This window comes from Culturomica sp., from assembly GCF_003524185.1.
Classification (GTDB): Bacteria; Bacteroidota; Bacteroidia; order Bacteroidales; family Marinifilaceae; genus Culturomica; species Culturomica massiliensis.
In genome coordinates, this window is record NZ_DOED01000006.1 from 55341 (window position 1) to 113011 (window position 57671).

41 protein-coding genes (1 of these 41 only partly in view) are annotated in these 57671 nt (G+C 44.5%); 36 read left to right on the top strand and 5 right to left on the bottom strand.

What is annotated here, in order from left to right; genetic code table 11:
- Positions 1-399 precede the first annotated feature (399 nt).
- A complete protein-coding gene (locus DD657_RS01735; protein ID WP_021989334.1) occupies positions 400-1050 on the bottom strand; it encodes an amino acid kinase family protein in 651 nt (216 codons plus the stop codon).
- Positions 1051-1193: 143 nt separating this feature from the next.
- On the opposite strand from DD657_RS01735, the gene DD657_RS01740 reads away from it, so the two are divergent.
- The 3 genes from DD657_RS01740 (at position 1194) to DD657_RS01750 (ending at position 3326) form a co-directional block, all read left to right on the top strand.
- The gene (locus tag DD657_RS01740; RefSeq protein WP_021989335.1) at positions 1194-1346 is read left to right on the top strand and encodes a hypothetical protein; all 153 of its coding nucleotides are present in this window, start codon (positions 1194-1196) and stop codon (positions 1344-1346) included.
- A gap of 256 nt (positions 1347-1602) precedes the next feature.
- A complete protein-coding gene (locus tag DD657_RS01745; RefSeq protein ID WP_021989336.1) occupies positions 1603-2295 on the top strand; it encodes an iron-sulfur cluster assembly scaffold protein in 693 nt (230 codons plus the stop codon).
- Between the two features lie 17 nt (positions 2296-2312).
- Positions 2313-3326, top strand: coding sequence for a GGGtGRT protein (locus DD657_RS01750; protein WP_068691123.1), 1014 nt, complete (start codon positions 2313-2315; stop codon positions 3324-3326).
- A gap of 101 nt (positions 3327-3427) precedes the next feature.
- Here the strand turns inward: DD657_RS01750 and DD657_RS01755 are convergent, their stop codons facing one another.
- Complete coding sequence (locus DD657_RS01755; RefSeq protein ID WP_068691125.1) at positions 3428-3685, bottom strand: GlsB/YeaQ/YmgE family stress response membrane protein; 258 nt, start codon at positions 3683-3685, stop codon at positions 3428-3430.
- A gap of 213 nt (positions 3686-3898) precedes the next feature.
- Between DD657_RS01755 and DD657_RS01760 the strand changes: the two genes are divergently transcribed.
- From DD657_RS01760 to DD657_RS01770, 3 genes are all read left to right on the top strand, one after another.
- Positions 3899-4930: an endonuclease/exonuclease/phosphatase family protein gene (locus DD657_RS01760; protein WP_287048224.1), complete on the top strand. Its 1032-nt coding sequence runs from the start codon at positions 3899-3901 to the stop codon at positions 4928-4930.
- Positions 4931-5361: 431 nt separating this feature from the next.
- Positions 5362-7716 carry an ABC transporter permease gene (locus tag DD657_RS01765; RefSeq protein ID WP_287048226.1) on the top strand — a complete coding sequence of 785 codons (2355 nt, stop codon included), beginning with the start codon at positions 5362-5364 and terminating at the stop codon, positions 7714-7716.
- A 655-nt stretch (positions 7717-8371) separates the two neighbouring features.
- Positions 8372-8689: a hypothetical protein gene (locus DD657_RS01770; RefSeq protein WP_068691129.1), complete on the top strand. Its 318-nt coding sequence runs from the start codon at positions 8372-8374 to the stop codon at positions 8687-8689.
- Here DD657_RS01770 and ispG read toward each other — a convergent pair.
- Together ispG and DD657_RS01780 are read right to left on the bottom strand one after the other, a co-directional pair.
- Positions 8686-10518, bottom strand: coding sequence for a (E)-4-hydroxy-3-methylbut-2-enyl-diphosphate synthase (ispG, locus tag DD657_RS01775; RefSeq protein ID WP_287048227.1), 1833 nt, complete (start codon positions 10516-10518; stop codon positions 8686-8688). The two genes, DD657_RS01770 and ispG, sit on opposite strands and share 4 nt — an antisense overlap.
- Before the next feature lie 48 nt (positions 10519-10566).
- Positions 10567-12474: an AMP-dependent synthetase/ligase gene (locus DD657_RS01780; RefSeq protein ID WP_287048228.1), complete on the bottom strand. Its 1908-nt coding sequence runs from the start codon at positions 12472-12474 to the stop codon at positions 10567-10569.
- A gap of 794 nt (positions 12475-13268) precedes the next feature.
- Between DD657_RS01780 and ilvD the strand changes: the two genes are divergently transcribed.
- From ilvD to DD657_RS01910, 26 genes are all read left to right on the top strand, one after another.
- The gene (ilvD, locus tag DD657_RS01785; protein ID WP_287048230.1) at positions 13269-15083 is read left to right on the top strand and encodes a dihydroxy-acid dehydratase; all 1815 of its coding nucleotides are present in this window, start codon (positions 13269-13271) and stop codon (positions 15081-15083) included.
- Positions 15084-15094: 11 nt separating this feature from the next.
- Positions 15095-16831 (top strand): biosynthetic-type acetolactate synthase large subunit, encoded by a 1737-nt coding sequence (ilvB, locus tag DD657_RS01790; protein WP_287048232.1) that lies wholly within the window; start codon positions 15095-15097, stop codon positions 16829-16831.
- 18 nt (positions 16832-16849) lie between these two features.
- Positions 16850-17368 (top strand): acetolactate synthase small subunit, encoded by a 519-nt coding sequence (gene ilvN, locus DD657_RS01795; protein ID WP_287048235.1) that lies wholly within the window; start codon positions 16850-16852, stop codon positions 17366-17368.
- Between the two features lie 266 nt (positions 17369-17634).
- On the top strand, positions 17635-18681 hold the full coding sequence (gene ilvC / locus DD657_RS01800; protein WP_068691139.1) for a ketol-acid reductoisomerase: 1047 nt from the start codon (positions 17635-17637) through the stop codon (positions 18679-18681).
- Positions 18682-18844: 163 nt separating this feature from the next.
- Complete coding sequence (locus DD657_RS01805; protein WP_287048237.1) at positions 18845-20341, top strand: 2-isopropylmalate synthase; 1497 nt, start codon at positions 18845-18847, stop codon at positions 20339-20341.
- Complete coding sequence (gene leuC, locus DD657_RS01810; protein ID WP_021989357.1) at positions 20338-21738, top strand: 3-isopropylmalate dehydratase large subunit; 1401 nt, start codon at positions 20338-20340, stop codon at positions 21736-21738. Before DD657_RS01805 ends, leuC begins: the two co-directional genes overlap by 4 nt.
- 45 nt (positions 21739-21783) lie before the next feature.
- Positions 21784-22374, top strand: coding sequence for a 3-isopropylmalate dehydratase small subunit (leuD, locus tag DD657_RS01815; RefSeq protein ID WP_287048239.1), 591 nt, complete (start codon positions 21784-21786; stop codon positions 22372-22374).
- A 138-nt stretch (positions 22375-22512) separates the two neighbouring features.
- Positions 22513-23586, top strand: coding sequence for a 3-isopropylmalate dehydrogenase (leuB, locus tag DD657_RS01820; RefSeq protein WP_118773994.1), 1074 nt, complete (start codon positions 22513-22515; stop codon positions 23584-23586).
- Between the two features lie 37 nt (positions 23587-23623).
- Complete coding sequence (gene ilvA, locus DD657_RS01825; protein ID WP_287048242.1) at positions 23624-24880, top strand: threonine ammonia-lyase; 1257 nt, start codon at positions 23624-23626, stop codon at positions 24878-24880.
- A 361-nt stretch (positions 24881-25241) separates the two neighbouring features.
- Entirely contained in the window at positions 25242-27083 is a 1842-nt protein-coding gene (locus DD657_RS01830) for a fimbrillin family protein (RefSeq protein ID WP_287048244.1), read from the top strand.
- 13 nt (positions 27084-27096) lie between these two features.
- Entirely contained in the window at positions 27097-28644 is a 1548-nt protein-coding gene (locus tag DD657_RS01835; RefSeq protein ID WP_287048246.1) for a fimbrillin family protein, read from the top strand.
- Between the two features lie 106 nt (positions 28645-28750).
- On the top strand, positions 28751-30703 hold the full coding sequence (locus DD657_RS01840) for a fimbrillin family protein (protein ID WP_287048248.1): 1953 nt from the start codon (positions 28751-28753) through the stop codon (positions 30701-30703).
- A 153-nt stretch (positions 30704-30856) separates the two neighbouring features.
- Complete coding sequence (gene ybaK, locus DD657_RS01845; RefSeq protein ID WP_287048250.1) at positions 30857-31342, top strand: Cys-tRNA(Pro) deacylase; 486 nt, start codon at positions 30857-30859, stop codon at positions 31340-31342.
- 310 nt (positions 31343-31652) lie between these two features.
- Entirely contained in the window at positions 31653-33269 is a 1617-nt protein-coding gene (locus DD657_RS01850) for a BACON domain-containing protein (RefSeq protein WP_287048252.1), read from the top strand.
- Between the two features lie 74 nt (positions 33270-33343).
- Positions 33344-36454, top strand: coding sequence for a SusC/RagA family TonB-linked outer membrane protein (locus DD657_RS01855; protein ID WP_021989367.1), 3111 nt, complete (start codon positions 33344-33346; stop codon positions 36452-36454).
- Positions 36455-36550: 96 nt separating this feature from the next.
- Positions 36551-37993, top strand: a complete 1443-nt coding sequence (locus DD657_RS01860) for a RagB/SusD family nutrient uptake outer membrane protein (protein ID WP_021989368.1) — start codon at positions 36551-36553, stop codon at positions 37991-37993.
- A gap of 56 nt (positions 37994-38049) precedes the next feature.
- Positions 38050-39363: a hypothetical protein gene (locus DD657_RS01865; RefSeq protein ID WP_287048254.1), complete on the top strand. Its 1314-nt coding sequence runs from the start codon at positions 38050-38052 to the stop codon at positions 39361-39363.
- Between the two features lie 116 nt (positions 39364-39479).
- Positions 39480-40463, top strand: a complete 984-nt coding sequence (locus DD657_RS01870; protein WP_021989370.1) for an ornithine cyclodeaminase family protein — start codon at positions 39480-39482, stop codon at positions 40461-40463.
- Positions 40464-40526: 63 nt separating this feature from the next.
- Positions 40527-42107 carry an L-serine ammonia-lyase, iron-sulfur-dependent, subunit alpha gene (locus DD657_RS01875; RefSeq protein WP_021989371.1) on the top strand — a complete coding sequence of 527 codons (1581 nt, stop codon included), beginning with the start codon at positions 40527-40529 and terminating at the stop codon, positions 42105-42107.
- Positions 42108-42128: 21 nt separating this feature from the next.
- On the top strand, positions 42129-44174 hold the full coding sequence (locus tag DD657_RS01880; protein ID WP_287048256.1) for a hypothetical protein: 2046 nt from the start codon (positions 42129-42131) through the stop codon (positions 44172-44174).
- A 167-nt stretch (positions 44175-44341) separates the two neighbouring features.
- Positions 44342-45214, top strand: coding sequence for an AraC family transcriptional regulator (locus tag DD657_RS01885; RefSeq protein ID WP_021989373.1), 873 nt, complete (start codon positions 44342-44344; stop codon positions 45212-45214).
- 241 nt (positions 45215-45455) lie between these two features.
- Positions 45456-46928 (top strand): cysteine--tRNA ligase, encoded by a 1473-nt coding sequence (gene cysS / locus DD657_RS01890; protein WP_021989374.1) that lies wholly within the window; start codon positions 45456-45458, stop codon positions 46926-46928.
- A 134-nt stretch (positions 46929-47062) separates the two neighbouring features.
- The gene (locus DD657_RS01895) at positions 47063-48175 is read left to right on the top strand and encodes a glutaminyl-peptide cyclotransferase (RefSeq protein ID WP_287048258.1); all 1113 of its coding nucleotides are present in this window, start codon (positions 47063-47065) and stop codon (positions 48173-48175) included.
- Positions 48176-48275: 100 nt separating this feature from the next.
- On the top strand, positions 48276-48941 hold the full coding sequence (locus DD657_RS01900; protein WP_021989376.1) for a uracil-DNA glycosylase: 666 nt from the start codon (positions 48276-48278) through the stop codon (positions 48939-48941).
- A gap of 133 nt (positions 48942-49074) precedes the next feature.
- The gene (locus DD657_RS01905) at positions 49075-50070 is read left to right on the top strand and encodes a class II fructose-bisphosphate aldolase (RefSeq protein ID WP_021989377.1); all 996 of its coding nucleotides are present in this window, start codon (positions 49075-49077) and stop codon (positions 50068-50070) included.
- Positions 50071-50163: 93 nt separating this feature from the next.
- The gene (locus tag DD657_RS01910) at positions 50164-51471 is read left to right on the top strand and encodes an NAD(P)/FAD-dependent oxidoreductase (RefSeq protein ID WP_068691158.1); all 1308 of its coding nucleotides are present in this window, start codon (positions 50164-50166) and stop codon (positions 51469-51471) included.
- A 9-nt stretch (positions 51472-51480) separates the two neighbouring features.
- Here the strand turns inward: DD657_RS01910 and DD657_RS01915 are convergent, their stop codons facing one another.
- Entirely contained in the window at positions 51481-52929 is a 1449-nt protein-coding gene (locus DD657_RS01915) for an arylsulfatase (RefSeq protein ID WP_502696213.1), read from the bottom strand.
- A 178-nt stretch (positions 52930-53107) separates the two neighbouring features.
- On the opposite strand from DD657_RS01915, the gene typA reads away from it, so the two are divergent.
- The 4 genes from typA to DD657_RS01935 form a co-directional block, all read left to right on the top strand.
- Positions 53108-54928: a translational GTPase TypA gene (typA, locus tag DD657_RS01920; protein WP_287048261.1), complete on the top strand. Its 1821-nt coding sequence runs from the start codon at positions 53108-53110 to the stop codon at positions 54926-54928.
- 403 nt (positions 54929-55331) lie between these two features.
- Positions 55332-55847: a hypothetical protein gene (locus DD657_RS01925; protein ID WP_021989381.1), complete on the top strand. Its 516-nt coding sequence runs from the start codon at positions 55332-55334 to the stop codon at positions 55845-55847.
- 10 nt (positions 55848-55857) lie between these two features.
- On the top strand, positions 55858-56805 hold the full coding sequence (locus DD657_RS01930; RefSeq protein ID WP_287048263.1) for a DUF6175 family protein: 948 nt from the start codon (positions 55858-55860) through the stop codon (positions 56803-56805).
- A 12-nt stretch (positions 56806-56817) separates the two neighbouring features.
- Positions 56818-57671, top strand: partial view of an acetate and sugar kinases/Hsc70/actin family protein gene (locus tag DD657_RS01935; protein WP_287048265.1) — the 5' portion only. Its footprint extends 133 nt past the window's final position; 854 of the gene's 987 nt are visible here — the first part of the coding sequence; the start codon lies at positions 56818-56820; the stop codon falls past the right edge of the window.

The following is a 57671-nucleotide window of genomic DNA, read 5'->3' on the forward strand; positions in this document are numbered from 1 at the left end:
AAACGACCGTTAAAATTTGTTGTATAAGATCGGTTGGGACAATAAAACTCCCCGTTTCTTTACATTCCTTTTTTAAAACAATATTCTATTTATTATCAAATGATTAGAATGCGGTATCCCGCATTATATCCGCGTATTTTTTATCCTGCAAAGGACTGTATTTTTTACACTTCAAGCCCCTGATTTAACGGTCGTTTTAATTGCAGATTTACGTTTTTACCCTACAATTCCTCCTTTTACAGAAAAGGATTGCAGGTATAATCTAAAATCATCAATCTAAAATTTACAATTTATATGAACGTTTCTCCGGTCAAATTTAAAATAAAAAGAATAACAACACAAAATCCTTGGATAACAAAGCATCCAAAGATTTTGTAATGCACTCATTTCAATAGCGTTTTAAGCAACTTTTACTTTCTGAAAAGCCGATTCCAGTAATGCGGCCGTCAGTGACAGGCCGACCCTCCCTAAAGAAATACTATATCCGCTTTTTGTCTTTCCACAATATCCCGGAACGACAGTTATTCCCCCGGTATCCCTAAACTCCCGGGAAACCGCCTCGCAACTTTCTTCCCACAAAATCTCCGGAGCCCCAAAATTACTATCGGTAATTATAAAATCCCGGGAATCCTTCCAGGAAGCATTTTCAAATAATTTGCTGAAAAGCAAAGACGAAAGGATATCTCCCTTGGCCAGAATATAATCTTTCATTGCCTGTGAAGCTTCCTTCACGGGAGCCACCTGATGCAATATTTCATATAACTCATCCAAATGCTTTTGCATGTCTTCCAGGTATTCGGATAATTTATTCCCAGCCAATAAATGTTCCGCCAAATCGGCATGAACATGACGAAATTCTTTAAATTCTTCTTCAAAACCACTTCCTTTTTTCAAACTCAGTGCATATAATGCACGCAAACGAGGCATTACGCCTTTCAATGCAGAAACAACCACAATACAATTTTCACTTTGTTTTTGTATCTCATTTCTTATTCCGGCAATCATTTCAGGATTCTGCATGACTGCTCCTTTAAACTTATATATCAACATAATTCTATATTTAAATTGTAAATAAATAATTCCGATTAAAAAACAGACCCACTTTCCCGTGATTCCATTCAATCGTAAATCGAAAACGATGAAAGGCCAACTCCCGGTCCTGGACCGGAATAGAAATAATACAAATTGGCAATATGACAAACTATACCCCCAAAGGGGTTGTCGTTGTTGTGGTAGTAACCGTCGTAATTGTAATCACAGTGCCTACGGACGGAATTCCGCATTCATGCTGTAAAGAAAGCATGCTACTTGCATTATGGCAGTTACAATTCGACTTCATGATGTAAGCAAAAATAGAATAAACCTTTTGGAATATCAAACATTATTCCTGTTTTTCTTACTATAATATATAGATTTTAACATTATACCCTGTTTTTGCTATAATCTTATACACAACCTGATTTTCAGATATTTCACTGCAAACGTATGCACAATAATATCTGTATAAACTTATTTTTTATTCCAAACAAACCCGTATCTTTGTCCTAATTGTGCGCGTGAAAGCAATGTGTAACAATATATTAATCAATAAAAGCTAAAATAATGATTTATTCACACGAAGTACAACACATGTGTGTTGTAAAAAAAGGCCCGAACCACGGTCCTGCCCCAATCCCCGAAGAAGGGAAATGGGTAAAAGCGAAAGAAATCAAAGATATTTCAGGTTTAACCCATGGTATCGGTTGGTGTGCACCTCAACAAGGGGCTTGTAAACTGACATTGAATATCAAAGACGGGATTATTGAAGAAGCATTGATAGAAACGATCGGTTGCTCCGGTATGACGCACTCGGCTGCTATGGCTGCTGAAATTCTGACAGGTAAAACTTTATTGGAAGCATTGAATACCGACTTGGTATGTGATGCTATCAATACCGCTATGCGCGAATTATTCCTGCAGATTGTATACGGACGTACCCAGAGTGCATTTTCTGAAGGCGGTCTGCCTATCGGCGCCGGCCTGGAAGACTTAGGTAAAGGTCTGCGCAGCCAGGTTGGCACGATGTTTTCAACGAAAGCTAAAGGTGTTCGTTATCTGGAAATGGCTGAAGGTTATATCTCCCGCCTGGCACTTGACGAAGACGGGGAAGTATGCGGATATGAATTCGTACGCCTCGGTGTTATGATGGACCTGATCAAAAAAGGTACCGATGCCAACGAAGCATTGAAGAAAGCCACTGCAAACTACGGACGTTTCGCCAATGCAGCTAAATATATTGACCCACGTCACGAATAAAATAGGAGGAACATACAATGGCAAAAAGAGAAGTAAAATTTGAAAGTCAGGATCGTCGGATCAACCAGATCAATAAAGTATTGAACTCCTATGGTATCGCTTCTATCGAAGAGGCAGAAGCCATTTGCGAAGCAAAAGGAATCGATCCTTATTTAGAGTGTGAACAAACACAGAATATCTGTTTCGAAAATGCAAAATGGGCTTACGTTGTAGGCGCTGCTATCGCTATTAAAAAAGGATGTGTAAATGCCGCAGATGCTGCCGAAGCTATCGGCGAAGGCCTGCAAGCTTTCTGTATTGCCGGTTCTGTTGCCGACGACCGTAAAGTAGGTTTAGGCCATGGAAACCTGGCTGCCCGTTTGTTGCGTGAAGAAACCCAGTGTTTCGCTTTCCTGGCAGGTCACGAATCTTTCGCAGCTGCCGAAGGTGCCATCAAAATTGCTGAAATGGCCAACAAAGTACGCAAAAATCCGTTACGTGTCATTTTGAACGGTTTGGGAAAAGACGCTGCTATGATCATTTCCCGTATCAACGGTTTTACCTATGTGCAAACTGAATTCGATTATTATACCGGAGATTTGAAAGTGGTAAAAACCAAAGCTTACTCCGACGGTCCCCGTGCAAAAGTAAATTGTTACGGTGCCGACGACGTTCGGGAAGGTGTTGCTATCATGTGGAAAGAAGGCGTAGATGTTTCCATTACCGGTAACTCTACCAATCCTACCCGTTTCCAACACCCGGTTGCAGGTACTTATAAAAAAGAACGTGTATTGGCCGGTAAACCGTATTTCTCTGTAGCATCCGGCGGTGGTACGGGACGCACCCTGCACCCGGACAACATGGCTGCCGGTCCTGCATCTTACGGTATGACCGACACCCTCGGACGTATGCACAGCGACGCCCAGTTCGCCGGTTCGTCTTCCGTTCCCGCTCACGTGGAAATGATGGGCTTCCTCGGTATGGGTAACAACCCGATGGTAGGTGCTACCGTGGCTGTTGCCGTATCGATTGCAGAAGCTTTGAAAAAATAATCGGGAAGCCGATTGTCTATATAAAAATCCTGTCGGTTTGCATCGGCAGGATTTTTTACATCTTCAGTTTTTGTTCGAAAAACGACAAAACACATTTTCTTTTACTTACGGCGTGAAGGCGGATTCATCAAGGCTACAAACCAAAGCAGGACAATTGCACCGAATGTAGAAACAATCAAACTTCCGATAATTCCTCCGGTAGACCGAAGACCGACCAAGCTAAACAACCAGCCGCCCAATACACCTCCGATAATCCCGACAATCAGATTGATAAAGAAGCCGAATCCACCGCCCCGCATAATTTTACCGGCAGCCCAACCGGCAATAAGTCCAATGATAATATACCAAATAAACATCATAACTCCTTGTTTTTAAATTATACTTACTATTTCTTTAAACTTATCCTGCACAAAATAGTTTGGAAAAATCATCATTTTCAATCGACGATACCCTCATATTTCTATTTTTCTGATGATTTTATACAGGAAAATATTTTCACATTTAACTTATTGGCTTTAGCTTTACCATCCGAAAAAAATCAACCCCAGTTATTATTTTATAAAATAAAAGAGATGAAAAATGCCATTCAATTCTGCTTCGTCTTACTATTGGCAACCTGCCTTTTCTCTTGCAGGCAGACAAAAACATTCAAAGTTCTGCAATTCAATATCTGGCAGGAAGGGACGGTCGTTCCGGGCGGTTTCGATGCCATTGCCGACGAAATTGTCCGAAGCGATGCCGACTTCGTCACATTAAGCGAAGTCCGTAATTACCACAGCACCCGTTTCTGCGACCGGATTATAGAAGCGCTGAAAAAACGCGGACAAACCTACTACTCGTTTTATTCTTACGACAGCGGTTTATTAAGCCGTTATCCCATCACCGACAGTGTTACCGTTTATCCGGAAAAAAACGACCGGGGCAGTATCTATAAAATGATCACTAAAATCGGCAATCAGGAATTTGCCGTTTATACGGCTCATCTGGACTACCGGAACTGTGCCTATTACGATGTACGCGGCTACAACGGCAATACCTGGGAAAAACAAACTCCCGTAACCGACCTGGATTCCGTATTGTTTCTGAATCGCCGGTCAGTACGTGATGATGCCATTGCCTGTTTTATTCAGGAAGCCCAAAAAGACAAAGCAGCCGGACGTATTGTTATCTTAGGCGGCGACTTTAACGAGCCGTCCCACCTGGATTGGACAGAGGCGACAAAAGACATGCGGGACCATCAGGGATTGGTCGTACCCTGGGATGTCTCGACTTTATTGCAGAAAGCAGGCTATAAAGATACTTACCGGGAACTTTATCCCGATCCGGTAACCCATCCGGGCATGACCTGTCCTGCCGATTGCCGGAATATCGCACTCGAAAAATTGGTTTGGTCGCCTGAAGCCGACGACCGGGACCGCATTGATTTCATCATATATGCACCCTTTAACGGACTTGCCTTAACCGACGTAACCCTGATAGGTCCTAAAGGAGATATCCTCCGCGGAGAACGGATTAGCGAAAATACGGCCGACCCGATTATCGAACCGCTCGCAACATGGCCAACCGACCACAAAGCCGTATTAGCTACTTTTTCTTTAAAATAGTAACGTATGCTGATTGTTAATTTTGATCAGGTACATAAGCCGAATACACAAAGTCTTAAATTATCAGATAAGCCGGCTTGAAAGAATTAATGATTTTTGATTAAATACTCTGAATGCCATTAGTTTATTTACCGGTCTAAAATCGGATAAAAAGGGAAGAAATCATCTTCCCTTTTTATTTTGTATAATTTTCATACGATAATGTCTATTTATTTGACAAAATCCATTTAAAACAACACCAATAAACAATTGTATTTCAATACCTTATACAAACAGGCACGATAATTGTATAATTTAAAACAATGGAAATTCACATTCCCGAAAAACCAGATTCGATTTAACAGGCATCCCATTGATTACCGATAAAACCCAAAAAACAATATCCATAACTTTAAAAAAACGAAAACTGTTTTAATCACATTGTCGTCATTATGAGAATTTTAAAAGAATTTATAAGAGATTTCAAGCGATTCCGGACAGCCGGATTATTAAATATTTTGGGATTGACAGTTGCTTCTGCTGTATTTATGGCCATCTTATTCCATATCTGTTTTGAAAACGGATACGATAAATTCCGCCGAAATGCTGACCGAATATTCCGGGTAGAAATGAAAATCGGAAATGACGGCTTCAGTTCGAATGTACCGTATCCTGTTTGTGAACTTTTGGTAGAAGGATGTCCGTCTATCGAACAATCTTTCGTTCAAAGGGACGGCTCAAACCAGGATGTCGCTATCGAAGATGAACAAGGGGCCATCAATAAATTCAACATTCCCATTTCTACCGCCAATCTATCCATGTGTGACGTTATCGATTTTCAGATATTGTACGGGGAAGCCCGCAAAGCCTTGGCAGAACCGGGAATGATACTACTTCCGGAAAGTCAGGCGACGCGTTTGTTCGGCTCTGCGGAAGAAGCCCTGAATCGACGAATGAAAATAAGTGGAGGTTCATGGAATACTATTGAGGGAGATTATACTGTCGCAGGAATATACAAAGACTTTCCCGGAAATTCGATTTTCTCCAACAACTGTTATGCTAAATTAAATGAGCAGGAAATGAATTGGGGAAACTGGAATGTCCAGTTTTTTATCAAAAGTAACCTGAAAGACCCAATAGCACTGACAAAACAATTAAACGACTTAAAAATCGCCGATGACGTATCCGAAAACGGAAAATTAGAAAAAAGAGTTACACCTTTGACAGATATCTATTTTCATTCGAAGGCCTCTTATGAAACCAAGCCTACCGGAAATCTGACCACATCACGAATTCTTTTCGGCGTATCTATCTTAATTATACTGATTGCTACGATCAATTTTATCAATTTCTCTATGTCTTTAGCACCCGCCCGGATAAAAGGTGTAAATACCCATAAAGTTTTAGGGGCTGGTGTCGGGAAATTACGTTTGCAATTGATGTGCGAAGCAATGATTTACGCAACTATAGCCTTCATTTTATCTCTGTTTTTACTCCAGTTAGCAGACCATTCGTTTATCGGACATCTATTTGCCACCTCCATTTCTCCCCAAGCACATCCCCTGACAACATTGGGATGCGGAGGGATGATCCTGATAGTCGGATTATCAGCCGGTTTCTTTCCGGCACGCTATATTACCTCTTTTGCACCGGCATTGGTACTGAAAGGAAATTTTGTATTGTCTCCCCAGGGACAACGGATAAGAAACGGACTAATGACATTTCAATTCGTAATCTCCGTCGCATTGATTACTTGTATGTTACTTATGAATAACCAGCAACGGTACATGCAGAATTATACTTTAGGATTTCATAAAGACCAAATCGTTTATTTTCAATTTAACCAACAGTTATTCGATCAGCGACATGCTTTTACAAACGAATTGATGCAATCACCGGACATAACGGATTATGCGTATACCGATTGGATACCGGAAAGTGATAATGCCGCCACGATTAGTGGAAGTTGGAATGAAAATAATTTCCAATTCGACCGCTGGTTTGTCGACAGACGTTTTATGCAATTAATGGGTATTCCTCTCATCAGTGGTCATGAATTTTCCAAAAATCGGGAAGAAACGGAAGTCATATTCACAGAAACGGCTTTAAAACAAATGCCCTTCCTGGAAAAGTACATGGGTCAACCGGTCGAAACAGCAGGAATCTCGGGTGGAGCCCGCTTTGTAGGTGTCGCAAAGGATGTCCAGCATCTTTCGCTACGTCAAGGGATTACACCTTTAGAATTTGTATGTATAAACGACCCCCAATATCATTTCGACTATATGTTGTTGAAAATATCACCCAATACGGGAGATGCCATGAAATACATAAGTCAGGTATTCAATCGTTTTTCAAAATACAATAATCTGAATGTACGTTTTCTGGATGATACAATGCAGCAACGTTACGAAAAAGAAAGTCGCCTGACACAAGCTATTTCCCTATTCGGACTGATCGCCATTATCATCTCTCTGATCGGCGTATACGGCATGATTGTATACAATGCACAATATAAACGGAAAGAAATTGCATTACGGAAAGTAAACGGAGCGACAGAAAAAGAAATTCTGGTCCTGCTGAACCGGGGATTTTTCCTGCTGTTGGGGAGTTCTTTCCTGATAGCCTGTCCACTGGCTTATTATATTATCTCGTCGTGGTTATCGAGATTTGCCTACAAAGCTCCGGTATACTGGTGGCTATTTGTATTATCGGGAGCCATTGTATTTTCAATTTCTTTGCTGACGATAAGCTGGCAAAGTTGGCGGGCTGCGACGACAAACCCGGTGGAAGGATTAAAAGAATCGTAAGTTTTAAATTATAGATTCATTTATGATTTACGATTCATTTTTTTGCAGGGGAGGATTGTGAACATAATCTAAAATCGTAAATTTTAAATTTAAAGCCCGATCTTGAAGTATGTTTTTTCGTATTTATATACCTATTTTAACAATTGTAACTTGTATTTTACCTATTTCAAGGCTAATCCTTGTTATCTTCTCTTTTATAAAACGTTAATAAATACTACTTTTGTAAGACAACAGTCCACAGAGCGTTGGAATGCTTTTAAATATTCTTAACTTTGTATCGTTTCGTGGTATTTACTGAAACAAACATTTTGAGAATAAAAAAGAGCGTGTTATCTCTATTCTGGAATCTGGACAATTTCATTTATACAGGGATAAAACTTACGTTCGGGCTTACCGTATATAAGGCTAAGCGTGGACTGTTGTTTTATTTGTATAAGGGAAGTCCAGATCCTTCAGAATAAATAGGCTAACAGATTCCACGCTTTTTTTTCACAAGTTCTGATTTATCAAATGTCGGAAATAATAAACCCGGGAAGTTATACTTTGCGGGTCTGAAAGGACTATTGGAGGTAAATTTTTGCCATCAAATTTCAACGTTTCTTTCTCCGGTTTCATTATTTGACGACAAATGATAGTAAATCCACCAGATTACTTTATGAAAAAAATAAGCTGTATATTCGGAATTAAAACATCGGTAATACTTTTACTGATTGCTTCTTTCGTAACTGTCATGACGACATTACTGACATACGAATCGGCCGTTTTTATGAAGTGGTTATACGGGCAAAGTTGCTCGGGAACGGGATATGTTTTCAAAGCCGTCCTGCTTTTATTGTGGGTCTATCCCAGCATAAATCTGCTCTACATCACCTACCGAAGAAAGAGTTGGCAAGAAACCTTATTCATTTTAGTCGGTTTACTCGTCCTGTTTTTGATAACGTCTATCGTCATCGTCGGTATCATTTCCCATTAAGCCGTTTTATCACACCAATCCCCATTCTCCCGGATCAATTGTCCGAGAGCAGCTATCGCCTCCTGTTCCGGTACAGCCACCCTCATCATACGACGGCCTTTATAAAGATTTACCTTACCGTTCCCGGCTCCGACATATCCATAATCAGCATCTCCCATTTCTCCCGGTCCGTTAACCACACATCCCATGACGGCAATTTTTAATTTATCAAGATGGCCGAATGCCTGCTTTACTTTTGCAACGGCTTCTTCCAAATTATACAATGTACGTCCGCATCCGGGACAACTGACGAATTCTGCTTTATAACGCCGTAAGCCTACCGATTGGAGAATATTCCTTCCCAGATTCAACCCCAAAAGCGGATCGGAAATTGCCGGAGATGAAATCCAGATCCCATCTGCCAGGCGATCGATAAACAGACCACCGGTATGTGCCGCCACCCAAAGTTTCACCCACTCTTTGTCATTGCAATTTGTCATCACCCGGACAATAACTTTATTGGAAATACCGTTTTCACGTATCGTTTTCAACAAGCTACGAAATGCATGGTAACCGGGATTTTCAGGATTCAACACGACAACTGCCGAAGAAGAAGATAATTTCTCTGCCAGGTGCCGGTCTACCTGCATTTCCTTTATTACTTCCACAAAAGAGTCTTCAGCATTTTGTTTCTCCCGGATAAACTCTTCTGCTCCGACCAGTAGAGATACATTCCGCCGAAACACCTTCGCCCGGTCAAATGCGGCAACAGGCACAACGACCTTCACATTTTCCGGTAATTCAGCCAATTCAGGGCCTACCGTTTCAGTATAGATCATTTCCGGAGCCTTATTCCCGGCTTTCCACCCTGTATTTATCGGGTGAAAATCCAGATCGCGGATCAGTTGTGCTTCAATACTCCCGGCCACAGAAAGATCGGCAACCACTATCGGTTTTAGCGCAACACCTGCCGTAACGGATTTACTTTCCCGGTGATACTGCGGATCACATAACCCAACCAGCGACCTGGCCACCGGTATCTCATATTCAGGAGCCTCTGTCAACGATACCCGTACCGTATCTCCGATGCCTTCATTCAGTAAACAACCGATCCCTACCGCCGAACGAATCCGTCCGTCCTCTCCTTCGCCAGCCTCCGTTACCCCCAAATGCAAAGGATAAGCCATACCTTCCTCTTCCATTTGTTTCACCAACAAACGGACCGCCTCCACCATCACCCGGCAATCACTCGATTTGAGCGAAATAACTACATCCGGAAAATCAAACTCCCGGCAGATTCTCAGATATTCCATCGTCGCTTCTACCATACCGGCCGGCGTATTTCCATACCGGCTCATAATCCGGTCCGACAAAGAACCGTGATTCGTACCGATACGGACAGCCGTATGGTGTTCCCGGCAAACTTCCAGAAATTCCGTAAATTTTTGCCTCAATACCTCCAATTCTGCGGCATACTGATCATCCGTATACTCCAATTGCTCAAAAGTAGCCCGTTTATCCGCAAAATTACCGGGATTAATACGCACTTTTTCAACATACCGTGCTGCCACAATGGCTGCGGCAGGATTAAAATGAATATCGGCCGACAAAGGAGTCGTATAGCCCCGCTCACACAGGGCTGCACGTATATTTTTCAGATTTTCCGCTTCTTTCACTCCCTGAGCCGTAATCCTTACCAACCGGCCGCCGGCATCGATAATCCGTATCGCCTGCTCCACACAGGCTTCCGTATCCATCGTTGAAGTATTCAGCATGGATTGTATCATTACCGGCTCTTCCGAAGACAAAGACAAGTTACCGATTTTTACAATTGTAGTTTTTCTGCGCATATTCTTTCCTAAAAACTGATTCTGACTGCCGTACAATCACAAAACCTCCTAATTATCAAACAATTTCCGTATATTCCGGGTATTTGTACAGTTCAATATATCTTTTCCTTCCGGGGTATAAGCAAAGGCTAATTCCGACTTATACAACTCCGTAATACGTCTCCTGACCATTTTAGAGGTAGAATTAATTGTCCCGTCTTTTTCATTCAACGCAGCAGGTAAAATGACGACAACTGCCGGCAGCCAACGCTCGGGAAAAAGACCGGCATATTTCCCTCCGTAACGATATTCCATCAATTCCCGGCGAATCTTATCCAACATCATCTTATACCCCTCAATTGTACCGGCCTCTATATGTTTACCCTGAATATACTCTCTCAATGCGTTTTTGTTCGGCACAATCAAGCCAACCGTATACGACGACTGGTTATTATACAGCATACAGTAATCGATAAACCGGGATTTTTCCACAATCGCCTCCTCAATCCCTTCCGGACTGTATTTCTCCCCGTCATTGGCTATCAGCAACGATTTAAAACGCCCCAATACCGTTAAAAATCCATGTTCGTCGAGAAATCCCAAATCACCCGTATACAGCCAGCCTTCGCGTATTGTCTCTGCCGTAGAAATTTCGTTACACCAATATCCCCGCATGACATTCCCTCCCCGGATAACGATCTCTCCCTGTTCTCCCAGCGGCATTATCCCACCGTCGGCATCGCAGATCCGAAGTTCCATCGGAGTCACAGGTCGCCCTGAAGATCCGAACTTATGACATTCCGGCGTATTCGAACTGATTACCGGAGAAGCCTCGGACAAACCGTATCCTTGATACATGGGAATTCCCAAGGCCCGGTAATATTTTTGCAATTCGACATCCAACAAAGCACCGCCTCCGATAAAAAAACGCAAATTTCCTCCGAAAGATTTCCGGATCCTCGAAAAAACCAAGCTATCGAAAAAATGCTTTACCGGTGCCACCAATACTTTCAAGCCTTTTTTTCTATAATTACCGTCCCCGTAATACCAATAGGCAAATTTCAGCCCCCGCATATACAAAAAAGTGACAAATCTCCCCTTGCGCTGGATTTCCGCTTCGATATTTTTCCGGAAATTCTTGGCTATTGCCGGTACGCTCAACAAAACATGAGGTTTGATCTCCCGCATATTGAGCGGTATATTACGCAAAAAATCCATCGGAGAATTTCCAAAATCGACGGCCGCTAAAGAAGCTCCGTTATACATAAAAGAATAAATACCGACCGTATGTGCAAAACTATGATCCCAGGGAAGAAACAATAATACTTTATAAAATTCAGGGATACGAATCAAAGAATCGGCTTGCAACACATTGCAGACATAATTCCCATGAGTCAGTATAATCCCTTTAGGTTCTGCCGTCGTCCCTGAGGTATAGGATATATTGGCCATATCGGTACTTTTTACCGAACATGCTATCTCTTCCAAATGCCCGGGATGAACTCCCAGCCAACGTCTGCCCTCCTGCACCAAACGGGCAAATGAACTACAGAGACCGGTCATTTCTCCCGAAGAACGGAACACAACTATTTTTTCAACAGACTCCAACTCCCCCAATATACTGTTTAAAATATGGAGATAAAAAGGAGAAACGAACACAAAACGGGCCCCCGAATGATTGATACGGAACACGAGTTCCCTGGCCGTCAAGCGAATGCTCAACGGTACATTGACACCTCCGGCGTATAAAATTCCCAGCTCACTGCATACCCAATCACTACACCCTTCACTTAACAACGCAACCCGCTGTCCTTTTTTCAATCCGACGGCCAGCAATCCTGCAGCAATCTCCATCACCCGGCTCTTCGCCCGGCCGTAGGTCAATGCCTCGTATTTTCCGTCCTTCTTCTCCCACAAATAAGGGTTATCCGGAAATTTTAAACAACTCCGCTCGAATAAGTCTATAATCGTATCCATCTTCTTCTTCCCATAATAAGGACAAAGTTAATAACAATTCCGCAATTCAGTATCAAATATCAATTTATGAATCTCTGAAAACCGGATAATCCGATAAAACACTATTTTTTCTTTTTACTGCAACTTTTGCCCCGGTTTTCTCGTATACTCCTTTCCACCGTTTAATAATTGAAGCTATGAGATTAACCATTACAGGCATATTAACGCTAATTATTTTTATCATGGTGTCTGTATTAAAAAATAAAATTGAGACACCTCAAACGACCTCTGAGTCATTCTGTCATTTCTCCGTTCAAATAACAGAGCCTCTTTTCTATGAGTTGCCGGAAGCACTTCAACCTTGTTCCTTTCTCAGGGAGGCTATACGAATTCCCTATGACGACTGAATCCGGACACGCAATCTCCGGTTTACCATTACAAATCCGTTTCCATTTTTTTCATTCAAACCGGAAATTTCAATTCTAAATTTAAAACCATACGTTTTTCATTTTTATGCATACGTTTGTATTTGTATAATTCTATACAAAAGCATCGTTTCGTGTAAATATTACAAGAAATATTTGGTATTCACAAAGTTTCATTATTATATTTGCCTGCATAAAAATGTAAAAGTATGGCAAATTTATTCCTACATCTGATTATGAACCTTTTGATTATCGTGGTCCTCTGCTACGACGTGAGAAAGGTATATCTATTGGAATGACAACACACAACATATTCATATAAAAGGCCTTTCTCACACAACGGGAAAGGCCTTCTTGTTTTTAGTAATTTACTGCACAACACAAACAAAAATGAGAAACAAACTAAGAAGTCTAACGACAATGACAGGCCGCAGAATGGCGGGGGCCAGAAGCCTTTGGCGAGCGAATGGAATGAAGGACATGGAATTCGGTATGCCGGTAATCGGAATTGCCAATTCGTTTACTCAATTCGTTCCCGGCCACGGTCATCTGCACAAGATTGGCCAATACGTAAAAGAAGGGATAGAAAAACGCGGTTGTTTTGCAGCAGAGTTCAATACCATTGCCATTGACGATGGTATTGCCATGGGACACGACGGAATGTTATATTCGCTTCCTTCCCGTGACATCATTGCCGACAGCATCGAATACATGGCAAACGCCCATAAAATAGACGCTTTGGTCTGCATCAGCAATTGCGATAAAATCACGCCCGGCATGCTCATGGCTGCCATGCGCCTGAATATACCTACTGTATTTGTATCGGGAGGACCGATGGAGGCCGGCACTTATAAAGGCAAGCCTGTCGACCTGGTCGACGCCATGGTCATGGGTGCCGACGAAAAGTACAGCGATGAAGAAATAGAAGAAATAGAAAAAAGTGCCTGTCCCGGATGCGGCTGTTGTTCCGGTATGTTTACCGCCAACTCCATGAACTGTCTTGTAGAAGCCCTGGGATTAGCCATTCCGGGAAACGGCACTATACCGGCCACTCACAGCAACCGGAAACGCATATTCGAGAAAGCGGCTTCTCTTATCGTACAAAAAGCCGGCATGTATTATTTCGAAGGTGATAACTCCGTATTACCGCGTTCTATTGCGACAAAAGCGGCATTTGAAAATGCCATGGCCCTGGACATCGCCATGGGAGGCTCTACCAATACGGTTCTCCACCTGTTGGCTGTCGCCCATGAAGCCGAAGTAGACTTTACCTTGGAGGATATCGACCGTTTGTCGCGAAAAATTCCGGTACTTTGTAAAGTTTCGCCCAATTCGCGCTACCACATTCAGGATGTCAATCGTGCCGGAGGTGTCATGGGCATTCTCGGAGAACTGGACAGAGCCGGTCTTATCGACACTTCGGTAAAAAGGATCGGCTATAACAGTTTAGCTTCCTGTCTGACCAAATACGACATAAAGAGTGAACGCCTCAGCCAGAAAGCCCGGAAATTCTATTTAAGCGCACCGGGTGGAAAATTCAGTCAGGAACTGGGAGGCCAGAGTCATTATTTCGAAACCTTCGACGCCGACCGTACACGCGGATGTATCCGGGATACGGCCCATGCCTATTCCAAAGACGGAGGATTAGCGGTACTAACCGGTAATATCGCCCGTAACGGTTGCATTGTAAAAACAGCCGGAGTCGACGAATCGCTGCTGGTGTTCCGGGGCATCGCCAAAGTTTTCGAGTCACAGGGACAGGCAATAAACGGTATTCTTAACGGGGAAGTAAAAGCCGGAGAAGTTGTCGTCATCCGTTACGAAGGTCCCAAGGGCGGACCGGGTATGCAGGAAATGTTATATCCAACTTCCTATCTGAAATCCAGAAATCTGGATAAAGTATGCGCTTTGATTACGGACGGACGCTTTTCCGGAGGCACTTCCGGATTGTCTGTCGGTCACATTTCTCCCGAAGCCGCCGCAGGAGGAGAAATAGCCATCATCCAGGACGGAGATCCTATCGAGATCAACATTCCCGAACGCAGCATCAACCTGTTGTTGAATATAGATGAAATCAGTAACCGGCTTCAGACTATAAAAGCTTTTAAACCGGTTGCACGCGATCGTTGTGTTTCCAAATCTTTACAGGCCTATGCCAGATTCGTCAGTTCGGCGGACAAAGGTGCCGTCCGGATCATAGATTAAATCCATCTCCCATGAAAACGAAAACACGACACCAAGCAATGGAAAAGCAAACGGCCGGAACCGAGCAATTTTCGGGATCTAAAGCTGTTATCGAAACTCTTTTACGGGAAGGAGTCGAAACCATTTTCGGTTATCCGGGAGGGACGATTATGCCCGTTTACGATGCTCTGTATGATTACCGCAACCGCATCAACCACATTTTGGTCCGCCACGAGCAAGGAGCCGTTCACGCAGCCCAGGGATATGCCCGAAGTAGCGGTAAGACAGGCGTTTGCATTGTAACCTCCGGACCGGGAGCGACCAATACCGTCACCGGTCTTGCCGATGCGCTGATGGATTCCACTCCGGTCGTAATCATCAGCGGACAGGTAGGCTCATCCTTACTCGGTACCGATGCATTCCAGGAAACCAACTTTATCGGAATCACACAGGCCATCACCAAATGGAATTGTCAGGTCAAACGGGCCGCCGACATCCCTGCTGCCATATCCAGGGCTTTTTACATCGCCCGTAGCGGAAGACCCGGCCCGGTTGTCGTCGATATCACGAAAGATGCACAACAGGAAATTACGACCTACCGGTATCATCCGACAAAGCATATCCGAAGCTATATGCCCTGTCCTGCTCCGGATAAAAACCGGATAGCCGAAGCTGCACGTCTGATCAATTTAGCCCGAAAACCGATGGCACTCCTCGGACAAGGAATAATCCTGGGACACGCAGAACGGGAATTACAGGCTTTCCTGGAAAAAAGCGGTATACCGGCTGCATCGACCTTACTGGGGTTGTCAGCCTTGCCCAACGAACATCCGCAATATGTCGGCATGCTCGGTATGCACGGCAACTACGCCCCCAATATCAAAAATAAAGAATGTGACTTACTGATTGCCATCGGAATGCGTTTCGACGACCGGGTTACCGGAGATCCCAACCGATTTGGTATCAACGCTAAAATCATACACCTGGAAATCGATCCGGCCGAAATCAATAAAATCATTTATGCCGACGTACCCGTCCTCGGGAATGTTAAAGAAACCCTGCCTTTACTGACAGACAGGATAGCTCCCAAGGATCATTCAGCCTGGCTGGAAGAATTTCGAGCCTGCTATAACATCGAGTATCAGGAGATAATTGAAAAAGAACTATTTCCGGAAACACCTCATCTTCGTATGGGGGAAGTGGTCCATAAAATTTCGCATGCAACCGGAGGTAATGCTATTCTGGTAACCGATGTGGGACAACAACAAATGGTGGCTTCGCGCTACTTCCGTTTCAAACGCAGCCGCAGCATCATCACTTCCGGAGGATTGGGAACGATGGGCTTCGGTTTACCGGCAGCCATAGGAGCCAAAATCGGAGCTCCGGAACGCGATGTATGTCTTTTTGTCGGAGACGGCGGTTTTCAAATGAATTTACAGGAACTGGCAACGATTTTCCAATCCCGGATTCCGGTTAAGATTATTCTGATGAACAACCGCTTTTTAGGTATGGTCCGGCAATGGCAAGAACTGTTTTTCGATAAAAGGTATTCATTCACTGAAATGACCAATCCGGACTTCGGACTGATTGCGCAAGCCAACGGCATCGCCTATACCTGTGTCGAAGAGCGCACACAACTGGACCATGCTATCGACCGGATGTTGCAATGCAAAGATGCTTTTTTGCTGGAAGTAAAGGTCGAAAAAGAAGAAAATGTATTCCCAATGGTACCTGCCGGAGCATCCGTATCCGAAATCAGGCTCGAATAAACCCCAAACACTGAAGTTATGACTAAAGAATACATCATCACCATATTTTCAGAAAATAAAGTCGGCTTACTCAACCAGATTACAACGGTATTTACTTACCGGGACATCAATATCGAAAGCCTGACCACTTCGGAATCTTCGATCACGGGCATTCATAAGTATACCCTCGTCGCAAATACCGATCCCGAAAAGGTTGAAAAACTGGCAAAACAAATCGAGAAGAAAATCGATGTGCTGAAAGTCTTTGTTTTCACTCCGGATGAAGTTGTCCAGCAGGAAATCGCCTTGTATAAAGTTGCCCGGAACAAAAACATCGAAAATCTGGTCCGGGAGCATCACGTAAGAATACTGGAAATCGACGAAACTTATATCATTCTGGAAAAAACGGGTCATAAAGAGGAAACACAAACCCTTTTCGAATTACTAAAACCTTACGGGGTATACCAATTCGTACGTTCGGGTCTGGTTGCCGTCATTAAGTCCAGGAAAGAATTAATGACTGAATTCCTGCAACAGAAACAGGAAGAGGATTTGTAAATTGTAAAATTTTAGATTTTAGATTTTAGATTGAAATTGTTTAACAAAGGGGGCCGTCGCCGGATTCATTTAATCTAAATCGTAAATCTACAATTAAAACCTGAATTTTAAATTATACCCACAATCTTCCCCTACAAAAAGAGGAAGCATAAATCAAAAATAAAGGTTATCACCTAAACTTGAATACATCGGTTAATTATGACGGCATACCTTAAAAATCAACACACTAAATATTAAAACATATCTAAACCATTAAATTTACTATCATGGCAAAAATTAATTTCGGAGGAGTTGAAGAAAACGTAGTTACACGGGAAGAATTCCCGCTTTCTAAAGCATTGGAAACATTAAAGAACGAAACGATCGCCGTTATCGGATACGGCGTACAAGGTCCGGGACAATCTCTCAATCTGAAAGACAACGGATTCAATGTTATCGTAGGTCAACGTAAAAACAGCAAATCCTGGGACAAAGCCGTTGCCGACGGCTGGGTAGCGGGAGAAACATTATTTGAAATAGAAGAAGCGGCTGAAAAAGGCACCATCATTCAATATCTGCTTTCAGATGCCGGTCAGATCTGTGCCTGGCCGGCCATCAAAAAACATTTGACAAAAGGGAAAGCACTCTATTTTTCCCACGGCTTCGGTATTACTTATCAGGAACGCACCGGTATCATACCTCCTAAAGATGTGGATGTTATCCTGATTGCACCGAAAGGATCGGGAACCAGTCTAAGAAGGATGTTTCTGCAAGGCCGGGGACTCAATTCCAGCTATGCCATTTTTCAGGACGCAACGGGAAAAGCCAAAGAACGGGTCATCGCTTTGGGTATCGGCGTCGGATCGGGCTATCTGTTCGAAACGACTTTCCAGAAAGAAGTTTATTCCGACCTGACCGGAGAACGGGGTACATTGATGGGTGCGATACAGGGTATATTCGCCGCTCAATACGATACACTCCGCGCACACGGACATACTCCGTCCGAAGCCTTCAATGAAACCGTGGAGGAACTGACCCAAAGCCTGATGCCGCTGGTAGCGGAGAACGGGATGGACTGGATGTATGCCAACTGTTCGACAACAGCCCAGCGGGGCGCTCTCGATTGGTGGAAAAAATTCCGGGATGCGGCCAAACCCGTATTCGAAGAACTCTATGGTCAGGTAGCCTGTGGAAATGAAGCCCAGCGTTCTATCGACTCGAATAGCCAACCCGACTACCGGGAAAAACTCGAAACCGAACTAAAAACAATGCGCAATTCCGAAATGTGGCAAACCGGAGCTGTTGTCCGCAAATTAAGACCGGAAAATAACTGACAATAGATTGCAGACTGTAGAATTTACGATTCTGTTACAACTTGATTTTCTTTTTCCACGCCCCTAAATTGATTAAAGGGACGTGGATACTCAATCTGTAACCTGAAAGATACAACCTGACATAAGCAGATTACCTGCCCTTTAACCTCTAATTGAATTCATTATGAGTGAAAAAGTATATATATTCGACACGACTTTACGGGATGCCGAACAAGTACCCGGTTGCCAATTAAACACCATTGAGAAAATCGAAGTGGCACGTCAATTGGAAAAACTCGGGGTCGATATCATCGAAGCCGGCTTTCCTGTTTCGAGTCCCGGTGATTTTAACTCTGTCGTGGAAATCTCCAAGGCGGTCACAAACCCGACCATCTGTGCTCTCACCCGTGCTATAAAAAAAGATATCGAAGTGGCAGCCGAAGCATTGCAATATGCCAAAAAAGGACGTATCCATACCGGCATTGGCACTTCTATATACCACATCCATGAAAAACTGAATTCCACACCGGAAGAAATCATCCGCCGTGCCGTCGATGCCGTTAAATACGCCCGGCAATTCGTAGACGATGTGGAATTTTACGCAGAAGATGCAGGACGAACGGAAGCGGAATATCTGGCCCGTGTTGTCGAAGCCGTGATCCAAGCCGGCGCTACGGTGGTCAATATCCCGGATACGACCGGTTATTGTCTTCCCAATGAATACGGAGCAAAAATCAATTATCTGATGAACCATGTTCCCAACATTGACAAAGCCATCATTTCCACACATTGCCACAACGACCTGGGAATGGCAACAGCCAACACGATCGCAGCGATCCAAAACGGCGCCCGGCAAGCCGAAGTAACGATCAACGGTTTAGGGGAACGAGCAGGTAACACCGCCCTGGAAGAAATCGTTATGGCTATCGCCTGCCACAAAAACCTGGATTACGAACTGGGAATCCATACCCGCGAAATCATCGCCACCAGCCAGCTCGTCTCGAGCCTGATGCGCGTTCCGGTACAACCCAACAAAGCCATCGTCGGCCGGAATGCATTCGCCCATTCATCGGGTATACATCAGGACGGCGTACTGAAAAGCCGGGAAACTTATGAAATTATCGCTCCTGAAGATGTGGGCGTCGATCAATCCAGTATCATTCTGACAGCTCGCAGCGGCCGTGCAGCCCTCAAACATCATCTGAAAGAAATCGGTTACACCCCGGAAGGAGAAGAACTGGATGCCCTCTACCAAAAATTTCTGGAATTGGCAGACAAGAAAAAAGACATCACCACCCGTGACCTGGAAATATTGGTCGGCAGCGAAAAATCCCGCCGGAACCGGGCATTAAAATTGGAAGCCTTACAAGTGGTCTGCGGCTCGACAACCATTCCGACCGCCACAGTACAAGTCAGTTTCGGCGGCGATGTTTTCACAGAGACAGCCAGTGGCAACGGTCCGGTAGACGCTGCCTTCAATGCCGTGAAAAGTATAACCAAACGCCGTGTCCATGTAGAAGAATATCTGGTACAAGCAATCACACGCGGTAGCGACGACTTGGGAAAAGTACATGTACAAATCTCCCACAAAGGGAAAATGTATCATGGGTTCGCTGCCAATACAGATATTGTTTCGGCTTCAGTAGAATCATTTTTAGATGCCATAGCAAAAATATCATGAAAACATTATTCGACAAAATCTGGGATGCACACACAGTCAGTGTTCTTCCCGGCGGTTCCTGCGCTCTGTACATCGACCGGCAATACATTCACGAAGTCACCAGTCCTCAAGCCTTCGACGGCCTGCGGCAAAGGGGCATCGGAGTTTTCCGCCCGGCCCGGATCACAGCAAGTCCGGACCACAATATTCCAACAAAAAACCAGCATTTACCGGCAAGCGACCTGCTCTCCAGGGAACAATTGGCTACCCTGGAAAGAAATTGTGCAGAATACGGTATTTCCATCTTCAAAGTAGGTAGTCCGCACAATGGCATCGTCCACGTCGTAGGACCGGAAACCGGCTTAACCCAACCGGGAATGACCATTGTATGCGGAGACAGCCATACCTCCACACACGGTGCCCTGGGATGTGTTGCTTTCGGAATCGGCACAAGCGAAGTCGAAATGGTGCTGGCTTCCCAATGCGTACTGCAATCCAAGCCCAAAACCATGCGCATCAATATAGAAGGCAAATTACCTCCGGGTGTATGTTCGAAAGACATCATCCTGTATATTATTTCAAAACTCGGTACAGGAGGCGGTACCGGACATTTTATCGAATTTGCCGGATCAACGATCCGTTCTCTTTCGATGGAAGCCCGTATGACGATCTGCAATATGAGCATCGAAATGGGTGCCCGTGGCGGAATGATCGCTCCGGATGAAACCACTTTCGCCTATCTGAAAGGCCGGCAATATGCACCGCAAGGAGCTGAATGGAATATAGCATTGGAAAGATGGAGGCAATTATACAGCGAGCCCGATGCTGTTTTTGACAAAGAAGTAACTTTCCGGGCAACGGACATCCGCCCGATGATTACTTACGGAACAAATCCCGGCATGGGAACAGCTATCTCGGAGAGCATTCCCCGGCTAGAAGAAATCCCCACAGACTCCCGGCCTTCTTTCCTGAAATCACTCGGATACATGGGGTTTCGTCCGGGTGAAGCCCTGATGGGGAAAAAAATCGACTATGTATTTGTCGGTAGCTGTACAAACGGACGTATCGAAGACCTGAGGGCTTTTGCCGGATATGTAAAAGGAAAAAAGAAAGCGCCTCAGGTGACCGTGTGGATTGTCCCGGGTAGCAAGCAAGTCGAGAAACAAGCTATCGAAGAAGGATTACGGGACATTCTCGAAAAAGCCGGCTTCGAATTACGCCAACCCGGATGTTCTGCCTGCCTGGCCATGAATGACGATAAAATCCCGGAAGGCAAATATTGCGTAGCCACATCCAATCGTAACTTCGAAGGCAGACAAGGACCGGGAGCGCGTACTCTGCTGGCAGGCCCCCTGGTTGCAGCAGCAGCGGCCATCCACGGTAAATTAACGCATCCCTTATACGATCCGGAACGGTAACCATTTGCCGGAATCCGGAAAATACAAACAAGTCAGAATAAAGATATGCAAGATAAATTCACGACATTAACAGCCACAGCGGTACCTATAAACATTGAAAATATCGATACCGACCAAATTATTCCGGCCCGTTTTTTAAAAGCAACGGATAAAACAGGGTTTGGCTCCAGACTTTTTTACGACTGGAGATCGGAACCGAACGGACAGCTAAAAAAAGATTTCGTACTGAACCAAAACAGCTACAAAGGAGAAATACTGATCGCCGGAAAAAACTTCGGTTGCGGTTCAAGCCGGGAACATGCCGCCTGGGCCATTCGGGGAGCCGGCTTCAGAGCCGTCGTCTCCAGCTATTTTGCGGACATCTTTCGTAACAACGCACTGAACAACGCCTTATTACCGGTGCAGGTATCCGAAAAATTTCTGAAAACATTATTCTCTGCCTTAATTCACGAGCCCCGGCTATATATCACGATCGACCTTCCCGGGCAGACTATCCGGTTTGCTGCAGAAGAGGAAAAATTCGACATCGATCCTTACAAAAAAGAATGTCTGATCAAAGGTTTTGACGATATCGATTATCTGTTGAGTCTGAAAGAAAAAATCAACGCTTTTGAAGAACAACAATTTAAAAATTAATTGTAAATTACAGGCTGCTCCAGGTCCGTTGATTTATTTCATGCTTTTGTAATCTTCATTACCAAAGATTGCAAAATCATTCGAATCATTCATCATTTCCCGGAGTATTTAAAATAGCATGTATAATATTAAAAATCCATGAATTTTAAAATAGCAATTCTTCCCGGAGACGGTATCGGCCCGGAAATTATCGGGCAGGCAGTAAAAGCGATCGATGCCGTTTGCCATAAATACGGACACACCGTAAATTACACTTACGGTATTGTCGGAGCAGCAGCCATCGATGCCTGTAACGACCCCTATCCCGAAGCTACCCACCGCATCTGTATGGACGCGGATGCCGTACTGTTCGGAGCCATCGGCGATCCCCGTTTCGACAATAATCCCCAAGCCAGGATAAGACCGGAACAAGGGCTTTTAAAAATGAGACAAGCTTTGGGCTTGTATGCCAATATCCGGCCTGTTTCTATATTTCCGACATTACGCTACCGTTCTCCGTTACGACAGGAATTGATCGACGGCGTAGATTTCGTTTGTATCCGGGAACTGACCGGCGGTATTTATTTCGGACGTCCGCAAGGAAGGTCCGAAGACGGACAGACCGCTTTCGACAGTTGCGTATATACAAAGGCCGAAATCAGGCGTATTTGTGATCTCGCTTTCAACTACGCCCGTAACCGCCGGAAAAAACTGACGGTGGTAGACAAGGCCAATGTCCTGGCCACATCCCGCCTTTGGCGGGAAACCGTACAGGAAATAGCACCGGCCTGGCCGGATATCGAAGTCGAATATATGTTTGTGGACAACGCTGCCATGAAACTAATTCAGCAGCCCAAACACTTCGATGTCATTGTCACCGAAAACATGTTCGGAGATATTCTGACCGACGAAGCCAGTGTCATAAGCGGCTCCCTCGGCCTGCTCCCTTCGGCATCTGTCGGGCTGCACACTTCGCTGTTTGAACCCATTCACGGTTCTTATCCGCAGGCTGCCGGAAAAAATATTGCGAATCCCGTTGCCACAATATTATCGGCGGCGATGATGTTCGAATATGCTTTACGGCTCCCGGAAGAAGGAAATAAAATACGGCAGGCCGTTGCAAACACATTACAGCAGGAAATCGTAACCGAAGATATATCCGGAAACGGTAAAGCATACGGAACAGAAGAAGTCGGCGATGCCATCGCCCGGCTCATTTTAACCGACAATTAAAAACAACAATTTCATATCCGATTAACAACAATATATCATGAGCGAAACTTATTTCCCGGATTTAAAAGACATTATGACGGCTGCACACACGCTGAACGAAATCCTCGTGCCGACCCCCTTGATGAAAAACCGCAATCTTTCGGAACGCTACGGAGCAAATATCCTGTTGAAAAGAGAAGATTTGCAGATGGTTCGATCCTACAAAATCCGGGGTGCCTATAACAAGATCAAATCTTTGACCTCCGACGAAAGAACACACGGGATCGTGTGTGCCAGTGCCGGTAATCACGCCCAGAGCGTTGCTTACTCCTGCAACAAATTGAAAATTGCAGGAAAAATCTTTATGCCGGTTACTACCCCGAAGCAAAAGGTCAATCAAGTTAAAATGTTCGGGGGAAAATTCGTTGAGATCATATTGACAGGCGATACATTCGATCATGCCCATTCGGCAGCTATGGAAGAATGTGAAAAAAACCAATCGGTATTCATCCATCCTTTCAATGATTTACGCATCATCGAGGGGCAGGCAACTGTCGGACTGGAAATCTTGCAGGAGGTAAAAGACCTTATCGACTACCTCTTTATCCCGGTAGGAGGAGGAGGCTTGCTCGCCGGCGTCGGCAGCTTCTTCAAACAATTGAGCCCGAAAACCAAAATTATCGGCGTAGAACCTGCCGGAGCTGCCGGTATGAAAAAATCCCTCGAAAACGGGAAAGTCACGGAGCTTTTAGAAATTGACAATTTTGTAGACGGGGCAGCCGTTCAACAGGTAGGGGAACTGACCTTCGATATTTGCCGCCGGGTGGCAGACGATGTCATCACTGTTCCCGAAGGAAAAATATGCTCGACTATACTTCAGCTTTACAATTTCGACGCTATTGTAGTCGAACCGGCAGGAGCCTTGAGTATGAGTGCTCTCGATGATTATAAAGACAAAATCAAAGGGAAGAATGTCGTATGTATCGTCAGCGGCAGTAACAACGACATCACCCGTATGGAAGAGATCAAAGAAAGGTCTTTGCTATACGAAGGACTAAAACATTACTTCATCGTCCGTTTTCCACAACGTGCGGGAGCCCTGCAAAATTTCGTCAGCAATGTCCTCGGTCCGCACGACGACATTACCTATTTCGAATACCGTAAAAAAACACAACGGGAAAAAGGACCGGCAGTCATCGGCATTGAGCTTCAGCATCCGGAAGATTTCAAAGGTCTTCTTACCCGTATGGAGGAACAAGGCATCAAATACATATACCTCAACGACAATCCCAATTTATTCGAATTTTTAGTGTAAAGCACGCCTTTCCGCCATCCGTATCCTCAGATACTATTTTATACATCGACGTAACAGCCTCTTTCCGGTTTATCTACGAATCCGGAGAGGCTGTTTACCGGAATCAGACCATCGTCCGGCATCGTTTCAACATCCCATGTTCCGGCTTGTATTCCGACAATCTCCTACTCCCCGACAAAAAAACAACGAACTAAACGAAATGACAAAAGATTCGAACGTTTTGTAAATAAGCGTTTATAAAACAGGTATTATTTTTATCCCCGGGAAAATGCAATTGCTGTAAATCAAGAGCCTTACTCAATCCAGCCAAAGCCTCCTCTAACGGGAGGATTTGAAAAGCAATAACGGTAAACGCAAAAATATGAAACAACAATTACGGGGATTTTGGCCGATTTTCGCCTGTTATACGGCATCACTCATCACGGCATGTCGTACCGGCCCGGAAGATATCGGTCGTTTGCCGTCCGGCAAACACCCTATAACGTTCACCGCTTCGGTGGAGAGTTTAACTGTAACGCGGGGTACGACAGACAATAACTGGGAAAATATTAACGGTCACTTTGCGGTACAATCCGAAGAAACGGTAAAACAATATATCGTCACATCACCGGAAGGTAAACTGAACAGCAATGATCCCTTATATTGGAACAGTCCGACGATGGATATCACGGCCTGGTATCCGTATTCTCCTGATCTTCCCGGAAGTTTTACCATACAAAGCAACCAGACCTCAAACAGCGGTTACCAAAACAGCGATTTCCTTTATGCTTCAAAAACACTGACATTCGACAAATCGACCCCGCCTCACCTCGGCTTCCGCCACCTGCCTGTCAAAGTCGTAGCGAACCTGAAAAGCGGAGACGGCATTACGGCAGAACAAATCCGGAATGCTACCGTCAGTTTCGTCAATGTAGCACTGACCTCCGGGGCCATAGCTCCGGACGGTTCCGTCGCTCTGACACCAAACGGGAATGCGGTTGTTCTGCCGCAAACGGTCGCGGCCACAGAAGGATATCAGAAATCTGTCCGGGCATTGCTTGTCCCGGGACGAATACAGGATAAGCAGTTTATCCGAATAACGGTAGAGGGCAAGAATTACTTTTATACGCCGAAAAACGAAACCGAAGCCGATTTCGTATCCGGAAACCTATATACCTATTTTATTACCGTAAAGAAGTCCGGCCTAACGGTCACCGTAGAAAACAACGGTTCTCAATGGACAGAAAACCCGGGTTGGGACCAACCGGCAACGAACGCGGTGTTTCAAGTCTCCATCCCTTCTGTCAGCGGCCTGGAATTACACATAGATAATGCGACCCTAAAAGAGGGGAATCACTATGAAATCGCCGGCAATTCGTTTTCCATCACCTATGATGCACCGGCAGGAGGAGAAATGAAAGGATTTATCAGCCGCGGCATCTGCAAAACGGAACGGACAATTGCCCGGGACGGTAGCAGCTACACATTTACCTTCACCGACATCCGTTCGGATTTACAATTGACCTACGACGCCTACGTCGAAACAGGCAATTATTACAACAGGGACGGAACCTGGTCTATCGCTTACAATGCAGAAAAGTGTATCGGCATCGTATTCAAAACAGGTGCGGACAGTACGGATCATCCCCGAAATTACGACGGTAAACTGTCCGGCAACCGGATTCTCGGTTACGTCGTAGCACTGGCCGATGCTGCCACCAATGCCTGTACCTGGGGAAAACTAGATACAGATACGGAACTCGAAAATGCAGAGTCCCGGTATAACACAGCCTATAACGGTTACCGGAATACGGAACACATTATCGGTACATACAGGGGAGGAAAAGATTGGAATAAATATGCGGCTTTCAAAACCATCTTCGATTACCGCTCAAAAACAACAGCCCCGGCAAACACCAGTGACTGGTATCTGCCCTCTCTCAAGCAATTATCCGACATTTACAATCTGTATCAAAACGAAACAGGCAATATACTTTATGACAAATTGAACGCCATCTCCCCGGCAAACCTTTTCAGAGATCCGCCTGTTTTCGGGTGGGAGACCGAACCCGGCGGCTATTGGTCGAGCACGGAGTATTCCGGATGGTCTGCCTGGTACATACGCCTAACGAATGGAACACCTGCTTTTTACGCAAAAGCAATAAATCCGGAACAACCGAATTTTCGTCGTCTCTGTTATGTCCGCGCGATATTAACATTCTAAACCCAAAAGGAAAATGATAAAGTATCTATTCAGACAATTCTCAACGGCTATCGGTATCGTCATTTTGATTACAGCCTGCGACACCGATAAAAATCATTATACCGGGGAGGAAAATATTCCTCTTTCCATATCCGTCAGTCCGGCTAATTTCGTTTCTCCCTCCGGAGCCGTCACCCGCAGCACAGACAACGGCAATCAAACGACTTTCGACAAAGACGACCGTATCGGAATTATCGTCATCAGCCAAACCGGAAATATCCTGGCCGATAACCTTCCTTATCGATATGACGGTACCGCCTGGACTTTCGACCGCATACTGGGAGAAAACGAAGGCAAAAGCCCTTATTATTATGACAATACGGTAGGGAGTGTTTCCTATCTGGTCTATTTCCCTTATCGTCCGGAAGCAAACGGTTTGTCTACGGCCACTGCCCTCAAATTGCAATTTCCGCCGTTACCGGATCAGCGTGACGAAGCAGCTTACCGCAATTCCGATCTGATGTTGTGGGAGTCGGGCTCCGGCATTCCACAAAAATCCCTGAACATCCGGTTGGAACATGCCTATTCACTCATATCACTCTCCCCTTCGGTACAACTCCGTATGCCGGACGGAACGGTAACGAAAAATGCCATATCAGTCGGTAACGTCAGCCTCACCATTGCAGGAGAAACCCGGTACGCCCGGCCGGTAACAGACGGCAGTTGGCGCTATATCGTCCAAGCGGGCACAAAAATCGTCCCCCGTTGGTTATACACTTACAGAAATGCTGTCTATCAAGGAACCTTACCTGCTATTACTCCGGTTGCCAATACCCGGTATACACTGAGATCGGCCGTCGACATACCCGATTACGGCTGGGATAAAGCAAAGGCAGGTGATTTCTATTGTACCGATGCCGAAAACAAGACATTCCTGCTTCCGGCAGAATCCCTTTCATTCCCGGCTTCAGCTACCGTTGTCGGTATCGTATTTTACGTCGGGGAACAGGCTTCTGTCGATGATCTATTGTTAAAAAAAGCACATCCCACTTGTACACACGGCCTGGTCGTTTCTTTGGGTATGGATTTCGATGATTGGCTTTACAGCAGCCTCCCTGTAGACATTAATACAACCTGGATCAATGCCGAAGGAAATCCCTATAAAGGGGAAGTCAATTTAGCAGAGGATAAAAAAATGTGCGGCTATTCCAACACTCTCGCTTTACACGATTACAACGAAGGGCTATACGGTTCTACAGCAACCGGCGACGACTGGAGGCTCAAAGTAAGACCCTGTCTGAGAGTCCGGGAGTACGAAACGCTACATCCGTCCCCTGCCGGCAGCAGCGGTTGGTATGTTCCTTCCTGCAAAGAGCTGGAATTTATATATGCCGAAAAAGATTTACTCAATGTACAACTCTCTAAAATAACCGGTCTCCAAACACTGGAGGGTCAGCATTGGTCGATCACGGAAGACGGATTCCTCTATGCATACATAATAGATTTCACCAACGGCAGCAAAGGAGTTATTGCAAAATATATGCCTCCCGGCAGAAATATACGCTACATTTTGGCTGTTTGACGAACCGTTGGGGCGAATCGAAATCAATACAAACAAATTCAACTCATCATAATAATGCCATCCTTACCGGACTTTCAGTACCTGCAAGGATTAAAACAAGAATAACATGAAAAGAAAACAAGTACTTACAGCAGTTGTCACCTCCTTATTTATAACAACAGCTTGTACCCTTGAAAAAGAGATACAAGAGGAGATTAATGCCCCCGTAGCGCTGCAACTGAGCAGTCGTATCAAAGCTTCTACGCGCAGCAATACCCAGTCGACATCGATTACCGAAGGACAGACCGTATATGCCTGGGCAGATAAAACGACAGGCGATCCGCACATCAAAGCCTGGACCCTGAGAGCTAAAGGAGACAATACCTTTACCGGAAGTGCCCGGTACTTTCCGCAAAGCGGTGAAGCTTTAAATATCTATGCACTCCACGGTCATTTCGGAACAGACATGAGGGAAGACATCACGGACTTTCCTGCATCGGGCCTGATACATACGGTTTCAGCCGACCAAACGACAACGGTCGAATATGCCAAGTCCGACCTGTTGTATGCCGCCGAAAAAAGTGTCGCCCGGACAGGAGCTTCCGGTGGTACCAAAAGACTGGTCTTAAATTTCTATCACCTTCTTTCCAAAGTAGAAATAGCGTTGAAAGCCGGTACAGGCCTGACGAGAAATGACCTGAACGGTGCTACCGTTACCCTCATGAATACAAAATTGAAAGCCGACTTCAGACCGGAACAAGATAACGAAATAAGCGACGGGACAACACGCGCAGCAATGGTAAGACCGGCAGCCACAGAAAACACCCCCGAACCCATTTTAATCCCCGCAAAGGTCATTCCGGGAGATGATTTCTCCGGTGCCGATTATGCCGAAGCCGTCATCGTTCCGCAAACGATCGGAGACGCCGGGGAAATCCCGTTCATCAAAGTAAACCTTGCATCCGGCAGGGAGTTGTATTATAAAATAAATAACAAAACATTCGAAAGCGGTAAAAAATACATCTTCAACATCACCGTCAACCTGCCCGGACTGGAAGTGACTTCCGGCATCGAAGACTGGGCTGACGGCGGCACCACTTCAGGCGATGCCGAGGCAGACGAAAATGAAATCGTCGTCAGAGAAGACGGAACTTGGCGTATCGTTTTAGACAGCGAACGCGAAAAAACATACAATATCGTATTTCTGGGCGACGGCTTTATCGAAGAAGACAACGTTGTAGGCGGAGCCTTTGACAAAGAGGTGGAAAAATCCCTGGATTTTATATTTTCCAAACAGCCTCTTAAAACATACAAAGATTATTTTAAAGTATATCAGGTTTATGCCCACTCGAACGAGCGCGGAGCCGATAAAAACCATTGGGAGGATATCGTAGACACTAAATTCGATGCCACTTTCGGCTGGAACGGAATTGACCGCCTGTTGGTAATAAGGGGTAATTCGGCAGCGGTTGACTATGCCGACAAAGCAACCTACAACCATCACATGATTTTTGTTTTGGTGAACGATCCGATGCATGGCGGATCCGGAGGAAGTATCATCACCTCCTCCGTCAATGAAAACTCACCGGCAATTGTCCTGCACGAAATGGGACATAAATTCGGGCTGGCTGACGAATATATCGATCCGCAAGCAGCCATCGGAAGAGACCGCAAGGAAGCTGCCCGCTATCCCAACCTGGATATCACAGGTGATCCGACAAAAGTAAAATGGAAACATTTCATCAACCGCCCGGGGTATCCCATGGAATATGTCTATGAAGGAGGATACTATTTCCCCGACGGCGTATGGCGTCCGTCACATACCAGTATCATGCGCGTATCGGATGCCAGCCAGACGTTCAATGCGATCTCCAGGGAAGCCATTATACGTAATATCTTCCAAAGAATCGGAGAAACATTCGATATGGATGAATTTTACAGGCGCGACGATCCGGCAGAGCCCCATCCGACTCCGGCAGCCATAAGTAATAATCCAATCCCGATGCCACCTCCCCTCGAATTATATTATGAATCGTTGTACAAAAAGCCGTTCAGACCACATGACGCAAACCCAATATAGAAAGTAATTCCTCAACAGGTTTTGTCAATTCGTAAACACCCCCTGCCAATCGGATTTGAATAATAATCCTGCGGTTAAAGCATAATTTTACAACTGAAGAAAGAGCCCGTTTGTCTTTTTTCAGTTAATTTTGCATGCTATAAAACGATAAAGATGAAAATCAGCAAAACCAATGCAGCACGGTTACTCGATAAAGCCGGAATTACCTATGAACTGATTCCTTACGAAGTCGATGAAAATGATCTGGCAGCAACGCATGTAGCGACACAATTAGGTGAGAATATTCATTGTGTATTCAAAACACTGGTATTGCACGGAGACAAAACCGGTTATTTCGTCTGTGTCATTCCCGGAGACCTTGAAGTCGACCTGAAACTGGCCGCCAAAGCTTCCGGTAATAAAAAAGCCGACCTTATCCCCATGAAAGATTTACTTCCCGTTACCGGCTATATCCGGGGCGGTTGCTCGCCGATCGGCATGAAGAAACTTTTTCCGACATTTATTCACCCTACCTGTAATGATTTCTCCTTTATATATATCAGTGCCGGCATCCGGGGACTTCAAATCAAAATCAATCCCCGAAATCTAATCGGATTTATTCAGGCAAAAGTAACTGAACTCTCGATACCTACATATTAATCATTGTTCCTCTAAAATTGTAGATTTTAGATTGACGATTTTAGATTACACCCATCTCTGCAAAAAAAGAAATTGCAGATTTTAGATTGTAAATTGATCCGTGAAGTGATTTGTTGTCAGATTAATTTAAAATCGTCGATCTAAAATTTAAAACTAAGATTCCATTACAGATTTTACATTTTTTCCATTTTTTTATTCCTGTTGGCAAAAAAGTATAAAAATCTGCCAATTTATACAAATTGTTTTTCATTCTCGTCCTCTATTTTTGTTATAGTCACCTACTTCTGATTACTAACCTAAACTTTCGAGTATGAAAACAATTCGATTATTTACAGGACTATTGTTCATCGTATCGGCAATTTGTATCAGCTGCCAGGACGATGAAACACTCCCCCTGTTGGAACCCAAAGTCAGTCAATTGGATTTTAAAGCTGAAGGAGAAGAAATCTATTTTCAATTCGATTGCAATCTTCACTGGAAACTGGAATGCGACGCAGACTGGCTTCATTTGTCAGCCAAAAGAGGTACAGGTAAAGGTATCGTTGCCGCCACATGCGAGAAGAATCAACTGACAGTCCCGCGCTCGACCGAAATCAAAATTTTTGCCGAAGATAAAACAGAAACGATCAAAGTAACCCAGGCTTCGGCAAATTCTGTGCTTCATTTTAAAACAACGACAACAACCGTAAAAGCCGAAGGAGAAATCATCGACATCCCTTTCGAAAGTAATGTCGCCTTTACCCTCGATACTAAAGTTTCCTGGATAGAAAGAATGGTTTCAGCGGATATTCCCGACACATTGATCCGGCTTCGTGTTTTTCCCAACTACACTCTTTCTGACAGGCAAGAATTTGTTGTCGCTTCAGAAACAGACGGGATTCTAAAAGATTCTATAAAATTGCAGCAAACTTTCTGTATCAATTCTTCTGCTACGGACAGTCTGGCATTGACAGCACTTTACACTTCGACCGGAGGAAATCAATGGATACATTCCTGGGATATAAATCAACCTTTCAACACCTGGTATGGAATAACGACCGCTGTCATCGACGGTCAAATCCGGGTAACCGCTATCGGACTGTGGGAAAATAACCTGACAGGCAATCTACCGGAAGAATTGAGTTATCTTTCCGAATTGACGTCCTTCCATGTCGGAGATAACCACCTCGACGGTCCTGTTCCACTCTGCTTCACCCAGCTAAAACGTTTGGAATTGCTCGCCCTTCAAGGAAATAACCTCGAAGGAAACCTTCCCGCAGGTTTAGGTAATCTGCCCGTATTGAGCGCCCTGTATCTGGACAACAACCGTTTGACGGGAGAAATACCGGAAGATATTCTCGGCAACAGCCATTGGAGCGACTGGAAAACCAGCAACTTCTGTCAACAACAGGAGGGGTACGGATTCACAAATTGTGATCAGGGTGTTTCCATAGAAACGGTAGAGAAGAATATTCTGATCGCTTTTTATGAATCTACGAACGGGAATTCCTGGAATCAAAAATGGGATCTCGATGCCCCGGTTTCCGAATGGTACGGTGTCACGACAGAAACAATCGACGGGCATTTGCGGGTAACCGAACTAAGGTTATGGGAAAACAACCTGAGCGGGGAATTTCCTTCAGAACTCGGTGATCTTTCCGAATGCCGCATGATACATGTCGGCGGAAACCAAATATCCGGAGAACTTCCGGGCAGCCTGGGGAAAATGCAAAAACTGGAAATGCTGGCTATACAAAACAATCTCTTTAGCGGAAGCATCCCGGCAGAAATCGGCGGATTATCAAATCTGGTCAATTTCTACATCGACAACAACCAATTCTCGGGAATTATTCCGGATGAAATACTGAACAATCCGAATTGGGGGGCTTGGCGAGACAGCGGATTTTGTAATCAAAAAGCCGGATTCGGATTTTCCAACTGTCCTTAAACGGCAGCCCCCGGTATCCGATCCGAACACCCTATAAATAGAAGATCACATTTATCAACTACAAACCAAATTTCATGAAAAAATTAATCATACTTCTAGGATGTCTTTATCCATTCTTTCTCTTCGGACAAGGGAAAATATTCAATGGAGAAGTTGTATCCGATCAGGACAATCAACCCTTAGTCGGGGTAACCGTTCTGGAGAAAGGGACCTATAATGCCGTCATCACAGACGTAAACGGAAATTTCAATATCAAAACACAAGGAACGTCTCCTATCCTCGTCTTCAGTTTTGTCGGTATGATTACACAAGAGCATCCGGCAAAAACGGATATGAAAATCCGTTTGAAAGAAGACGTATTGCAACTGGAAGAAGTCATGGTAACGGCCTACGGAACATCGAAAAAGGCTTCTTTTACCGGATCGGCCTCTGTTATTGATAACAAAAAAATCGAAAAGTTACAGGTATCCAACATTTCCCAACTCCTGCAAGGAGCAGGATCGGGCGTACAGGTTATCGACAGCGACGGACAGCCGGGAAGCGACGCAACCATAAGGATACGGGGTATCAGTTCAATCAACGGGGTCAGCTCACCTTTATATGTTGTCGACGGAACTCCCTACGGAGGATACGTCAACGCCATCAACCCCAACGACATCGAAACCATCACCATTTTAAAGGATGCGTCTGCCACTGCCTTATACGGTTCACGTGCTGCCAGCGGCGTGGTACTGATTACAACCAAAAAAGGAAAAACGGAAAAACCGCAATTCAATTTCCGTTCCAGCTTCGGTTTTTCTCAATTGGCAGTAGACTTGCCGGAGGTTCTTTCTCCGCGGCAATACCACGAAATGGCCTGGGAAGCCATCCGCAACGGATATCTGGACAACGGCAACGGTGTCAGTTCCTACGCTGCGGCTTCATACGCCACAGAAAATCTGACCAACTATTTACGTATAAATGCCTATGACAACAACACACCTGTCGGTATTGACGGTAAACTTGTTCCGGGAAGTCAATACCTGTGGAAAGGTAACAGTTGGAAAGACGCCCTGTTTAAAAACCGCCTCCGCATGGAGATGAACGCAGATGTCAGCGGCTCTACCAAGACAACCGATTATTTTATCTCTCTGGGATATTTAGACGATAAAGGCTCTCTGACAGTATCCGAATTCAAGCGTTATTCAGGACGTGTAAATGTCAATACAAAAATCAGGGAATGGTTTGAAGTGGGTTTAAACACCTCCCTTGCACATTCCTTATATAACTCTCCGGATCAAAGCCGGGTCATCCGATTCGTCCGCGAAGTACCGGATATCTATCCGATTTATGAATGGGACAAGGAAAAACAAACATACAGAACAGATGAAAACGGCAACAGGATACTCGATTTCGGTTCCTACCGACCGACAACAGCCTGGCCCAATACCAACCCTTTGGGAGAAGCCCAATACGATCAAAGGTATTCCGAACTCGACAACGTCACCGCACGTCTTCAGGCTGGTATAAACCTTCCGTACAACATACAATTCAAAACAACCTTAGGTGTCGATTATTCCATCGGCAGCGGTTATGATTACTACAATAACCTGTACGGCTGGTCCGCCCAGACAGAAGGCAAATCTTCCAGAAGCAGAAACCGGTTTTTCGTCTACACATTCAACACGCTTTTGACTTGGGACAAACAATTCAACCAGCATCACATCAACATACTGGCCGGCCACGAAGCCTATTCCAGCCGTTCGAATTTCCTTTCAGGAGAAAAAGAACGCTTCCCCATGGGCGGCATTTATGAACTGAATGCAGCAGCTACGCTATTGAACGCTTCTTCTTCCGAAGACAACCTGAGACTGGAAAGCTGGCTGAGTAAAATCGAGTACGACTTTATGAACAAATACTATCTCTCCGGTAGTTTCCGCACCGACGGTTCTTCCCGCTTCAGCAAAGACCAAAGATGGGGTAACTTCTGGTCTGTAGGCGCCTCCTGGCGAATCTCGAACGAAGAATTCCTGAAAAATGTTTCCTGGATCAACAACCTCAAATTAAAAGCCAGTTACGGTTCACAGGGAAATGACAATATCGGCTCCCTGTACGGTTATCAGGGCACGTACACTTCCGGCTGGAACGATTACGACCATCCCGGCTACCTGGTCGGTTCACTACCTACTCCCAATCTACGATGGGAAAGCAACTACCAAATTAACATCGGTCTGGACGCCCGCCTCTGGAATCGCATTGATTTCTCATTCGAGTGGTATGACAGAACAACCAAAAATCTGCTCTTTTGGAGAGACCTGCCCCCTTCTACCGGTGTCGGAAGTATCAAAGACAATATCGGAGACGTGAGAAACCGGGGTATAGAATTACAAATCAACTCTGTAAACATCCTTACAAAAGACTTCCGTTGGGAAACCGATTTCAATCTTTCCCATTACCGGAATAAAATTCTCAAACTACCGATGGAAGAAAAGGTAAACGGATTGCACAAATGGAAGGTAGGTAAATCTGTATACGATTTCTTTATGCCCGAATGGGCCGGCGTAGACCCGGACACCGGAGACGGTTACTTCTGGCAGGATGTATACGACCGGGATGCCAACAACCAATACATCACGAATGCAAACGGTGAAAAAGTAGTGGCAGGAAAGGTAAAAGTAACCAATTACAGCGATGCTACCCGCCATTATCAAAAATCAGCCCTTCCGAAAGTTTTCGGTGGATTTACCAATAATTTCTACTACCGGAATTTCGACCTTTCCGTTTTCCTGTATTACAGCATAGGCGGACAAGTCTATGACAGCGACTACGCCTCCATCATGCATACGGGAAGCAATATCGGTTACAACTGGAGCAAAGACCTGCTGAACCGCTGGACCCCCGACAACCGTCATACCAACGTACCACGGGCTACAACCTATTCCAACAATTGGAACAGCACGTCCACCCGCTTCCTGTATGATGCTTCCTATGTACGGGTAAAAAATATCACTTTCGGTTATCGTTTGCCGGCAAAATTGATGGAAAGATTTAACCTGAAATCTTTACGCATATATTTCAAAGGAGACAACCTGTTTACCTGGAGCAAACACAAAGGCATGGACCCGGAAACGGATATTTCCGGTGTCGCCAGCAACCGGCTGACGACCATGAGAAAAATATCTTTCGGACTGGATCTGACTTTTTAACAAACCGGTATCCGGATTTTCAACGGAAACGGATAAAGAAAACCCATCCGAAATGTATCATTAATTTATTGTAGCGTATTTATTTAATGAAAGATCATGAAAACAAAGAATAACATCCGAATTACAGCGTATCTGTTTCTCTGTATGAGTCTCTTTTCCTGTTCGCAGGACTTTCTGGAGACCAAATCGAGCACAGATCTGGGCGACAAGCTGATTTACAAAACAACGGCTTCCACAAGAGGAGTTCTTTACGGTATATACAAATACATGCGTTCCTGGGGATGTACTCCTCATGTCCGGATGGATTGCTGCGGACTCCATACCAACCTCCTCACATTCGACGTCATGGGCACTGACATTACGATGCAACCGGGCACCTGGTACTGGTATGACTACGACTACTGGCATACCGGTAGTGAAACCGAATTCAAAACCGATCATTTCTGGCGCTTTTATTACATTATTATCAATAACTGCAACAACATTTTATTTTACATCGATGACGCAGAAGGACCGGTCAGTGAAAAAGAAGCCATTGCCGGAGAAGCCCGGGCACTCCGAGCATTTGCTTACTTTCACCTGATACAATTATACCAGCAGACTTATACAATTGCCAAACAGATGCCTGGTGTTCCTCTCTATACCACTCCGGCCAAAGGAAATGCGGAAAACAACCCCAGAGCTTCTGTCGAAAAAATCTATAAAGTCATCACGACCGATCTGGAAAAAGCCGTACTGTCCTTACCGACTCAAAGAGAAAGTAAATACTATATCAATGCAAATGTAGCCGCCGGTATACTGGCCCGGGTATACTTAACCATGGGAAGGTGGCATGAAGCAGCCGCAATGGCCCAACAGGCCCGGGCAGGTTATCCGCTGATGAGCGCCGAACAATGGACGGAGGGTTTCAACAACATGAGCAATCCCGAATGGATTTGGGGTATACATCAAACGTCTACCGAGAATGTCGGATGGGGGAGCACCTTTTCCATACTGGATTTTGAAAGAGGCGATCAAAAAAGTTTCAGGATAAACGATAAGCTGGTGGAAAAATATTCCGATACGGATGTGCGCGGAACATTGATTACACCGGTAGGAAGCCTGCTCGGCAACCGGAAATTCAGAGAGCCGGCTACACTGAATATCGGACACATGGTCCTGATGCGCTCCTCAGAAATGCTGTTGATAGAAGCAGAAGCTTCCGCCAAAGACGGGGACGAAACCCATGCCCAGGACCTGCTATATGAATTGCAGGCCAAACGGGACCCCAATGCCCGAAAAACCGACCGAAAAGGTAACGAACTCATCGAATTGATATTACTGGAAAGAAGAAAAGAATTGTGGGCGGAAGGATTCAGTCTGTTCGATTTGCTCAGAAACCAAAAATCTCTTGTCAGAGAAGGAGATCATCAAAGTCTGAAAAATTTTCCGGCTAATTCCTGGAAATTTATTTTTCAGATTCCACGAAGCGAACTGGATGTCAACAAAGGTATTCTGCCCGAAGATCAAAATCCCAATACGGGGGTATACACCTATTAAACTTATTGATATTCAGGAAATAAATTATAAAACAACCGAACCAAATTTGAAAAATTATGAGAGCTATATTTCTACTTTTAAACTTCCTGGTTTGCTGGAATTTGATGGGATGCGACAAAGATTCTGAATCCGGCCCGGAGCCCTCGACTCCCCCTTCCGGAAATACCGTCGCCCAAGTATTCGGATTTACACTGAAAATCACAACGGATTTTACCTGGAACAGCGAAACAGACAATGCATATCGCTATTTATCCAAAAATCTGGATGAACTGGGCAGCATTATCCCCGAGCCTGCCCTTCTCAAAATGAAAAAAATCACCTTCGTCATCCGGGATGCAAAGGACAAGCCCCTGATAGAATATTTATCAGACGATACGGAAAAAGCAGATACGATTATTTTCAACGATTTGCTTCAATACTATCAGACATCGTTGCAAAAACAACCTTCCCTTCTCCTTCATTTCCTGGCGCGGCAATACCAGCATCGTTACCTGTCCGCGTATACGGATAAAATCGAAGAAGCCTATCGGGAAGCCGTCGAATCGGGTATTTATACAAATATACCAGAAAACGGTTTGACATTCTCCGACCCTATCGGTTATTTTGCCGAGTTATCCGAAACCTACTGGGGAAAAAACAACGGATACCCCTGCGATTATCATGATTTGCAGCAATTCGATCCCAAGGGATTCGCCTTAATGGAATATTTCTGGGGAGAAAGAGCCATAAAACAATACAATCGTTATCAAATAAACGGATATGATGTTATGGTTTTGAAGACACATGAAAACAACCCTTTAACTGCCGAAGCCCTTCCTTTCCTGCAATCAAAATTGGAAGAAATCAACCGGCTTGTCCCTAGGGAATTTACCGATTTCTTTAAACGCCGCAAGATATGGATGGAAATCGGTTCCGGATCGACAATCGGAGGGGCTGCCGAATACCACCCCGACAGAGGCTGGCTCATCGATAACGGCAGATTACCTGAAAAATACAACTGTATAGAAATTTCCAACATGGAAAATTTTATCAAATGGTGTAAAGCCAACCAACCCATGATGATTTTACACGAATTGGCCCACATGTATCAATTGAATGCTTATAAAGACGGTATATTGATAACATCGGCCTTTGAACAGGCCCAAAATTCTCACATTTACGACCTGGTCGATTACAATACCGGAAACGAAATCGTCAAGCAAAAAGCTTACGCTATGGATAACGAGAAAGAATATTTCTCCGAAATTACAGAAGCCTACTTCGGGGAAAATGATTATTATCCGTTCCGCAAAGAACAATTGAAAACATTCGACCCTGTCGGCTATCAACTGATGGAATATATATGGAATCCGATCCATTTTAAAGAATAAAATGATTTCCGGAATAGCAAGTCATTCATCTATTCCATTATTTTGACCGTCACATAAAACAACGGCGATTGAAACTTTAAAATGTATCAATAATTATTTTAGGTTACATAAAACTCATGAATACGATAAAAATTCTTTCTTCCGAAGATATTAAAAACCTGGTATCTATGAAAGAAGCGATAAATACCATTGCAACGGCATTCTGCGATTTATCGGCTAAAAATGTAAATATGCCTTTACGGACAATAACGGATTTCGGGGAAAACGAGCTTACGCTTTTTTACAAGCCTTCACTCATGCCTTCCCTGCACTCTGTCGGCATCAAACTTTTGAGCCAATATAAAACGGGAGGTAAAAACGGGCATCCGACTATACAAGGAATTGTCGTTCTCATCGATCCCGAGAACAACACGACCCAAGCCATCCTAGACGGCACCTATCTGACAGCCCTGCGGACAGGAGCTGCCAGCGGTGTCGCCACCCGTGCCCTTTCCCGGGAAGACTCGGAAACATTCGTGCTTTTCGGAGCCGGAGCCCAAGGATATACCCAGTTCGAAGCCGTTTGTTGTGCCCGTAATATTAAAAAAGCCTATATCTTCGATATTAACAAAGAGGCCATCGACAGATTTATCCGGCATTACCAAAATCTCGGACAGGTCAGCTTATATCCGGGAGAAGACTTGTCCGTCCTTCCGGAAGCCGATATTATCAGCACCGTAACGAATTCGAAACAACCGTTATTTCCGCTTGAATTGCTGAAAAAAGGAGTACATATCAATGCCATCGGTTCCTACAATCCGAGTATGCACGAATTACCGACAAATATTTTCACTTCGGCTTCACTCTTTGTCGATCACAAAGACTCCTGTTTTTCGGAAAGCGGCGACATTATTATACCTTTATCCGAAGGTTTGCTGCCTCCGGAACATTATAAGGGGGAAATCGGAGAAGTTTTGCTGTCCCGGATTCCAGGACGTACTTCTCCGGAGGAAATTACTGTTTTCAAGAGCGTCGGAATTGCGATACAAGATTTAGCGGCTGCCAATTATGCCTACCGCCAAGCTTGTCAGCAAGGCATGGGAATCAATATTCAATTATAAAACAACGTCTAAATCCATTGACTTGTTAAACTCTGCGTTTCGTTTAAAACCAAATACACAGACATGATGGACCTACCGGTAAGTATTTTCAATGACGTTTTAGGCCCGGTAATGCGGGGGCCTTCGAGTTCACATACGGCAGCCGCTGCCAGAATCGGACAGTTGGCAAGGCAATTGGCCGGCGGAAAAATCCAAAAAGCAGTGGTCGAATTTACCCCGGACGGCTCGCTTGCCACAACTTACCATACCCAAGGTTCAGATATCGGCCTGGCAGGTGGATTGTTGGGGTTGTCCCTCTCTTCGCCCGAGCTGTTGAAGTCATTATCCCTGGCTGCACAAAACGGCCTGGATATCCAATTTCACATCCGGAAATATGAAGCGACACATCCCAACACTTACAAGCTTTCATTAACGACAAGCGATAGCTCGTCTTTCAGCCTGACGGCCCTATCTACCGGAGGAGGGATGATACAAATCACAGAGATTGACGGTTTTCCGGCAGAAATTTACGGCGACTATTGGGAACTGTTACTTTACCTGCCCGATACTCCCGGCGATATCAGCGAACAAGTGAAAAACAGCAGGATATTTCAGGACATTTCCCTCGAAAACCATACCATACATTGCCGAAATCAGGATCATCTCATCCACCTGAAATTTTCACAGGCATTGGAAGAAAAAACCATTGCCTGTATTACACGCCAATTCAACTGCAACAAATACAGGTACACCTCACCTGTATTACCCGTCACGTCCGGATGCCGAAACCGGATCCTTTTCCATACGGCGGCCGAACTGGAAAATGCGTTTCCGAAGCCGGACACTCAATTGTGGGAAATGGCTTTGAAATACGAGTCCCAAAGAGGTAACATTTCAGAAGATGAAGTGTGGAAAATGGCGGCCGGCATTCTGAAAATAATGCGTCAGGCAGTCCAAAACGGACTACAAGGCACTTTTTATAAAAACCGGATTCTTCAGCAACAATCCCATCTAATGGAGAATGCTGCTGCCCGCCTATTACAAGCTCCTCTGATCAATAAAATTTCCCAATATACGATGGCCGTGATGGAGACAAAAAGCGCTTTCGGTACTATCGTTGCTGCCCCAACCGCCGGCTCCTGTGCCGCAATCCCCGGAGCCATTTTAGGAAGCGCCGACTGCTGTGGCTTTACGGAAGAAGATTGCATCAAAGCCTTACTTGCCGCAGGTATTGTAGGTGTGCTCATCGCTCAACGATCCACCTTCTCCGCAGAAGTCGCAGGCTGTCAGGCAGAATGCGGATCAGCTTCCGGCATGGCCGCCGCCGCGATAGTACAGTTAATGGGAGGCTCTGCCCGGACAGCCCTGCAAGCCAGTTCTTTCGCCCTACAAAATATCTTCGGAATGGTTTGCGATCCTGTCGCAAACCGGGTAGAAGTACCTTGCCTGGGTAAGAATATCCTGGCTGCAACAAACGGATTCACCGCAGCAAATCTCATCACTGCCGGCGTAAATGCCGTTCTTCCTCTGGATGAAGTCATTGCTGCAATGGACGAAGTCGGACGTTCACTTCCGGCAAAACTTCGTTGTACAGCACTGGGTGGATTATCCGTCACCCCGACCTCCCTGGCGATCGAAAAACAATTAAAAAATTTGGACGAATAACGACTAACTATGCCAAGACCTATGAAAACATTCTTCTATCTCTTCTGCCTATGTACTTTTCTATGGACGTTACCCTGTATTTCTCCGGCACAATCGCCGATAAATAACGATATCATCGAAAAAGTACAAACAGAGTTGGAAAAACAACACGGACAAAGCGAAACAGAACGTATCCGTAAAGGAGTATCGCAACTGGCCCGGAATTGGCGGTCCGGCGACGGTACGGAACAAGAGTTTGCTGATTTTTGCCTCCGGTACTTCATGAGCGGCAATACCCTGCATTCCAATTTCAGACGAATCATCGACAACCTGACTTACATGGAAGGCATGTTGTATAAAATCTCGACCCTTTTTCACGAATCGGATTATTATACGGATACCCCTAAACTCGAGGCCGACGACTACCTGCAACGTATCCTCCCCGGTTCTGACCATTACTCTGCAAAATTCGCCCATTATGTACAACTCAATTTTCCCTATTACACCTTTGCAGAGAAACAACGGCATTGCCGGGAATGGACCCGGGAAAAATGGGCCATGGTTTGCCTCGGTGACTCTTATGCTTTTCGGCACGACCGATTTTCTTCAAATCCGTTTACGGAAAAAGCCAACCATTTCAAGCGCTATATGGAGCATTATTTTTTCAGCATAGATCGCATTACCGATAAAAAAGGGAAATACCTGTATACCGACGAAATAGCTTTACATTGCCACCGGGGTCTCAGAGATCAGATCAAACAAGAATATACTGCTCCCGGCGGAACCTCCCGCCAGGAACTGTTATACGCGATCGCCGAAAATGCAACGACAGGAAACATTCCCGTACTTTTCCTTAAAGATACAACAACCCGCTGGAACCCTTCGGCAGGCAAGCTATACAAAATGGAAAACGGGAAACAAAAGGAAATCAAAAACTATGAAACAGAAAACCTTCACCGTTATGCCGGCCTTCTGGCTTGTATGAAGGAAAAAATGTTCACGGACCAGAGTTATACCCCCCAAACGACAACAATTCAACGCACTTTCGACAAAAGCTCCGTCTCTCTTGAAAAAACAGAAACACTGATCCGCAATTTTCTGGCAGATCCTCTTCTGTCCGAAATCGGTAGAATCATTGAAAAACGACTGGGACGAAAACTCCGGCCTTACGATATCTGGTACAGCGGTTTTCAAGAACAATCCGCATTTTCTGCCGGCTATCTGGATTCTCTGACGCATTCCCGTTATCCGGATCCTCAAACTTTCCGAAAAGATTTACCAAATCTGCTTATAAAAATGGGAATCCATCCCCAGGACGCTCACTTTATCGGCTCACATATCTCAGTACGCCCCGTCGTATCCGGAGGCTACTCCTCTCAACCCTCTCTGCCGGGAGATACTGCTCTCCTGACCACAATGTTCGGCAAGCAGGGATTGGATTATAAAGCTTTTCGTGTCAGCATGCACGAATTAGGTCATTGCATATGCGGTGTGTTTTGTACAAACAATATCGACTATTTCCGTTTGGCAGGCGTACCTTGTGATGCCATCACGGAAGCATTCGCCGAATTATTTGCCTATAAAAATGCAGAAGCACTGGATTTGCATCCCTTCTCTCCGGAAGAAAAACAACACCTGCTCAATCTGGCTACCATTTGGTATCTGCTGGAAATGGGAGGACAGACCCTGACCGAGATAGAAACCTGGAAATGGTTATACGCCCATCCGGAAGCAACTGCGCAGGAACTGAAAGAAGCCGTACTTCATATCAGCAGTACGATTTGGAACACGTATTTTTCAAAAATATTCCACATCCGGGATCAGCATATCCTGTCGATCTATAATCACTATATTACGGGGGATTTATACCTGTACAATTACTTTTTAGGAAATGTTATCATGTACCAACTTCACAAAACTTCGGTTTCGTCAGATTTAACCGAAGAACTGAAAAAAGCCTGCCGGGAAGGATGTACACTAACCGATCTGTGGATGGAAAAGGCCGTAAGTGCCCCTGTTTCAACAGAATCTCTTATGCAGGATGCCCTGAAAGCCATTGAATATTTTAATACTTCTTCAAGAAAATAAACCCTGCTGCAAAGGCAATGTTGAAAAAATATTTTTTATAATTGCATGAAATATCGTACAACTTTAGAACAATAAACAGTGTAACACCAAACGCCGGTATACGTATACACCATACATATACCGGCAATATTTAGCCGAATATTGTTTTTGAACATTTATTTCACTATATGGATTCACTATACTTCAAAGTTACATTACATCAACAAGAATCTTTGAAGATTGAAGAATGGGAACTTCCACATTTTTATTCTTTATTGCATTTTCATCCGGAATATCAATTGACAATTATCCGGAAAAGCAATGGTTTTCTATTTGTAGCTGATAAAATGTACAGATTTTCTCCGGGAGACATATTTATCATCGGCCCCAATATTCCACATGTATTTCAAAACGACGATACCTATCACGATAACTCTGTTCCCAAAGTAGATGCCGTATCCATCTTTTTTACGGAAAAATCGTTCGGAGAAGGTCTGTTCTCAATTCCCGAAGCCGGTCGTATAAAAGAACTGCTCCATAAATCGATATACGGGATCAAATTGTCTTGCAGTCATCACGGGGAACTCCGCCTTATCTTAAACGACATCGGACAAAAGAAAGGTTTCGACCGGATATTGGATTTATTAAAGGTATTGAATGAATTATCACTTTCCAAAGAGCTGGAGATGATTTCCTTATTACAAACACCCACTCTAAAGCAAAAAGACGAATGCTCCAAAATCAACACCGTTTACGAATACGTATTAAAAAATTATCACAACCCGATACACCTCAATGAGATTTCTGCTTTGGTAAACATGTCTCATTACAGCTTTTGTAAATTTTTCAAACAGCGGACAACAAAAACCTTTGTGCAGTTTCTCACGGAAGTGAGAATCGGAATGGCATGTAAACACTTGGTCGAAGGCAAAATGAACATTACGGAAATTGCTTACCAATCCGGATTCAGTAATTTATCCAACTTCATCCGTCAATTTAAAAAACTCATCGGATCAACCCCTTCCGAATACCAAAAAAAAATCAACGAACACCAAGTCTGAATGAATTTTAGATCAGACACACAAGCCAACCCGCTGAATTATGAAATCAACTCTTCAGAATGAATCAATCAAAAATCGTAAATCGTAAATCTAAAATTTACGAGTGTTCATTTCTCCATAACCCCGTTATTACAAAAGATTTTTTACTTTCTGTTTTTTTCTTTACTTTTACAAATTGATTAAAAACATAAAGGTATGCATTTTTCATACCTCATTCAATATCGTAAAATAAAAGAAGATCATGGAGCAGAAATTGACGATATATAACACCATGTCGCGCCGGAAAGAGGAGTTTCAACCGTTAAATCCGCCTTTCGTAGGCTTGTATGTCTGCGGTCCGACAGTGTACGGTGATGCACATCTGGGACATGCCCGGCCGGCCATTACCTTCGATATCTTATTCCGGTATTTGCAATATTTGGGATATAAGGTGCGATACATCCGGAACATTACGGACGTCGGTCATCTGACGAATGACAGCGATGACGGGGAAGACAAAATCGAGAAAAAAGCCAGGCTCGACCGGCTGGAACCCATGGAGATTGTCCAATTCTATACCAACCGTTACCACAAAAATATGGAACAGTTGAACACCTTGCCGCCGAGCATCGAACCACATGCATCCGGACATATCATCGAGCAACAGGCATTGGTAAAAAAAATTCTGGAAAATGGCTTTGCCTACGAGAGCGAAGGCAGCATATACTTCGATGTCGAAGCTTATAATAAAAAATACCAATACGGAAAACTCTCCGGACGAAAAGTAGAAGAGTTGTTCGCCAACACCCGTCAACTCGACGGACAAAACGAAAAGCGCAATCCTTACGATTTTGCATTGTGGAAAAAAGCGACTCCGGAACACATCATGCGCTGGCCTTCTCCATGGAGTGAAGGTTTCCCCGGATGGCACCTGGAATGTTCGTGTATGAGCCAAAAATACCTGGGAGATACGTTCGACATTCACGGTGGCGGACTCGATTTGCAATTTCCTCACCACGAATGCGAAATCGCCCAGAGTACCGCTGCCTACGGACACGAGGCTGTCCGTTACTGGATGCACAACAATATGGTAACCATCAACGGGCAGAAAATGGGAAAATCGTTAGGGAATTTCATCACTCTGGACCAATTGTTCAATGGCGAAAATGACGTTTTGGAGCAGGCTTATTCTCCGATGACCGTTCGCTTTTTTATCTTACAGGCACATTACCGCAGCCCGCTCGATTTCTCCAACGAAGCATTGAAAGCAGCGGAAAAAGGTTACGAACGTTTGATGGCAGCCGTTGAGGTTTTGAACAAACTGACTCCGTCTACTCAAAATACGGTCGATGTGGAAGAATTGTGGACCAAATGCACGGAAGCGATGAGCGATGACCTGAATACCCCCATATTGATCTCTCAATTGTTCGAAGGCGTACGCATCATCAATTCGATTGCAGCCGGAAAAGAGCAGATCAATCGGGCCAACCTGGATCGCCTGAAAAAACTATACCACGACTTTGTATTCGATATCCTCGGACTGAAAGCAGAAACCGAGTCAATAGGCAAAGACCATGAAGCGCTCGGTAAAGTTCTGGATATGGTTATGTCTATCCGTACAGAGGCAAAGCAAAAAAAAGACTGGGCTACGTCCGACAAAATCCGGGATGATCTGAAAAATGCCGGTGTCAACATAAAAGACACGAAAGACGGTTATGAATGGAACATCGAATAATTTTACAGTTGAAATTATTCAATATTAATTTTAGATTTACGATTTAGGATTTTTTCAGAAATTCGGGCCGGACGGAATGTAATCTGAAATCGTAAATCTGAAATTACAATATGCACGACTTAATATAAATGAGTATGCCGTACCTGTTTATCTGTATTGTACTTCTTCTGTTTTCTTGCGGTAACAATCCATCGGAAAAGAAAACGGCTGCCCCTCCGGTGCCAGCCGGTACTCCTAAAGAAAACATCAAATATGTCAACGGCATAAAAATCGAGACTCCGGCCAAACAAGAAAATTTCCGGTTTCACGATCCTGTAAATCTCTCGTTTACAGCTAAAGAACGGTTTGAAGTCGATTCGGCACACATCTTTCTGAACGGGAAACAGATCGGAACGACGGGAAAAGGCATACAAACGTTCAGTTTTACGGTTCCGACAAGTAAAGTCGGTCCTTCCACCCTTAAAGTGACGGTCTTTCATCCGGATAACAAAAGAAGCATAAGCACGCAAACCATTGTCGTAAAACCGGACAAAGCCCCCCGTAAATATACCTATGATGTCGTAACAACATACGCACACGATCCGAAAGCTTATACCCAAGGCTTAGTCTATCAGGACGGATTTCTATATGAAAGCACCGGGCAATACGGCGAATCCGGTATCCGGAAGACAGACATGAATACCGGAAAAATCCTTTCCACATTAAACATAGACAGTAAGTTTTTCGGAGAAGGCATAACCATCTACAAAGACAAGATATATCAATTGACCTGGACCTCCCGGAAAGGATTCATCTACGACGTCAAAAGCTTTTCCCTGGAATCCACCTTCAACTATAACACACAAGGCTGGGGTATTACAACTATGGGAGAAAAACTGATCATGAGCGACGGAAGTAACAAATTATTTCACATCGCCCCTTCTTCTTTCAATGTAATAAAAGAAACAGAAGTATATGACAACAACGGACCGGTAGACCGGCTCAACGAATTGGAATATATCGACGGGTTGATCTGGGCAAACGTGTGGATGCAGGACCGCATCGTACTGATAGACCCGGAAAGTGGAGAGATAAAGGGGGAGATCGATTTAAGCCGGATATTATCTCCGAATGAAAGGAATAATTTGGGCGACAGTGATAATGTATTGAACGGTATCGCCTGGAATCCCGGAAAAAAAACAGTATATGTCACAGGCAAACGCTGGCCGAAGATGTTTGAATTGAAAATCAGAGGTCAGGCAAAATAATAGTGTGCAATCATTTATGATTTACGACTCATCTCTTTATCCTAAAACCGGTTTGCAGGTTCAATTTAAGTCGTAAATCCAACATCGTAAATTTCGAATCATGGACGTCAAGATTGAAGAATCCTGGAAAGAATTGTTAAAAGACGAGTTTGAAAAACCGTATTTCGCAGAATTGATCGCTTTTGTCAAAGAGGAATATAAAACGCAACGTATCTATCCGCCCGGAAAGCTGATATTCAATGCGTTCAACCATTGTCCGGTAGATAAAACCAAAGTCGTTATTCTGGGACAGGACCCTTATCACGGCCCGGGACAAGCTCACGGACTTTGTTTCTCCGTTCCGGAAGGCATCGAGCAGCCGCCTTCTTTACAGAACATTTTTAAAGAGATCCGGGACGATCTCGGGACGACCGTTCCCGTTTCCGGCAACCTGGAACGCTGGGCTGACCAGGGGGTCTTACTGCTCAACGCAACCTTAACCGTAAGGGCTCATTGCGCCGGTTCTCATCAGAATAAAGGCTGGGAAACATTCACAGATGCTGTTATTCAACGGCTCGCTGCAACCAAAAGCAATCTGGTTTTCCTGTTATGGGGATCATACGCTCAACGCAAAGGTGCCTTTATCAACACCCAAAACAACCTGGTTCTGAAATGTGTTCATCCCTCTCCCCTTTCCGCCAACCGTGGGGGTTGGTTCGGCAACCATCAATTCAGCCGGACAAACCAATATCTCCGGGAACACGGTCTGGAAGAAATCAAGTGGTAAAAGAGATATTCCGGACCCTTTTGCCCCTGCTTTGTCCGAAAACGAGTGAGTAGTTTTTTACTTTATTTTATACGATTCTTTATCAGGAATTTCCTATTTTTGATGCAAAATTCAATTATTTAATACACAAGCTATGGTTAACTACAAAGAATTAGGGCTGGTTAATACCAGAGAAATGTTTAAAAAAGCAATGGCAGGCAAATATGCAATTGCTGCTTTCAACTTCAATAATATGGAGCAAATGCAGGCAATTATACAGGCTGCCGTTGAATGTAAATCACCGGTGATCTTACAGGTATCCAGTGGTGCGCGCAAATATGCTAATCAGACTCTTCTTCGTTATATGGCCCAGGGAGCAGTAGAATATGCAAAAGAATTAGGCTTGCATATTCCGATCACTCTTCACCTGGATCACGGTGACAGCTTCGAACTTTGCAAAAGCTGTATCGATATGGGATTTTCATCTGTCATGATCGACGGTTCACATTTCCCCTATGACGAAAACGTAGCTTTAACGAGAAAAGTAGTAGACTATGCACACCAGCACGATGTAACCGTTGAAGGTGAGTTAGGTGTGTTAGCCGGTGTTGAAGATGAAGTATCGGCAGAACATCATACCTATACCCGTCCGGAAGAAGTAGAAGATTTCGTAAGTAAAACCGGTGTCGATTCATTGGCTATTTCAATCGGAACCTCTCACGGAGCGAACAAATTCAAACCGGAACAATGTACCCGCAATGCTGACGGTATTCTGGTTCCTCCTCCATTACGCTTCGACATTTTACAAGAAATTGAAAAACGTATTCCGGGCTTCCCGATCGTTCTCCACGGTTCTTCTTCTGTTCCGCAGGACAAAGTGGCCATTATCAACAAATACGGCGGTGCATTGAAAGATGCAATCGGTATTCCGGAAGAACAACTGCGCGAAGCAGCCAAATCATCCGTATGTAAAATCAACATCGACTCTGACGGTCGTTTGGCAATGACTGCCGCTATCCGCGAAATCTTCGCCACCAAACCGGCAGAATTCGACCCGAGAAAATACCTCGGACCGGCCCGCGACTCTTTAAGAGAACTCTACAAGCACAAACTGATCAATGTATTAGGAAGTGCTAATACAGTCGGATAAATCACCCAGATAACACCGGTTTTCTCCGGTGTTATTTTTTTAGGTAACTGAACGCATCTTTTAACGTATACTTATTTTCAAAATGAAGATGCAATGAATCCCAATATCCCCGATAACACCCATCCCAGAATCGTCATTATAGGCGGCGGCTTCGGCGGCCTCAAACTGATAGCAAAACTACGCCGTCATCGCTTTCAGCTCGTTCTACTCGACCGTAACAACTACCATCAGTTTCAACCCCTTTTATATCAGGTAGCGACGGCCGGATTAAACCCGGGTTCCATTGCTTTCCCTTTCCGCAAAGATTTCCGGCAGATTCCTGATTTTCATTTTCGGATGACAGAAGTAAAGCGGATCCTCCCGGAAAAAAAACAGGTAGAAACAACAATCGGTGTCATCTCCTACGATTACCTGATCATCGCCGCCGGCACAGATACCAATTATTTCGGGATGCAAAACCTGAAAGCCCATGTCATGCCCATGAAAAGTGTCGTCGAAGCGATGGCCCTGCGTACAAAACTATTGAGCAATCTGGAAAAAGCGTTGATCACGGACGATCCGGCCAAACGACAACAACTCCTGAACATTGTTGTAGTCGGCGGCGGAGCCTCGGGTGTTGAAATTGCAGGTGCCTTGACGGAAATGAAACGCTATATCTTCCAAAAAGACTACCCCGATCTGGGAGGTGGGGTTTTCAATATCTATCTGATAGAAGGCTCTCCCCGTCTGCTCGGCAATATGTCGGAACAGGCATCGCAAAAAGCCTGTCATTTCTTACAGAAAATGGGGGTAAATATACGATTGAACACAAAGGTTACCGGTTATGAAAACGACTGTATCTTGTTCGAAAGCAACGAAAAACTCCCAACCGAAACTGTCATTTGGGTCAGTGGCGTAACCGCCAACCGGTTCGGGGGTATTCCGTTAACCTCTGTCGGTCGCGGAGGACGTATTCTGTGTAATGAATTCAATCAGGTAAAAGACCTGACAGACATATATGCCATAGGCGACATCTGTCTTCAAACCGAAGATAACTATCCCAACGGACATCCGCAAGTTGCCCAAGTTGCTATCCAGCAAGGTAAATTACTCGCTTCCAATATAATAAAAACAAGACAAAACAAACCTCTTACACCTTTCCATTACCGGGACAAAGGCAGCCTGGCCACCGTAGGGCGAAATAAAGCCGTTGCCGACCTTCCGTATCTGAAAACACAAGGCTTCATCGCCTGGTTCTTATGGATGGCCGTACATTTACGCTCCATTTTAGGCGTCCGGAACCGTCTCGAAATTCTGCTCAACTGGATGTGGAACTATTTTACATACGATCAGGCCATCCGTCTGATCTTTACTCCGATACACGGGGATGAAGAAGAAAAAGAGAAAAACTGTAAATCGTAAATTTAAAATTCAGTCAGTGGTTCTTTCATTTTCCAATAAAGGCCATTCCGGGTCATACACATGAGCCTCTTCCATCCGTTTTTTCAATTCCTTTACCTTCCGGGGATACTTCGTCAATAAATCCGTTTTCTCCGAAGGATCTGCAGCCAAATTATACAATTCATACTTTGAGGCCTCTCCCTTAGAAGCATTCAGCCGTATCAACTTCCAATCCCCCTGGCGGACAGCCTGACGTCCTCCCAGTTCCTGAAATTCAAAATAAAAATAATCGTGTTCCTGTTGTTTCCCTTTTCCGGTAAGCAAAGGCATCAGACTAATCCCGTCCGTCGCTTTCACCTTACCTCCGGTCAACTCGGCAAAAGTGGGCATCATATCCCAAAAAGAGCACATAAAATCCGTTTCCCCCTGCTTCACGACACCCGGCCAAACCGTAATAAACGGCACTCGGATACCTCCTTCGTACACATCCCGTTTATATCCGCGGAATCCACCGTTACTATTGAAAAAATCAGGGTCGGCCCCTCCCTCTTTATGAGGTCCGTTGTCGCTGGTAAACACGATAATCGTATGCTCATACAATCCGAGTTCTTTCAACTTGGCAACCACTTGTCCTACATATACATCCAATCGGTATATCATGGCTGCAAACGTTGCATGAGGTTCTGTCTGAGAACAATATCCTCCCTTGCGAAAAGCAGCGCATCCCTCATCACATCCCTTGTATGGAGTTTCCGGATACAAGCCTCTGAATTTCTGTATAATACTGTCTTCCGGAACAATCAATTCCGCATGAGGTATGACATAAGGCAGAAATAAAAAAAACGGTTTATCCTGATTCTCATCGATAAACCTCAAAGCCATCTGATGAATCGTATCCTGGGTATACACTCCGAACCCACCGTCATCATTTCCCGGCAACTCCACCCTTTCCTGGTTATGCCACAAATGATCGGCATAATAATTATGCGCCAGCAACTGACAATTAAACCCGAAAAACTCATCTATACCCTGGCGGTTCGGATCGCCCACAGAACCGGGAGAACCCAATCCCCATTTTCCGAAAGCCCCGGTAGCATATCCTGCATTCTTAAATATTCTGAAAATAGACTCCATATTTGCAGGTAAAGCAGCCTGTCCTTCCGGCTCTACCTCTTTATTTCCCCGGATCGGAGCATGTCCGGAATGCAAACCGGAAACCAAACAAGCCCGGGAAGGAGCACTGACCGTAGTTCCTGAATAACACTGAGTAAACCGCATCCCTTCCTGTGCCAAACGATCGATATTGGGTGTCTCGAATTTTTGCTGCCCGTAACAACTGACATCCCCGTAACCCAGATCGTCAGCTATGATAAACACGATATTCGGAATTGGCTTTTCCTTTTCGGCTGCCATAGTTGTAAATGACACCAAATTAGCTGTCCCGAAAAGACACACCGGTACGATAATTTTACTATTCATTCTCAAAAATATTACAAATTATCTACAAGTATACTAAATTTTTCCCAATTAAAAACCGAAAACGTTGGATATCCGTAAATGACGCGAAAATATTGATTGAAAGCGATTTTTCACTTTCAGGGTTTCGTTTTCTTCTCTTTTTATTGTAACTTTGCGACCCTAATTTTATAAATACAAAATGCAGAATTTAAGGAACATTGCCATTATCGCGCACGTCGACCATGGTAAAACGACCTTGGTGGATAAAATGATCCTGCAAGGCAAACTATTCAGAGAAAACGAAAAACAAGGAGGTGACCTGATCCTCGACAATAACGACCTCGAACGCGAAAGAGGTATCACAATTCTTTCTAAAAACGTATCAGTCCGATACAAAGACTATAAAATAAATATTATTGATACCCCGGGGCACTCGGATTTTGGCGGAGAAGTTGAACGGGTATTGAACATGGCCGACGGAGTAATTTTATTGGTAGATGCTTTTGAAGGCACCATGCCGCAAACCCGCTTCGTATTGCAAAAAGCCCTGAACCTGGGTAAAAAAGCAATTGTCGTCGTTAATAAAGTAGATAAACCCAATTGCCGCCCGGAGGAAGTCCAGGAAGAAGTATTCGACCTCATGTTCTCCCTGGGAGCTACAGAAGAACAATTGGATTTTGTGACCATATACGGAAGTGCCAAGCAAGGCTGGATGTCGACGGACTGGAAACATCAAACGACAGATATCACCCCGTTACTGGACGCCATTATCGAAAATATACCCGCCCCTCAGGCTGCAGAAGGAACAGCTCAGATGTTGATCACTTCTTTGGAGTATTCCTCTTACATCGGCCGGATCGCCGTCGGCAAATTAACGCGGGGAACTTTAAAAGCCGGACAAGCTATCACTCTTTGTAAGCGTGACGGCTCTCAGGAAAAAAGCCGTATCAAAGACCTGATGCTGTTCGAAGGCTTGGAAAAACAAAAAGCAGAGGAAGTAAAAGCCGGAGAAATTTGCGCTATCGTCGGGATTGAAGGTTTTGAGATCGGAGATACGATTGCTGATTATGAAAACCCGGAAGCACTCCCTCCGATTGCAATAGACGAACCGACGATGAGTATGTTGTTTACAATCAACAACTCGCCGTTCTTCGGTAAAGACGGTAAATATGTCACTTCCCGCCACCTCAAAGAACGACTGGACAAAGAACTGGAAAAAAATCTGGCCCTCCGCGTACAGCCGGGCACCAGTGCCGATTCTTTCGTCGTTTTCGGACGGGGCGTACTTCATTTAAGCGTATTGATCGAAACCATGCGCCGGGAAGGCTATGAGCTGCAAGTCGGCCAGCCGAAAGTAATCATTAAAGAAATTGACGGCAAAAAATGCGAGCCGGTTGAAGAACTGACAATCGATATTCCGGAAGAATATTCCGGGAAAGCCATCGAAATGGTGACAAAACGAAAAGGCACGCTGAACAATATGCAAACCCGTGAAGACCGGGTACATCTGGACTTCGATATCCCTTCCCGGGGTATTATCGGTTTACGCAGTAACTTATTGACTGCTTCCGCAGGAGAAGCCGTTATTGCACACCGCTTAAAAGGATTCGAGCCTTACAAGGGAGACATCGAAATGCGCATAAACGGTTCTCTGATAGCCATGGAAACCGGTGATTCATTCGCCTATGCCATCAATAAATTACAGGACCGGGGAAAATTCTTTATCGAACCGGGAGAAACAGTTTATGCCGGGCAGGTAATCGGGGAAAGCACCCGTCCCGACGACATTGTCATCAATGTATGTAAATCCAAGAAACTGACAAACATGCGTGCAAGCGGTTCTGACGAAAAAACAAATATCGCTCCCCCTGTCAAATTCAGCCTGGAGGAAGCCCTCGAATACATTCAGGAAGATGAATACGTAGAAGTCACGCCACATGCCATGCGGTTGAGAAAGATTTATCTGGACGAGAACGAACGCAAACGCCAGGAAAAATCGAAAAGCAGTACCAACGAATAATTCATTGTTATTCCGATACAAAGAGGCTGTAGTTTTTACTACAGTCTCTTCTTTTTATACCTAAACGATAAAAATCAAAAAAAGAAATGTAAATTTCAGACCGCTCCGCGAAGGAAGTTGCAAAACCCATCAAAAATCTCAACAGGTCCGGTTTAACCATCGGTTTGACTTCTTTTCCAGGACAATCCTGTCCCTCTGTCATTCAAGCCTATCCATCATATAATTCTCACTTTTTTTGTTTTTTTTGAAAATATATACCTATATTTGTAGAAAGTGTAAGCTAGATAATTGTTTTATTACAAAAACAGAAATCGATTCAACAGTGTTGTTTTCAGGAAAAAAAGAGGACAACGGTAATTTAATTTGCGAAAAATATTCAACAGACAAATAAAATTTAAAAACTATGAAAGGCGTACTCATACTTATTCTAACGATTTTACCCATTATTGCTTTTTCTCAAAAAAAGAAACAAAGGTTAGCAGACCAGGATACGGAAAACTGGCGTTACGAATTAGAAGCTGTAAATGTAGGGATACAAGGAACTTGCTTGGTAAAAGTGTGGAGTTTTTCTAAAAATCCGACGATTGCCACAAACCAGGCCCGTAAAAATGCCGTTCATGGAGTTATTTTTAAAGGGGTTCCGGCTAAAGAACGGATTCCGGGCAAAAAGCCGTTGGTGCAAAACGCAGAAATCGAAAAACAAAATGCTGATTTCTTCAAATCCTTTTTCCAAACCAATGGCGGTGACTATATGCGTTTCGTAACATTGACGAATAACGGGGCCATCGCCGCAGGAGATATCATGAAAGTCGGGAAAAAAGAATATAAAGTCGGTGTTGTCGTAACGGTACAATACAACGATTTAAGAAAATATCTGGAAGAAAAAGGAATTGTAAAAAGATTAGATGCGGGATTTTAAACTTAGAACTATGAAAAAGACATTTATCAATATCATCTTTTTGTGTGCATTCACCTTAACGGGCTTTTGTCAGGCAAAGAAACCGACAATCATGGTTGTTCCGAGCGACGTTTGGTGCTATCAGAACGGATTTGTAAAAGAATACGACGATATGGGCAGCAAAAGCACCATTTCAGACTACAAAGCCGCATTGTTGAAAAATCCGGATTTAACTCTGGCTATCAGCAAAATAGGTGAAATGATGAGCGAGCGGGGTTTCAATCTGAAAGTTCTTGCCGATTGTTTAAAAGCATTGGATACAGAGGCCGCTGAAGAAAGCGTTTCCATGACAGACCAAGGAGGTATAGCCGAATCGCCGATCGACAAATTACGCAAAGTCGCAAAAGCCGATATCTGGATGCAACTGATGTGGACTGTCAACAAGAAAGGCCCCCAACATACATTGACATTTAATTTACAAGGTATCGATGCCTATACAAACAAACAAATTGCTGCTGCTTCCGGTACAGGAGAACCCTCTTTCAGTGTCGAACTACCGGTTTTACTGGAAGAAGCAATCATCGGTCACATCGATCAATTCAACAGCCAGTTACAGGCACATTTCGACGATTTATTCGAAAACGGACGGGAAGTGTCTCTGGAGTGTAAACGAACCAATGATTCGGACGTCAATTTCGAATCGGAATTTGACGGAGATGAACTTAGTTTCCTGATCGAAGACTGGATGGCACAGAACACGGTAAGCGGCCGTTTTTCGACTTCCGACGTTACCGAAAACAGAATGAAATTCGAACAGGTACGCATACCGATGGTCAATGCCAACGGACGTGCCCTGGATACCCGCAATTGGGCCAACGAGCTTCGGAAAGCACTGCGGACCAAGTACAACATTAAAGCCAAATTATCGACCAAAGGTTTAGGTCAGGCTTACATCATTATCGAAGGTAGTCAACAATAAAATTACAAAGTCATGAGGAAATTTTTATACGGTATAGCCATCCTGCTTCTTTGCTCATTCTACAGTCAGGGACAAGAAGTTCTGAGTGCCAAAGAAATGGTAGCCGTAACTCCTGTAGTTCCTGACGGACTGGATTTGCCGGATTATGCCAAAAAGGCCCTGGAGCATAAATTAATCCAAATTACCACACAAAACGGTTTCGGTTCGATCTCCGGTGAGATTGCTCTGACAGCCAATGTCATAACAACCGACAAACAAGTGACAGGCACGATCCCGGCTCAATATGTAGTAAGCCTGGAAGTATCCCTGATCGTGGTTAATGTTTTGGAAGGGACAATCATCAACGAAATTGCCGTACCTCTGAAAGGGATCGACAAAGCAGAAAACCGGGCTATCACAATGGCTTTCAACAATCTGAACCCTCGTAGTCCGGCCATTCGGAATTTTATGAACCAATGCCGGAAAAAAATCATCGATTACTATACGACCCGGATACCGGCTTTGACAGCCAAAGCCAAATCACTGGCAGACCGTACAGAATACGATCAGGCCCTGGCCGTACTGGCCTCCGTTCCTGAAAGCGTGGACGAATATCCGGCTATTGCCGATCAGATGGTTGCCATTTACATGAAGAAAATCGACAAAGACGGAACGGCGTTTCTTCAAAATGCAAAAGCCAAATTAGCACAGCACGACCTTGAAGGCGCATTGAACGAACTCATCCGTATAGATCCATCCAGCAACTGTTTTGCAAAAGCAACCGAGATGATCAATGCAATAAAACAAGAGGCTGACGAAAAAGAGAAAGCGGAATTAGAACGGGAAATGCAACAACTGGAAGCTGAAAAAGAAGCTCAGCAAAAAGC

Bases quoted from the DNA above. Each gene is read 5' to 3' on its own strand.
- ispG (WP_287048227.1), bottom strand. From the start codon at position 10,518: ATGCGCAGAAAAACTACAATTGTAAAAATCGGTAACTTGTCTTTGTCT.
- ilvN (WP_287048235.1), top strand. From the start codon at position 16,850: ATGACTAAAGAATACATCATCACCATATTTTCAGAAAATAAAGTCGGC.
- DD657_RS01905 (WP_021989377.1), top strand. From the start codon at position 49,075: ATGGTTAACTACAAAGAATTAGGGCTGGTTAATACCAGAGAAATGTTT.
- ybaK (WP_287048250.1), top strand. From the start codon at position 30,857: ATGAAAATCAGCAAAACCAATGCAGCACGGTTACTCGATAAAGCCGGA.
- leuB (WP_118773994.1), top strand. From the start codon at position 22,513: ATGAATTTTAAAATAGCAATTCTTCCCGGAGACGGTATCGGCCCGGAA.
- DD657_RS01750 (WP_068691123.1), top strand. From the start codon at position 2,313: ATGGCAAAAAGAGAAGTAAAATTTGAAAGTCAGGATCGTCGGATCAAC.
- DD657_RS01755 (WP_068691125.1), bottom strand. From the start codon at position 3,685: ATGATGTTTATTTGGTATATTATCATTGGACTTATTGCCGGTTGGGCT.
- ilvD (WP_287048230.1), top strand. From the start codon at position 13,269: ATGAGAAACAAACTAAGAAGTCTAACGACAATGACAGGCCGCAGAATG.
- DD657_RS01895 (WP_287048258.1), top strand. From the start codon at position 47,063: ATGCCGTACCTGTTTATCTGTATTGTACTTCTTCTGTTTTCTTGCGGT.
- DD657_RS01745 (WP_021989336.1), top strand. From the start codon at position 1,603: ATGATTTATTCACACGAAGTACAACACATGTGTGTTGTAAAAAAAGGC.
- leuD (WP_287048239.1), top strand. From the start codon at position 21,784: ATGCAAGATAAATTCACGACATTAACAGCCACAGCGGTACCTATAAAC.
- DD657_RS01925 (WP_021989381.1), top strand. From the start codon at position 55,332: ATGAAAGGCGTACTCATACTTATTCTAACGATTTTACCCATTATTGCT.
- DD657_RS01880 (WP_287048256.1), top strand. From the start codon at position 42,129: ATGAAAACATTCTTCTATCTCTTCTGCCTATGTACTTTTCTATGGACG.
- DD657_RS01740 (WP_021989335.1), top strand. From the start codon at position 1,194: ATGACAAACTATACCCCCAAAGGGGTTGTCGTTGTTGTGGTAGTAACC.
- DD657_RS01830 (WP_287048244.1), top strand. From the start codon at position 25,242: ATGAAACAACAATTACGGGGATTTTGGCCGATTTTCGCCTGTTATACG.
- leuC (WP_021989357.1), top strand. From the start codon at position 20,338: ATGAAAACATTATTCGACAAAATCTGGGATGCACACACAGTCAGTGTT.
- DD657_RS01885 (WP_021989373.1), top strand. From the start codon at position 44,342: ATGGATTCACTATACTTCAAAGTTACATTACATCAACAAGAATCTTTG.
- DD657_RS01910 (WP_068691158.1), top strand. From the start codon at position 50,164: ATGAATCCCAATATCCCCGATAACACCCATCCCAGAATCGTCATTATA.
- DD657_RS01915 (WP_502696213.1), bottom strand. From the start codon at position 52,929: ATGAATAGTAAAATTATCGTACCGGTGTGTCTTTTCGGGACAGCTAAT.
- DD657_RS01770 (WP_068691129.1), top strand. From the start codon at position 8,372: ATGAAAAAAATAAGCTGTATATTCGGAATTAAAACATCGGTAATACTT.
- ilvA (WP_287048242.1), top strand. From the start codon at position 23,624: ATGAGCGAAACTTATTTCCCGGATTTAAAAGACATTATGACGGCTGCA.
- typA (WP_287048261.1), top strand. From the start codon at position 53,108: ATGCAGAATTTAAGGAACATTGCCATTATCGCGCACGTCGACCATGGT.
- DD657_RS01835 (WP_287048246.1), top strand. From the start codon at position 27,097: ATGATAAAGTATCTATTCAGACAATTCTCAACGGCTATCGGTATCGTC.
- DD657_RS01930 (WP_287048263.1), top strand. From the start codon at position 55,858: ATGAAAAAGACATTTATCAATATCATCTTTTTGTGTGCATTCACCTTA.
- DD657_RS01855 (WP_021989367.1), top strand. From the start codon at position 33,344: ATGAAAAAATTAATCATACTTCTAGGATGTCTTTATCCATTCTTTCTC.
- cysS (WP_021989374.1), top strand. From the start codon at position 45,456: ATGGAGCAGAAATTGACGATATATAACACCATGTCGCGCCGGAAAGAG.
- DD657_RS01735 (WP_021989334.1), bottom strand. From the start codon at position 1,050: ATGTTGATATATAAGTTTAAAGGAGCAGTCATGCAGAATCCTGAAATG.
- ilvC (WP_068691139.1), top strand. From the start codon at position 17,635: ATGGCAAAAATTAATTTCGGAGGAGTTGAAGAAAACGTAGTTACACGG.
- DD657_RS01765 (WP_287048226.1), top strand. From the start codon at position 5,362: ATGAGAATTTTAAAAGAATTTATAAGAGATTTCAAGCGATTCCGGACA.
- DD657_RS01850 (WP_287048252.1), top strand. From the start codon at position 31,653: ATGAAAACAATTCGATTATTTACAGGACTATTGTTCATCGTATCGGCA.
- DD657_RS01870 (WP_021989370.1), top strand. From the start codon at position 39,480: ATGAATACGATAAAAATTCTTTCTTCCGAAGATATTAAAAACCTGGTA.
- DD657_RS01840 (WP_287048248.1), top strand. From the start codon at position 28,751: ATGAAAAGAAAACAAGTACTTACAGCAGTTGTCACCTCCTTATTTATA.
- DD657_RS01760 (WP_287048224.1), top strand. From the start codon at position 3,899: ATGAAAAATGCCATTCAATTCTGCTTCGTCTTACTATTGGCAACCTGC.
- DD657_RS01805 (WP_287048237.1), top strand. From the start codon at position 18,845: ATGAGTGAAAAAGTATATATATTCGACACGACTTTACGGGATGCCGAA.
- DD657_RS01780 (WP_287048228.1), bottom strand. From the start codon at position 12,474: ATGGATACGATTATAGACTTATTCGAGCGGAGTTGTTTAAAATTTCCG.
- DD657_RS01865 (WP_287048254.1), top strand. From the start codon at position 38,050: ATGAGAGCTATATTTCTACTTTTAAACTTCCTGGTTTGCTGGAATTTG.
- DD657_RS01860 (WP_021989368.1), top strand. From the start codon at position 36,551: ATGAAAACAAAGAATAACATCCGAATTACAGCGTATCTGTTTCTCTGT.
- DD657_RS01900 (WP_021989376.1), top strand. From the start codon at position 48,276: ATGGACGTCAAGATTGAAGAATCCTGGAAAGAATTGTTAAAAGACGAG.
- ilvB (WP_287048232.1), top strand. From the start codon at position 15,095: ATGAAAACGAAAACACGACACCAAGCAATGGAAAAGCAAACGGCCGGA.
- DD657_RS01875 (WP_021989371.1), top strand. From the start codon at position 40,527: ATGATGGACCTACCGGTAAGTATTTTCAATGACGTTTTAGGCCCGGTA.